The sequence below is a fragment of the Oryzicola mucosus genome (assembly GCF_014534685.1).
Lineage (GTDB): Bacteria > Pseudomonadota > Alphaproteobacteria > Rhizobiales > Rhizobiaceae > Oryzicola > Oryzicola mucosus.
The window spans coordinates 1-53,514 of record NZ_JACVVX010000011.1; the positions used below are offsets into that span (position 1 = coordinate 1).

Below are 53,514 nucleotides of genomic sequence, written 5' to 3' on the forward strand. Positions count from 1 at the left end.
GCAACACGTTCACGCAACGCCATCGGTAGCGGCTTGCCCATCGCGGTTCTCCTTCGAACCTCAATGAATCATCCCCCAACCAAAATGGGAATCCTGAATCACGTCAAACGCGACACGCTTTAGCTTGTTAGCGACATGGAGCCTGATAAAGACGTCCAGTCCGAGGATTACGATACTCGCAATAGCCGTTGCGCAGATTTCTGACCAGGAGACCGCCAGCAGCGCCTGCGGCCGCGCCAATCAGCGCACCTTTCGCGTCGCCACCAGCCAGAAGGCCTACGCCCGCCCCAAGTGCGGCGCCGGTTCCCACATCGCGCTCTGTGGTGGTGCAACCCGCCAATGCAGCCACGGCCGCCAGTGCAATAATCGTCTTACGCATAGTTTTTCCTCTCACTTGATCAAAAAACGTCCCGTCACGCCCCCAAAAAGGAAGCAGCCGACTTTACTGAGGTACAACCACGACATTTTCGCGGCGCGTGTTGCTGGCCACGGTCATCTCACCGACATCGACGGAAGCGCGAAGCACACCATCTTTGCCGATGTCCCACGTTAGAACCGCGTCTTCCTCCACCATCGCAGGGTCAACAGTCACGCAGGTGGAATAGAGCTGGCCTTGTCCCTCAAAGGCCTTCAAGGCCTGAGGTAAAATTTCGCGGCACTCCTCCATCGTTTCGAAGACTGTGACGGGTGAGGGAAGCTCCTGGCAATTGTCCACGCTTCCCGAGCATGAGACGATCAACATCAGCGCTGCGATGTGTTCCATGGCGTTTTCCTTTCGTTAAGAAAACGACGATGGGGGTCATCGGTTCCGGCTCAAAAAGCCGGAAAACAGCCTGGAAATGCTGGGATCGTGGCAAATTCATCAACGAAACGTTACCGATGTCTTAATCGGCCGGGGTCGTGGCGGTTTCGAAATTGCTCCCAGGCACGATCAACTGATAGCAGACTTCGCCGGGGCCAATCTCCAACCGGGCCGTTCCATTCAGCGCTGCGGGCACAGCGCGTTCCAGCGTGACGCTTCCAAAACGTCTGCGGATTTCACCTTCGGAGGGGCCAAGGGGAAGGTGTTCGCACCAGACTATTGTCAATTGGGGTTCGTGGGAGGAGGGGTCGGGCGCTATTTTTGCGGTCACGGTGACTTCGCCACCGGCTGTCTTCAGGGCACCGTGACTGACCGAGTTGACGGTCAGTTCATGGATCGCAAGCGCGACGTGAAGTGCGGCGTTGGGGTTGAGATAGGGGTCGGCACCGGAGATTTTGAGCGCTGACGGCGTACGTTGGGTGTAACGTGCCATCTGACTTGTCACCGTTTCCCGGAACCCTGCGCCTCGCCAGTTCGAGGAGGTGACGAGATCTTGAGAGGTTGCCAGAGCCTGGAGGCGGCCGCGGAAGCGGCCTAAAAACGCCTCGATCGTATCTGTATACCTACCGGTCTGCGTCGCGATGCTCTGGGCAATGGCAAGCAGGTTGCGTGAGCGGTGGCTTACCTCACGCAGCAATGCTTTCAACGTCTGGTCGCGGCGTTTGTGTTCTGTGGTTTCGACGAGGGTAGTCACAAGGCCTTCGATACGTCCTTCGGCCGCCACATCCGGGTCGATCCAGACATCGAACCAATGCAAACCCGCGTCGTCAGCGCTGCTAATCTCAAAGCCTTCGGCTTTCCCTGTAGACGCGACGCGACTCCGCATTTCCACCATGCGCGGCGAGGCGAGCGACGTGGTCATCTCGGAGGAGCCATCAGGTCGGGTGTAGCGTTCAAAATTATGCGCCCAGACCAACTCATTGGCGAGATCGTGATACGCAACCGCCACGCCCGCATTCCGGGATGCTTGTAGGAGGGCCGGTGCGAACCGCGCAGGCATTTCGTCTAGGAATTGCAACACGCCACCGCCTTGCATTAGCAGGCCTTAAAAAGTTCCGCCGGGCTGCGCTGCGTTGGAGAGCGCTGCCCGGCGGATTGGCTGGAAACCGATTGAGGGGGGCGGCTTCCAGCGTTCCTTCTCCGCTTGCTATGCCCGCCTAAACAGACCGGCAAGAAGAGAGATCACGAGGAAGGCGAGGAACACGAAGAATAATATCTGCGCGATCCCGGCCGATGTTCCTGCAATGCCGCCGAAGCCAAGTGCGCCGGCGATGATTGCTACAACCAGAAATACAAGAGCCCAGTAAAGCATGTTCATCTCCTTCAAATTATGAAGTAAAAACGTTTCCGGTGTCGGCTTGTTCCATCCGTGCGCAGGAAAACGTTTTTATTTCTTCAAGCAGCCGCTTTTGCCTGCCGGTCGAAGAACAAGGCTTGGCTGATGAGGGCCTTAACCATTTCCGGATTGAAGGGCTTCGTTACAAGAAATGCCGGTTCGGGCCGCTCACCGGTCAGAAGCCGCTCAGGGAAGGCGGTAATGAAGATGACCGGGACAGGGGTGGTAGAAAGAATCTCGTTCACCGCGTCGATGCCCGAGCTTCCATCTGCGAGCTGGATGTCGGCGAGTACCATTTTAGGCCGCGCTTTTGCAAACATTGCTGTCGCTTCCGAATGGGTACGCGCGGTGCCAACCACGCGATGACCGAGGCTTTCGACCATTTCCTCTATGTCCATGGCGATCAAAGGCTCGTCCTCGATGATGAGGATGTCGGTTGCCACCTGACGGGAAATCTCACTGCTTGCGGTCTGCAGGAGGTCGTTGAACTGGTCTTCGGAGACGTTCAAAATTTCGGATGCTTCACCAATGTCGAAGCCCTCGACCGCGACCAGGAGAAACGCCTGACGCGGGCGGGGTGCGAGTGCGGCAAGGTTTGAAGCAGCGCTCATCTCCCACGAATTCTGCGACGCTTCAGGCGGCACGCGAATCGAGACGGAGGTAAAGAGCTGGGAGTACAATTTGTAGAGCGCGATGCGGTCGGACGACGAGTCCGGGAAAATGCTTACATCTGCGATGATCGCTTCCAACAGCGCCGCCACCAAGGCGTCGCCACTTTCCTGCGAGCCGGATACGGCACGCGAGAAGCGGCGTAGAAAAGGCAGGTGGGGCGCAATTTTTGCGGATAAACTCATTTCAAGACGTCTCCCTCAGATGACGTTTTATCGTTTCATAGATAGTGCCGAACACAACAAACTCGCTGCGGCGGAAAAAGTTCCTTCACAAGGAACTAAAACGCGGACCTTGCGTTAAAGCCGAGATCGGGCAGCCGCAAGCCATTCCGTGCGTCGGTACGGGTTTTTCGTGGCATACGGAAAGAGGGCTTTTTTTGGAAATGACAACGATGAAAAATGACGGAAAACGTCCGCCGCATGTCAGCGACGGCGGGGATCCGCTCGGCACGAATTCACAGATTGGTCTGAAGCTGAAGCAATATTACGCAGATCTTGTTTCGGAAGAGGTGCCTGACCGTTTTGCCGATCTTCTGCGGCAGTTGGAGCAGACGCCCGCCGCAGCAAAGAAAGGTTGAGGCCATGGCCGTTTCGCAGGGCTTCAAGACCGATCTGCTGGCAGCCATTCCTAGCCTGCGTGCATTTGCGATGTCGCTGGCGCAGAACTCCGACAAGGCTGATGATCTTGTGCAGGAGACACTCGTCAAAGCATGGGACAAGCATGAGAGCTTTCAACCCGGCACAAATCTGAAAGCCTGGCTGTTCACCATCCTCCGCAACGAGTTCTACTCGCAGATGCGGAAGCGTGGCCGGGAGGTCCAGGACAGCGACGGAGCCATGACCGGCCGGCTGGCGGTGCACCCTGCCCAGCAGGGCCAACTCGACCTAGAGGACTTCCGCACCGCTCTCGAAAAGCTTCCAGAAGATCAGCGCGAAGCGATCATTCTGATCGGCGCCTCGGGATTTTCCTACGAGGAAGCGGCGGAAATCTGCCAATGTGCTGTCGGCACGATCAAAAGCCGCGTCAGCCGCGCGCGCAACCGACTTCAAGAAATCCTGCAGATTTCCGGCGAATCCGAATATGGACCGGATTCGATCGCCAGCCAGGTTATGGGATCAAACGCCGCTTAGGCGGCGCGTCGAGGCTTCGACGAGAGCTTCGATCAGGTCGGAGCCCGCATAGGGCTTCGACACCAGGACTACATCTGGAAAATCGGAGAGCATTTCTTTCGTGTCAGTGTAGCCGGACGCGAAGACAAACGGCATTCCCGCGTTTTGAAGCTGGCGTGCATAATCGATCGTCGATTGATTGTTCAGCATCAGGTCAACGACGGCCGCATCGAAAGATGTCGCCGCATGTTCGGCCGACATATGATCGACGGTCTGCATGATAACCACATCCTCAGCGCCATGGTCGCGACACAGTTGCTCCACGTCCATCGCGATCAAGAATTCGTCTTCTAGAACGAGAATTTTCATTCCGGTAAGCGGTTGCTGCAACTGAGGAAATCTCCACGAAACGAGTCGCGATAGGTGAACGTAAAGCGATATGTTGTCATTTAAAAAAGACATACCTACTCTGCAAAATGTAGGAACTCGATCACTTAAAAATCGTTTTGAAACAATGTGTTTGGAGCAACGGCGATGTCTGGCGCAACACCGCGCGTTTTTTCAACCCGCCAGTATCCCTGCGAGGCTTGCCCGCTGAGGCCACTCAAGGTTTTTCGAGACTTCGAGCCCGAGGAACTCACCTTCATCAGCAAGTTCAAGAAAGGTGAGCTTTCGGTAGAGAAAGGCTCGGCCGTGCTGGTCGAAGGAAGCCACAGCGCACATTTATACACTGTACTGTCTGGCTGGGGGTTTCGCTACAAGTTGCTGCCTGACGGACGCCGACAAATCCTGAACTATATTCTACCGGGCGATCTCGTTGGTCTTCAAGGCAGCCTGATGGGCGAAATGCAGCACTCGGTTGAAGCGCTGTCTTCTATGCTGCTCTGCGTTTTCGAACGCCAGAACCTCACTATTCTTTACCGGAATCATCCCGGTCTCGCTTATGATCTCACCTGGATTGCCGCCCGCGAGGAACAGATGCTCGATGAGAATCTGCTCAGCGTCGGGCGGCGCAACGCGTTGGAGCGCGCGGCCTATCTCATCGCGTTCCTCCACGGCCGCGCCAAATCCGTTGAGCTTAATGGGCATCGGCAGGTTGAGATCCCGGTGACCCAGCAGCATATCGCTGATACGCTCGGATTGTCGCTTGTTCATACAAACAAGACCATTCGCAAACTGATCGATCGGGGAATGATCCGTTGGCGGGAAGGAAGCTGCGAAATCCTGGACGCCGAGGGACTTGCAGCCATTTCCGGCTGGCACGGCCTCCCCGAAACCAAGCGCCCGCTTATGTGATCGCGTAACGCGAAGCTCTTTCACAGTCTGCGGCTGGAGGGATTGAAATATCGTCTGTGAGTCCGTTTAATCCTCATAAGGAACCTTGCCTTGGCTCAGGCGTTGGAAGGTTTCTGTCGACACAAAGGAGTAATTCATGGCTGCTGCAACCAGGGCAGGCACTGCCCAAAGAGACGTCGCTCAATTGGAGGCCGATATCGCTGCGCTGAAAGCGGATGTCGAACGGCTGACCGCCGATCTTGCAGCCACAAGCGAGCATGGCTTCGGCGCTGCGAAGCGCGCCGCCGCACAAGGTGCGGAACAGCTCAAGGTACAGGGCGAAGCAGCCTTGGACTCGCTGAAGACCAACGCTAAAGACATCGAAGCCCAGGTCATCGCAAATGTGCACGAGAAGCCAATTACGTCTCTGGCTATCGCAGCCGGCGTCGGCTTTTTCTTCGCCTTGCTGACCCGTCGCTGAAATCTGGCGCATTTTAAATTGGTGGACCGTCCATGCTCGCATCCCTGATCGCCGGTTTTGCAACAACTGAGGCGGCGCAGACGCTACGTCGTGTCCGTCAATTGGCGATCACCTATCTGCTTGCTGGCATCGCCGTTGCTTGCGGCGCCGGTTTTCTGATCGGTGCCGCTTTCATCACGGTCGCCCGATATTACGGCCACACCGCAGCCGCCATCGGCTTCGGTGTCGGTTTTCTCGTGCTTGCCGGCATCATCATCCTTATCGACAAGATTTCGGCAGGTGTCCGTGTCAGGCAAGCCAAAGTACGGCGTTCGTCCGAGGCACGATCAATCGGTATCGCGGCCGCGGTTGCCGCCGTGCCGCTTCTCCTGCGCAACCGGGCTGCTTTAGGCGCCCTGGCTGGTCCCTTGCTGGCAGTGCTTGCGTTCAAGGTGTTCCAGGAGAATACGCGCAAGCGCACTCCGGTTCCACGGCCTGATAAGCCGTAGGCGCTCAATCCCCATAGGAAGCTGCCCGCTTGGCGCACCTCGTCTCAGAGATGCGTTTCCTCGGCCGAGGCGAGCGGCATCGAGATGCCGGCATAGACGCCTTCCGGCCTGAATTCGTGGATGACTTCGCTGGACAGCACTTTGGCCAGGCCGCGCTTGATCAAAATCGAGCCAAAGCCGTGATGTGCTGGCTCCGTCACAGCCGGGCCGCCGCTCTCCGACCAGCTCATATCCAGCAGGCGCTTGTCTTCGCGGCCGCGCACCGACCATTCCAACAGAACCGAGCCCCGTGGCACTGACAGCGAGCCATATTTGACGGCGTTGCTGCCAAGCTCGTGCAGCACGAGCGCCAGGCCGACGGCCTGATCGGGCGACAGCAGAACATCCTGGCCGCGTAAAGCGATGCGAGGACGGGCGGCATCCTGAAAAGGCTGGAGTTCTGTTCGGATCAGTTCGCGGATGCTGATGCCGCGCCACTCGTGATCCGAAAGCAGCCCATGCGCCAGGCCCAGCGAACGCAGGCGGGCGCTGAACGCTTCGAGGAAATCGCCGGGGTTGCGGGCGTGTCGAACCGTCTGGGTCGCCAGCGCCTGGACGGTCGCAAGCGTGTTCTTGACCCGATGGTTCAGCTCGCGCAGCAACAATCTCTGCCGCTCATTCGCGGCCCGGGCTTCGGTGATGTCATAATTCACGCCGAAGACAAGGATTGCCCTGCCGTCGGAGTCACGCTCCACCACGCGGCCGCGCGTCGCCAGCCAGCGGGACGGCTCGGTGCCGCGCACCCGATATTCGCCGAAATATTCGTCGCTGTCGGCCAGAGTGTCGCGGAACATCGTCCCGGTCTTGCCAAGGTCCCGGCGGTCTATGGCGGTGAAAACATCTCGTGCGCGCATCCGCGTGGTCGTTGGCAGCCCCAGCAATTCGGGTAGAAGCTCGTCGCATTCCACCACGCCGCTGCGGGCATCCCAGACCCAGCTTGCAAGGGACGCGGCTTCGATGGCAATCGCCCGACGCCGTTCTTCGCGCACCAGCGCGACTTGCGCTTTTTCGCCGGCGCGCGTGCCTGCCTTGAGCGAGAACAGGCTCGCGGCCAGCTCCGCCAAGGCCCGTAACTGCTCCATACGGGCGGGCGGCGGTTCTGCCCGGGGTTGCCGGTCGATCACACACAGCGTGCCGATGGCGACATCCGCCACCCGCATGGGCACCCCGGCGTAGAACCGCAGATGATGTTCGCCGGTCACGAGGGGGTTTTGTGCAAAGCGCGGGTCTGCGCTGGCGTCGAGAACGACCATGGGCGTGCCATCCCCAGCAATCGCGTGGGCACAGAAGGACTGGTCTATCGGCGTTTCATGCTCGGTCAGCCCGACGGCCGAGCGGAACCATTGGCGGTCGATATCGACCAGGCTGACCAGCGCAACGGGTGCATCCATGATCGTCGAAGCAAGTTTGGCGATTCGATCGAAATCTGCGTCCCCGACAGTTTCCGACGCTTCCAATCCTTGAAGCACCGACAGGCGCCGAGGATCGTTGACTGCTTCCACGACGCGTTCGGGAAGCGCGCCTGTCTCTTTCTGGTCAACCATGGCCACCAAACCATTTCCCATGCGGCGCGGAGAACGCAGGTGCGAAAGGGCTGGAACTATGAGGGTGGCCTGCCGTTAGCCTCGTGAAGCCAACGAACCCGTCAGGAGCGTTCAGATGACCAAAATTGTTTCCGAGGAAAAGGCCAAACAGGGCAGGAAAGGTACGCATGTGCTTATGATTCTGATCGTAGGTCTCGTCCTTGCCGCAGCTGTCTGGTTCGGCGTTGAAATGTACGGCGACATGATCGACAACGCTGCGCAGGGCCAGAACTCTACGACCCAACCAGCGCCTTAACGATCCGAGTTCTATGGAGGCGGCGTCAATCATGCCGCCTTCTTCGCTTCAACGCGTTGCGGCACCAGGACGTTCAACGCACCAGGATGAATCTTGAAATCCGTCACCTTTTCGAGTTCCGACAGTTCCCCATCGATAACACGTTTGTAGCGCTTCGACGACCTGACTTCGAGCCGCACGCTTTGCGCTTCGTGAATTTCGATCTGGTCGTTGTCGCGCCATTTGCCGCGCGCCATCTTCGTCAACAGACGAACCAACTCGCCTTTTTGCTGCGCTATGGTGATGTAGACACCGAGTGTTCCGCCGTCAGGCTGGTCCGTATAGGGAAGGTGGCCTTCACCGAACAGATTGTTGGTGACGCCGATGCTCGTCGCCTTGGTTAGGATCTCAGCCTCGCCAATCGACAGTTTCACGTCGAGCGCGGTAGGATTGTGAATGGTTTCCCATGCCGCATGGAGCGAGGCGCGAATTTTGCCGAGGCGGGAGGCGAAGTTTTTCTGTTCCCTCAGATGAACCAGCTTGGCATGCATGCCCACTGAAAACTGGTGCACGAACGGAATGCCATTGGCCGTCGCAACATCGACAGCGCGGATCTCACCTGTGGCGAATGCCTTGACCGCGCCATCCAGCGTCTGGGGGATCTGCAGACTTCGAGCGAACAGGTTCATGGTGCCGGCCGGCAAAATGGCGAGTGCCTTCTTTTTTCCCTTAAGCTTTGCCGCCGCCGTCGATACGGTGCCGTCCCCGCCGCCGACCATCACTACATCGACACGCTTCGCCGCAGCCTTGTCGATCGCGTCGGCTATTTCGCTGCCAGACACAATTTCGATCGAAACTGAATGTCCGGCTTCTTCCAACGCAGCATGAATTCGCGCCGAGAAATCATCGAGATCGGTGGTGCGCAGGGTTCCGCCGTCGCGGTTGAGTACGGCTGCGAATTTCATTGTCCCTCAATTCCAACAGCGGCCCTCTCCGGGCTTCATGCTTCATCAAGTCCGAAACGGCGAAAAGAAGTGTTTGTTCCTCAGCTTAGGGAAAACTTGGAAGCTCTCGAGACCAAGCGGAAAAAGTGGCATTTGAGGGGATGTAGCGGAACCACATACGTATCGCGACGTTGTGCTACCGTGAAAAGCTGCGCCCGGCCTTCCTGCAAAAGAGCGACCGGAGCGCAGCACGCACGAGATTTTGAGATCACGCACAAGGAGACAATATCATGATCCGCAATCTTTTGGCTACTACGGCCGTCGCGACCCTGCTCGCCACCGCCGCTTATGCTCAGGATACGACCACGCCGGCACCGGCTGCGGCTCCAGCTGCTCCCGTGACGGAAGGCGCACCTGTTGCCGCCGAGGTTTCGACTGACGGTCATCTCGCCAGCAACATCGTGGGCGAAGACGTCTACAATGGCACCGCCGACGATGCCGAAAAGATTGGTACCGTGAGCGATATCGTCATGACGGCGGATGGTGCGGCGGAAGCCGTGGTCGTGAGCGTCGGCGGCTTCCTTGGCATCGGCGCCAAGAATGTGGCTCTGCCTTATGGCGAGTTTGACTGGGCCGAACGCAATGGCGACCGGTGGTTGGTGATTGCTGCAACCAAGGAGCAGCTGACCGAGCTGGCTGACTTCGACAAGACGCCGTTCGATCCGATGCCTGCTCAGAGCGCTGCAACCGACCCGGCCGCGCCGGCGGCGACAACCGACCAGACTGCACAGGCTCCCGCACCGGCACCTGCCGCCCCAATGACGCCCGCACCGGCTGATCAGTCTGCTGAGGCTCCTGCAGCAGGCGCTCCGGCTGCAACAACCGACGGCACCTCCACCGCAGCCATCGATCGTTCGACGCTGAAGGAAATGCCAGCTGGCGACATGGGCGCGGAAGAACTTGTTGGAACCACCGTCTATGGTGCGAATGACGCCAATGTCGGCGAAATCGGCGACGTGATTCTGACGGCGGATGGCAAGGTCGATGCCTATATCGTCAATGTCGGCGGTTTCCTCGGCATGGGTGAGAAGGAAGTGGCCATTGGCGGCGAAAAGCTCGCTTTCATGGTCGACAACGACAACAACAAGTATCTGTACACGACCTTCACGAAGGAACAGCTTGAAGCTGCACCGGAATATGATGAAGGCACGTTTGCTCAGAACCGCGACCAGCAGCTTCTGAACGTACAGTAATTATTTGACTGGTTTTTCTGAAAAGGCCCGCGCTCGTCGCGGGCCTTTTTCTGTCTAGGTATCACCTCAGATACCCGTGATGAGTTCGATGTTACATTGAACAATCATTCTACTATTGTTCACTATTTCAGCACGGACCATTCTGTGAACGCCGTCTTTGCCGCCCAGGTCTTTGTCGCCATATTCCGGCCATCACGAAGGGCCGCATGGCGGCAGAAAGGGCAAAACAATGCTCGACCAAATCAAGGGACTTCACCACGTAACGTCCATGGCCGCGAATGCTGCGGAAAACAACGCGTTTTTCACGCATAAGCTCGGCCTGCGCCGTGTAAAGAAGACTGTGAATTTCGACGCTCCGGATGTTTATCATCTCTATTACGCCGACGAGTTCGGCACGCCGGGGTCGGTGATGACCTATTTTCCATTCCCCAATATCGGCAAAGGTCGGCATGGGGTGGGCGAAGTTGGAACCACGGTGTTTTCGGTGCCCGAAGGCTCTCTAGGATACTGGCAGAAGCATCTAGCCGATCAGGGCGTGAAGAATATCGAGCGCCAGGAAAAATTCGGTGAGTCGCGGCTGGCTTTCACGGGTCCCGACGGCGAAGGGTTCGCCGTGTTGGAAGGCAAGGGCGACGAGCGCGCGCCTTGGGTCAAGGGCGGCGTCCCGGCCGATGAGGCGATCCGCGGTTTCCATTCCGCTTCGCTTCGGCTGAAGGATGGCGGCGCCACCGAAGAGCTTTTGAAGTTCATGGGCTATGAGGAGGTCGACACCTCCGGCAACACCAAACGGCTGGCTGTGAAAGGCGGCAACGGCGCCGATGTCATCGACATCGAGACCGTTCCCGGAGCGCCCTTCGCGGGGCTGGGGGCCGGTTCGGTCCATCACATCGCGTTTGCGGTCGAAAACCGCGCCGAGCAGCTCGAAGTGCGCAAGGCGCTGATGGATACGGGCTATCAGGTCACGCCGGTGATCGATCGCGACTATTTCTGGGCAATCTACTTCCGGACGCCGGGCGGCGTGTTGTTCGAAGTCGCCACCAACGAACCCGGCTTCGATCGTGACGAGGACACTGCCCATCTTGGCGAGGCGCTGAAGCTGCCGACGCAGCACGAGCACCTTCGCGGCCAGCTGGAAAGGCATCTCCAGCCCCTAGGCGATTGAGGAGACAGCTATGACGACCGAAGCTTACACATACAAGGTTCTGCCCGGTGCGCCGGGCGGACCTCTGGTCTTCGCTTTTCACGGCACGGGCGGCGATGAAAACCAGCTCCTGGCCTTTGCCCGCGAGCTGGTGCAGGAAGCAACTGTCATCGCACCGCGCGGCGACGTGTCCGAATTCGGGGCCGCCCGCTTCTTCCGCCGTACCGGCGAGGGGGTTTACGATATGGACGACCTAGCCCGCGCAACGGCGAAGATGGCAGGTTTCATCCGCGCTCATGTCGAGGCGACGAAGCCTTCCAAAATTCTCGGCATCGGCTACTCCAACGGCGCGAACATCCTGGCTTCGGTGGTGTTCGCCGCGCCTGATGTGTTCGATGCCGCAGGGCTGATGCACCCGCTGATCCCGTTCGAGCCGAAGGTGGCGGGCAATCTTGAAGGCAGGAGGGTTCTGATCACCGCAGGGCGTCGCGATCCAATCTGCCCACCCGACCTGACCTCGCGGCTCGAAGCGCATTTGCAGGCGCTTGGGGCGGATGTCACACTGGAATGGCATGAGGGCGGACACGAAGTCCGGCCGGCCGAGATCGAAGCGGCGAAGACTTTCTTTGCCCAGACCAATCAAGGAGCCTGATATGGACACGTCAACACCGATCGAACTTGAGGAAACCGAAACCAAGGGGCGCTATTTCCTCAAAGGCGCCGACGGGGCGGTTGCCGAGATGACGTTCAGCAAGCTCGGGACGGACCAGATCATCATCGACCACACCGGTGTGCCGGATGCGTTCCGCGGACAGGGGGCAGGCCTTAAGCTCGTCACCCGCGCGGTGGAGGATGCCCGCGCCGCTGGCAAGACGATCATCCCGCTCTGCCCCTTCGCTGCTGCCCAATTCCGGCGTCATCCGGAGTGGGCCGATCTGATCAAGCGCTGATTGGTTTTAACCGGCGCGGGTGCTCACGAGGATAGCGCCCGCGCCGGCGATTGCCTGTAGGCGAGCAGGGTCACGACCGTGGTGAGACCGCGAACGGGTCGCCAACCGTGTTACTTCTTATACGACGTACATGATCCGTCGTTTCGCGGGAAATGCCGTTTCGGGTATCCCAGCCTCATTGCACGCATATGCTGAGACGTTGACCTGCGTGCGGGGGAGAGGTATGAGAAAACCAATCCCGTGGTGATTTGGCCGGTCGGCTTGCAGCCACGTTAAACAATTCGCTAAAGGACCGTGGCAGGACATGTCACCGGCTTTGCGAATGCAGTGCCGGTTTTTTGTTGTCAGAAAGCCGGCCTCGAGGTGACGAGATGGCCGCAGCGCGCGCATTGAAAAGTCGTAACGAGGTCGAGAACCCGACCAGCAAGGTGCTCAAGTTCGGCGCCGACAAACCGTTGGCGCTGGCCGCCGGCGTCATGCTGTCGCCCTTCCAGATCGCCTATCAGACCTATGGCACTCTGAATGAAGCGCGCTCGAACGCCATTCTCGTCTGCCATGCGCTGACCGGCGACCAGCATGTCGCCAACGACAATCCCGTCACCGGCAAGCCCGGCTGGTGGGATGTGCTTATCGGCCCCGGCAAGATCATCGATACCGATCGCTTCTTCGTCATCTGCTCCAATGTCATCGGCGGCTGCCTTGGCTCTACAGGGCCAGCCTCGATCAACCCCGCCACCGATAAGCCCTACGGGCTCGATCTGCCGGTCATCACCATCAAGGACATGGTGCGAGCGCAGGCGATGCTGGTCGATCACTTCGGCATCGACCGGCTGTTCTGCGTGCTCGGCGGCTCGATGGGCGGCATGCAGGTCCTGGAATGGGCGGCGAGCTATCCCGAGCGTGTCTTTTCCGCGCTGCCGATTGCCGCCGGCGCGCGGCATTCCGCCCAGAACATCGCCTTCAATGAGGTCGGTCGCCAAGCGGTGATGGCCGATCCGGACTGGCATGGCGGCACATATTTCGAGACCGGCAAGCGGCCTGAAAAGGGCCTCGCCGTCGCGCGCATGGCCGCCCACATCACCTATCTGTCGGAGGCGGCCTTGCACCGCAAATTTGGCCGCAACCTGCAGGATCGGGACGCGCTGACCTTCGGTTTCGATGCCGATTTCCAGATTGAAAGCTATCTGCGTCACCAAGGCATGACCTTCGTCGACCGCTTCGACGCCAATTCCTATCTCTACTTGACGCGGGCGATGGACTATTTCGACCTCGCCGCCGACCATGGCGGGCTCCTGGCCAATGCCTTCGTCGGCACCAGCACGCGGTTCTGCCTGGTGTCTTTCACCTCCGACTGGCTGTTTCCAACCGAGGAGAGCCGTGCGGTGGTCCACGCGCTCAATGCCGCTGGCGCGTCTGTGTCTTTCGTCGAGATCGAGACGGATCGGGGGCATGACGCATTCCTGCTCGACGAGCCCGAACTGTTCGCCGCCATCAACGGCTTCCTGCGTTCGGCTGCGCGCGCCAGGGGATTGGAAGAGCTATGACCGTCAATGTCGCACAGCGTGTCGACCTCGAAGTCGTCAGTGAAATCATCCCGCCGCGGGTAAAAGTCCTCGATGTCGGCTGCGGCGAAGGGGAACTTCTGCAACTGTTGCAGGAAACCCGTCAGGTCGATGGACGCGGCGTGGAAATCTCCCAGCGCGGCGTCAACGAGTGCGTGGCGCGGGGGCTGTCGGTTATCCAGGGCGATGCCGATACCGACCTGGTCTTCTATCCCGACAAGGGGTTCGATTTCGTCGTCCTGTCGCAAACGCTGCAAGCGACGCGCAATCCGCGCCGCGTCCTGGAAGAACTCTTGCGCATCGGCGACCGCGCCATCGTCTCTTTCCCGAATTTCGGGCACTGGAAAGTGCGTTTTTCGCTGTTCTTCAACGGCCGCATGCCGGTGACCAAGGATCTGCCCTATTCCTGGTACGACACGCCCAACATCCATTTCTGTACCATCCGCGACTTCGTCAGCCTATGCGACGAGATCGGCGCCAAGGTCGAGCGGGCGACCGCGCTGGACGTCAATGGCAAGAAAATCCGCTTCTCCATGCCGTGGTGGTTCTGGAACTTCTTCGGCCAGCAGGCGGTGTTTCTGCTGAAGCGGTGAGACGAACTGTCCTTGTCACTTTACCCCACCCCTTACCCCTCCCCTACAAAAGGGGAGGGGTATTCTGCGGCGCTTAAGCTTGTTGCCCACCCTCGAAATCGACTACGGCGCGTAAACCACCACCGACTTCGGCCGGATGCGGAAATGCGCCGGCGTATAGGTCGCCAATTCGCCATCGGTGTTGATCGGACGCGGCCTGGTGGTGCGGATGGTCACTTCCGTGGTGCGGAAGGCGCGCACGTCGTCCCAACGCCCTTGCGTGCCATTGCGCAGACTGGGCAAGAGGCGCAGAAGCCGCCACCAGTGGTCGACTTCGAGGCTGTAGAAGTCGAGATAGCCGTCATCGGCAGTCGCGGTCTCCTCAACCGTCATGCCGCCGCCATAGTGGCGCCCATTGCCGACCGAGACCTGCAAGGCGCGGATTTTCTCGGTCACGCCGTCATGGTCGACGAAGGCGGAGAACAGCCGAGAGCGTATCAACAGGCGGGCGGCAACGATGCCGTAGCCCAGCGTACCCCAGCGTTTCTTGGCGTGCTCGGTCAGTTCGCCGGCGAGTTCGGCGGAAAAGCCGATGCTGGCGACATTGAAGAACAGATGGCCATTCACCTCGCCGAGATCGACATGCTTGGTCCTGCCTTTCACGATCAGTTTCGCGGCTTCCATCGGGTCGAGCGGAATACCCATGGTGCGGGCAAAATCGTTGGCGGTGCCGAGCGGCAGCACACCCAGCGGCAGGCCCGTATAGCAGAGCCCCGACGCGGCATTGTTGAGCGTGCCGTCTCCGCCTCCGGTGATGACGAGATCGCATTGATCAGCGTAACGCGAGATCAGGTCGGAGGCGCTGTCACTTGCGCTGCGTTCGGGCTCCAGCAAATCCAGGCCGGCCTGGCGCAGCATGTCGAGTACAGGCTCGATGGCCGCCTTGCCGTTACGCGCGCGGGGATTACGCAAAAGCAGCGCCGTTTTCGGTGGTGTCGTGGCCACGCGGTCAGTGTCTCCAGCGGTTCGGTGCCGTGCTTGGGAGGCGCGGGGTGCTGGGTATCTAGGAATAGAACTTTGGAAAATAAGGGGCAGGTGGACTTTTCAGCTGCGATCTTTTTCGAGGATGCGCCCCGCGGCACCTTGCGGCGACAGCACCGGAACAAAGACGCGCCGCGAGGCCCTGCGGGCGACCGGAATGCCCTGATACAGGCGTTTTTCGGCCGAGACCAGAATGACGCCGGAGAAGATCGGCCAGAATTGGCGACCGGCGCGCTCCAGCATGCCGTGCGAACGCTGCAACCATTGGCGGCGCGACGGCGGATAGAGCAGTGCTTCGCCCCATCCGGCCGGAGTGAAGTTGGCGTCGTGCAGCAACTCCGTCAGCTGCGTGCGCGAAAACGGCCGTCCGGTGCCGAAGGGCGTATGTTCGAAGCGCGCCCACACCCCGCGCCGGTTTGGCACGACGATGACGACGCGGCCCGCCGGCGACAGCACGCGCCAGATTTCCTTGAGCGATTCGCGCGGATTTTCAGCATGTTCGAGCGAATGGACAAGCAGCATGCGGTCGACGGACGAGTCGCCGAGCGGCAGTTCCTCGTCGAAGACGAGCGCGGTGGTCGACGGGCCGTTGGCGGGCCAGACGACCGCGCCCTGCGTCGCCGGCATGAAGGCGAAGACGCGCTCGGCATCGGTGCCGAACCGCTCAAGCCACGGCAGGGTGTAGCCCAGGCCGACCAACCTTTCATTCGGTACGTCGGCCCAAAGCGACGACAGCGCCATGGTAATGGACTGCGCGGCCAGCCGTCCGAGCGGGGAATCGTAAAACGAGCGAAGATCGACAATGTCGGAATTCATGGGCCGAAAATAGAGAGAGTGCGAGGCAAGTTCAACAAATGCCGTCGCGGCAGACAAGGGATGACAGGATGCCGTTGCCGCCCTATCTTCGCGTGCCTTGAAGAGGAAGACAGCCATGACCGTCCGTATCGAACAATTCCTGTGCCGGAGCGACAATTTCGGCGTGCTGATGCACGACGCCACAAGCGGAGAGACGGCAATCATCGACGCGCCGGAAGAGGCGCCGATCCTGGCCGCCATCGCCCGCACTGGCTGGACGCCGACGATGATCCTGACCACTCACCACCATGCCGATCACGTCGAGGCCAATCTGGCGCTGAAGAAGCGTTTCAAGCTGCGCATCGTCGGCCCAGAGGCGGAACGCGACCGTATCCCCGGTATCGACGACACGGTCGAGCAAGGTTCTATCATCCCCTTCGGCGACGAAGAAATCGACGTGATCTTCACGCCCGGCCATACTGCGGGCCATGTGTCCTATCATCTGCCGCAATCCAAAGTAGCGTTTACGGCAGACACGTTGTTTGCGCTCGGCTGCGGTCGCTTGCTCGAATGCGCGCCGCCGGTGATGTTTGAATCGCTGCAGAAGCTCGCCGCACTGCCTGCCGACACCACGGTCTATTGCGGCCACGAATACACACTCGCCAATGCGCGTTTCGCTCTGACCGTCGATCCGGACAACGTGCAGTTGAGGGAGCGAGCCGCGCGGATCGAGGCGCTGCGGGCCGAAAACAGGCTGACGCTTCCCACTACCATCGGCGAGGAGCTTGAGACCAATCCATTCCTGCGTTGGGCCGACCCGGCGATCCGCAAGCATCTTGGTATGGAAGGCGCAACGGACGTCGAGGTTTTCGCCGAAATCCGCAAGCGCAAGGACAATTTCTGATCAGATGCAGGCAGCGGACATCATCCAGGCTCTCATGATGCAGCGCCACCCCGAGGGCGGCTGGTATGTCGAGACGTTTCGCGATGTCGAATCTGGCGGGCGCGGCCACTCGACAGCCATTTACTTCCTGCTGGAGGCCGGCGACGTTTCGGCTTGGCATCGAGTGCGGGATGCCGCCGAGGTTTGGCACTATCATGCCGGCGCGCCGCTCGAACTGATGCTGTGCGCGGACGGCAGCCCTGTGGAAACCCGCATTCTCGGCACCGGCCTGCTCGCCGGCCAGCGCCCGCAAGCGGTCGTGCCGGCAAACTGGTGGCAGACGGCGCGAACTCTTGGAGAATGGACACTGGTTGGCTGCACAGTGGCGCCCGGCTTCCTATTCGACAGCTTCGAAATGGCGCCGGAAGGGTGGAGGCCGGGCCAGCCGGAAGCGCGGCAGCCGGGCCAGCCGGAAGCGCGGCAGCCGGGCTAGCCGAACTTGGCGGCCAGGCTAGCCGAAAGGCAGCCGGCTAGCCTGCGTAAACAGCGCCCAGAACGATGGCCGTCTGGGCGAGATAATACAAAATCCACACAGCAGGCTGCATGATCCGTGCCGCCGAAGACATCGGAGACAGCAGAAAGCGTTCGGTGGCCAATATTGCATCCGATGCCATGAACAGGACGGCACCCGCCGCTATCCAGATGCCGCCGACGGTGAGCGCCGAAACCGCCATCGCCAGGATGGCTGCGATATAAGCGGTGACCGGAAGCCGCATCGAGGCATCAAGTGCGGGCCGCAGTTTCAGCACCATAAAGCCGGCGAAGACCGCCGCTATCCCAGCCACAAGCAGCCGCCAGGGTTCGGACATCAGGAGATTTGGGCTCCCGGCTGTGAAAAACAGCCCGGCATACAAAAGGTGCCCGATGAGAAACGCGCCGAGCCCGCCGAGAAACGCACGCGGGCCATCGCGCGACAACAGCGCATCGCCCGCAGCACAGGCTATCAGCGCCAGTGTAAGCAGCCAAGGACCATGCTCCAGGAAGACCAGAACCGCGAGCAGGCCGACTGCCGCCGTCTTCACCGCCGTGCGCCGCCAGGAGGCGGGACGGTCGAGCAGATAGAGGTAATAGAGCGCGGCGACAACCGACAGCGCCAGCGTGCCGTTGGAGTGCGATTCGATGCCGCCGGGAAACGGCATCATGCGTTTGCTGTCTCGCGTTCGCGCTTGAAGATCATGCTCTTGGCAGCCAGCACCGCGCCGCCGGTGATCAGCAGGCATGCCGCCAGGACGCGCAGCGAGGGTTCCGCGAAACCGGCCACTATCAGCACCAGCGTCGACAGCAGCGGGGCGGCGTAGCTCGCAGCACCCAGAACCTGGATGTTGCCGCGCTTCACGCCGATGTCCCAGGCATAGAACGCCGCGCCTACCGGCATCAGACCCAACCCGACCACTGCCAACCATTGGCCGGCCGTCTGTGGCAGAGCGGTCTCTTCGAGCGCCAGATGACAGAGCAGCGACAGAACAGCGGTCGCGGCGCAGAACCATGTCACGATGCTGGTCGGCACGGACGGAAAGCGGCGGGACAGCAGCGAATAGCCCGACCACAGGAATGCGCAGGCAAACGCCATGGCATAGCCGAAGCCGTAGCGCGGATCGAACGACAGCCCGGCGCCCTTGGTGACGATGAGGGCGGTGCCGCCAAGCCCGAGCAGCGCGCCGACGATATGGTTCCAGCGCAGCTTCTCGCCGGGCATCAGCGCTGAACCGAGTACAATGAACAGCGGCCACAGATAGGCGATCAGGCTGGCGTCGACGGCTGGCGCGTTGCGCAACGCCGTGAAGTAGAAGAAGTGGTAGCCGAACAGGCCGCCTATGCCGATCAACCAGACCTGCGGCGGGATTTTCACCGGCGTCTCGGCAGCCGGCATGAAAAGCCGGGCGACAAGTCCGACGCCGGTGCCAATGGCGAATGTTATCGCCGACAGCAGGAAAGGCGGCACCGAGCCCGACGCATCGGTGAACAGCGCCAGCAGCGCCCACATCGCAACTGCGGTGAACCCGATCAGCGTGGCGCGCGCCATAACATCCCCTCAACGGGGCTTGGCGCCCCTTAGTTGGTAGCTTCGAACCGCCGGGCCTTGATGGTGATCGTGCCGATCTGGGTGCCGACGGTTGCGTAGATGGGGGCATATACGCCGGTTTCTCCCAGCGGTGCAAACGTCACGTTGATCTGTGCGCGGTTCTTCAGATACTCGAGCGCCTTGCGTCCCTTGCGATAGCCTGCGACCGGGTCGAAGCTCATCCGGCAGGTGACGGTTTCCCCGTCGAACCCGGTTACCGACATCCGCTCTTTGGACACTTGCGACAGCGTGAGGTTGGCCCGCAGTTCGCCGTCATACATCTTCACTGTGCGGCGGCAGACGTCGTCGAGGTTTTCGGCGCGAATGACGGTTGCGGCAATGGGGTCGACCACCATGCGCAGGTCGGCCTTGCCGAGCTTGACCCAGTCGCCGCCACGGCCCTTGGGCGCAGGCGTCACCTTGGTGCTGACCACATTGCCGTCGCGGAAGCGGACGTCGATGGAGGACGCCTTGCTGCCGTAGGTGTAGTTGGCGCGGAACGAGTCCGGCATCGGATGTTCTGGACCGAAGCGGCCGCGCGCCGCCAGCGTGCCGGTGGTGTCATCGAACAGGCGGGCCAGTCCGCTGCTCGAAACCGATCCGTTGATCGTATAGACCTCGCCCTCATAACTGCTCTTGAAGCTGGCGCTGGCGATCGGCAGGCCGAGAAACGAGACGGAATAGTCGCCGATGAAGCTCGGCGCGGCCAATGCGGGGGCTGAGCCCAGGATCAGCGCGGCCAAGGCGAGATGCGTACGGATCATGATGTCTTCCCGAAAGCCGGCATCGCACCGGCGCAGATGTCCTTCACCCTGCTTATTGGGACGGAATAGGGCTATAGTGTGAAGTCCGGCAACCGCATGGAGCGCCGATGCCGCGCTTGCATCTCGGTTTTTCTCGACAAGGGCTTATGTCGGCTGTATGCCGCTTGCGTCTCCAGAGTGGGAGGCGTGCCACGGGTTTTCAGCCATGACCGAGATCGTCGACAACAACCGCCCCAAGCCGCGCGCCGGCATCATGGATATCGCTGCCTATGTGCCCGGCAAAAGCTCGGCGCCGGCAGGCGTCGATAAGATCCATAAGCTGTCGTCCAACGAAAATCCGCTCGGCGCGTCACCAAAGGCTACGGCTGCGGTGAAGGCCGTTGCGGAAAAACTCGAATTCTATCCCGACGGCGCGGCCACCCGACTGCGCGAGGCGATTGCCCATATACACGGCCTGAACGCCGCAAACATCGTGTGCTCGAACGGGTCGGACGAGTTGCTCGGGCTGATCTCGCAGAGCTATCTCGGCCCCGGTGACGAGGCGATCTACACCGAGCACGGCTTCATGGTGTACAAGATCTACATCCAGGCGGCAGGTGCCACGCCGGTGGTTGCCAAGGAGACGGATGAGCGCGCCGATGTCGACGCCATCCTCGCTGCGGTGACGGACAAGACGAAGATCGTTTTCCTCGCCAACCCCAACAATCCCACGGGCACCTATTTGCCGTTCATCGAGGTGCGCCGCCTGCATGCCGCCTTGCCGGCGCATGTGCTTCTGGTGGTGGACGCGGCCTATGCGGAATATGTCCGGCGCAACGACTATGAGGCTGGCGTCGAACTGGTCGCCGCCAACCAGAACGTGGTGATGACGCGCACCTTCTCCAAAATCCATGGCCTGGGCGGCGCGCGCATCGGCTGGGTCTATGCGCCCACCCACATCGTCGAGGTTCTGGAGCGCATGCGCGGTCCGTTCAACGTCAACGCGGTTGCCATCGAAGCCGGTATCGCGGCGATGAACGATCGTGCCCATGTCGAGCGCACGGTCGAGCACAATGCGCATTGGCTGGACTGGCTGACGCAGCAGCTGACCGAGCTCGGTCTGCGCGTGACGCCCAGCGTCGGCAATTTTGTTCTCATTCACTTTCCAGAAGCGGAAAAGCACTCGGCGGCACGGGCGGACGATTATCTGTCGGCGCGCGGCTATATTCTGCGGCGCGTTGCCGGCTACGGTTTTCCCAACGCGCTGCGGATGACGGTCGGAACCGAAGAAGCCAATCGCGGCGTCGTCGACGCTCTCACCGAGTTCTTGAAAAGTTAGAGAAAAATGCCTTCTCCCCTGTTTGAAAAGATCGCCCTTGTCGGCATAGGGCTGATCGGGTCTTCCCTCGCTCGCGTCATTCGGCGCGAAAACCTCGCCGGCCACATCGCTATCTCCACCCGCAGCGCCGCCACGCTCGCCCGCGCCGAAGAGCTCGGACTGGGCGACAGCTACTCCACCGACGCCAGGGATGCGGTGCGCGACGCCGATCTCGTCATCGTGTCGGTTCCGGTCGGCTCGTCCGGCGCGGTCGCCGAGGACATCGCGCCTTCGCTGAGGAAAGGTTGTATCCTCACCGACGTCGGCTCCACCAAGGCTTCCGTCATCGCGCAGATGCAGCCCTTCGTGCCGGAAGGCGTTCATTTCATCCCCGGCCACCCGCTGGCGGGTACGGAAAAATCGGGCCCCGATGCCGGCTTCGCCGATTTGTTCACCAATCGCTGGTGCATCTTCACGCCGCTGCCGGACACCGATGCCGAGGCGCTGGAAAAGCTCTCCGAGTTCTGGCGCCGCTGCGGCTCCAACATCGACACGATGGACGCTACTCATCACGACATGACGCTGGCGATCGTCTCGCACCTCCCGCATATCATCGCCTACAACATCGTCGGCACCGCCGATGATCTGGAGACGGTGACCAAGTCGGAGGTCATCAAATACTCCGCTTCCGGTTTCCGCGACTTCACCCGTCTGGCTGCCTCCGATCCGACCATGTGGCGCGACGTCTGCCTGCACAACAAGGACGCGATCCTGGAAATGCTATCGCGGTTCTCCGAGGATTTGGCGTCGCTGCAGCGGGCAATCCGCTGGGGCGATGGCGACAAGCTGTTCGACATCTTCACCCGCACCCGTGCCATCCGCCGCTCCATCGTCGAGGCCGGCCAGGATACGGATGCGCCCGACTTTGGTCGTCAGGCCGCCGAGCGGAAGTAGGGCGGGCTGCCACAGCTGAACGATGAATGCCCACAATCAATACAGGGTAATCTCCCCCTTGGTGGGGGAGATTACCCGCGCCTCTTTCTGCTGTCGCCCTTGTATCTCAAAAGTTACGGAATGGATTCCCGGGTCGCGCTCGGCGATGCCTCGCTTGCCCGTGAATGACGAAGGTAGAGATGTCTCCGCCAATATCCGACGTCGTCGATTGACACCCGCCATCCAAGCCTTCGTCATTCCCGGGTGGAGCCGAGCGCAGCGAAGGCGGAAACCCGGAAATCCATTCCGTGACGACGCGAAAGGTCCCGGCGGCCCGGAACAAAGCCCGCGGGGTAACATTCCTCACGACCGCCCTCATCCTGAGGTGCGAGCCCGCAAGACGCTGTAAATCAGAGCAAAAATCTTCAATGGGCGAGCCTCGAAGGACGCACCTGTTGCTCAAGCGCCGGGCAGGCCTTGCTCTCTGGCCATTTCCATGTCCCGGCCGAAGGATGCCTTATAGGCCGGGCGCTCCGAAAGCCGTTGCACATAGTCGAGGAAGACAGGCTTCTGCGGCACGACCTTCAGCGCGAACATGCCGTATTGGAGGCCGCCGCCGATCTGGATGTCGGCAGCCGTGAAGCGATCGCCGGCGATATAGGGGCGAGACGACAGCGTCTTCTCGACATTGTTGATCATTTCGGTGAAGGAGCCGTAGGAATAGCTCTTGCCCATATACTCATGGCCGTTGGCTTTAGCCGCCAAGACCGGGTCCATGACGCCATCGGCATAGGTGAGCCAGGTCAGGAACGCGGCACGGTCGGGATCGCCGGGCGCAGGCATCAGACCGGCTTGCGGAAACTGCTCGCAAAGATAGATCGAAATCGCCGCGCGCTCGGTGACCGTGGTGCCGTCATGGACGATCGCGGGCACCTTCTTGTTGGGCTGGATGGCGCGGTACTCCTCCGGCACGGTGCCGCGAATATCCACCATCTTCATTTCATAGGGCTCGCCCAGTTCCTCGAGCAGCCAGAAAATGCCCGAAGCGCGCGACCAGGGTGCGTGGTAGAAAGTGATCATGCCGTCCTCCTTATCGTGAATGAGAGGAGACTATCACCATGCTCCTGACAGCAGATTGTCAGGAGGTCGCATCGTCATCGAAAAAAGCCTGGGCCGGAGTGGCGATCCGCGATCTTAAGCCTCGCCTGCTAAACGGCTTCAGGCCGCCAGGCTGGTCAGGCTTCGGGCTACGCCGGCACGCAACTCGGACAAAGTGAACGGCTTCTGCATCACGTCCTTGATGACCAGGCTCAACTCTTCGGCCCGCTCGCGCTGGTCGGCATAGCCGGTCATCAGCAGGATCGGCAGCTTCGGAAAATGCGTCGCCGCCTTCATCGCCATTTCGATGCCGTCCATCTCCGGCATGCGGATGTCGGACAGGATCAGGTCATAGCCGCCGGCGGAGGCCTGGATGCGATCCAAGCCCTGGGCACCATCGGCTGCGGTGTCGACGGCATGTCCGTCGCGTTCGAGCGCGCGGGCTGCGAGGGAGCGGACAGAGTCGTCGTCTTCAACAATGAGTATCTTTGCCATGGCGCGATATTTGCCGGGACAGGTTGACGATTCCTGAAGCGCGCTGACTTAGTCGAGCTGATGCTTAACGAATGGTAGGCCCCGTCCTTTTAAGCATCTCCCTTGACGATGCCGACAAAAGGCAGTTCCCGGAAGGCATGCGCCACATCCATGCCGTAGCCGACGACGAAATAATCGGGACAGTCGAAACCGACATAATCCGCCTCCAGATCGACCTTGCGGCGGACGCTCTTGTCGAGAAGCACGGCGAGCGAGCAACTTTTGGCGCCGCGCGACAGCATCAATTCGCGCGCGAATTTGAGCGTCTTGCCGGATTCCAGGATGTCGTCGATCAACAGCACATCGCGACCGGCAACGTCGTTGTCGATGTCGCGCAGCACCTTCACCTCGCCGCTGGTGGTGCCGGCGCCATAGCTCGATATGAAGATGAACTCGACCTCGGGCGACAGGCCGACATCGTGCATGGCGCGAATCAGGTCGGCAGCGAAGATGAACGAACCCTTCAGCACCGAGATGACCAACAGGTCTTCATAGTCGCGTGAGGCGATGTCCTTGGCGAGTTCGAGATTGCGGCGCGCTATGGCGGACGCCGAATACAGGACTTCGATTTCCTTGCCGCGCACGACTGGCATAACTGCTCACCTTGTTCCGCTTGCCTGCTCGGCGAAAACCGAGATGGTCTTCATCCCGTTCTAGGCAGGTCGAGGCTGCTGGAAAAGACAAATATGCCGTCCAAAGCCATCCGACAGCCCGCTTTCCCCAACCTGTGCGGCTGAACCGGGGCTTTTTAGAGCACTGCACGGAGTTTTTATGTCGCCGGGCGGCTACCCTGCGCAGGGACTGCTTGGTGCCGGGTCGATAATGGTCTTGATATAAGCCGCATTAACCGGTGATTAACCATGCGGGCCGAAGGTCGATTCGGCGAACAGCTGTTGATTTGAGGTCGCCGGATGCGGCTGGCGAGCGCCTGAAAACCACCACAATGCGGCTGGAAACCCGCTAAACCCCACGGGGTCGAACAAACCAAGGTCTGCGGCACAGTGATCCGTTTCGAGAATGTCGGCCTCCGCTACGGTATGGGTCCTGAAATCCTCCGGGATGTGACGCTGCATATTCCCGAGCGGTCGTTCCAGTTCCTCAGCGGCCCGTCCGGCGCCGGCAAGACGACGCTTTTGCGGCTGCTGTTCTTGTCGCTCAAGCCGACACGCGGGCTGATCACCGTCTTCGGCAAGGACCGCGCCCGCATCACCCGGCACGAATTGCCTTTGCTGCGCAGGCGCATCGGCGTCGTGTTCCAGGACTTCCGCCTGCTCGACCACATGACCACTTACGAGAATGTCGCCCTGCCGCTGCGCGTGCGCGGCCGCGAGGAGGCGAGCTACCGCACCGACGTGACCGAACTGCTCAAATGGGTCGGGCTCGGCGACCGCATGCATGTGCTGCCGCCGATCTTGTCGGGCGGGGAGAAGCAGCGCGCGGCCATTGCGCGTGCCCTGATCGAGCAGCCGGAAGTCCTGTTGGCCGACGAGCCGACCGGCAATGTCGATCCGCCTCTGGCTCGCCGCCTGCTCCGGCTCTTCATTGAGCTCAACAGGCTCGGCACCGCCGTCGTCATCGCCACCCACGATCTCGGCCTGATGGACCAGGTCGACGCGCGACGCCTTATCCTCAGCGGCGGCAGGCTAGACGTCTATGAGTGAGACCGTGGCCGAAGACCGCGAAGACGGCCTGCAGGAGGGCACAAGCCGCCCGCAGACGCGCGCGAAGCGCCGTGCCACACCCATCGTGCCCTCGCAAAACATTGCCGGCCGGGCGCTGATCCTGGTCATCGCGATCATGACGTTTTTGTCCTGCCTGACCTTTGGGGCGGTGTCGCTCGTCCGCGATACCGCTTCGATCTGGGAAAACCAGATTTCGCGAGAGGCGACGATCCAGATCAAACCTGTCGACGGGCTCGACATGGAAAAGGCGCTGCAGGACGTGTCCCGCATGGCGACGGATTTTCCAGGCGTGCGCGGCACCAGCATCGTCGACCGTGCCGCCACCACGCGCCTGCTCGAACCCTGGCTGGGTGCCGGCATCAACATTGACGACCTGCCCGTACCGCGCCTCGTCATCGTCACCCTGGACGAGGACAATCCGCCCGATTTCCAGGCGATGCGCGCTGCGATCTCGCCGCTCTACCCATCGGCGACGCTGGACGACCACCGCACCTGGGTCGACAGGCTGGTGGCGATGGCGCGCACCACCGTCACCATCGGCTTTTCGGTGCTGGGGCTGATTCTGGCCGCCACCGTGCTCTGCGTCGTCTTCGCCACGCGCGGCGCCATGGCCGGCAACGGCCATATCATCGAGGTTCTGCATTTCGTCGGCGCGGAAGCGCGCTTCATCGCCCGCGAGTTTCACCGGCATTTCCTGCTGACGGGGATGAAGGGAGCGGCCGCTGGCGGTGTCGCCGCCGTCATCGTCTTCATTGTCTTCTCCTGGTGGTCGTCGCGCAACCTCGCAACGCCGCAGGCCGACCAGGCAACGGCTCTGTTCGGCAACTTCTCCATCGGGCTCAATGGGTATCTGGGCGTGGCCGCCATTGTCGCCCTGATTGGATTTTTAACGGCGGCGACATCCCATTTGACTGTCGTGCGTTATCTCAGCGAGATCGATGTAAACCACCATGACGGGATGTGATCACGGATGACAACACGACGTAATTCAATGTGTCGATCCGGTCGTATCAAACGCCTCGTTTGCAGGCTAACGGTTAGGCCATGAGCCACGAAACGGCCGACGCGGACTATCTGCGGGGTCCTGAAAACGCTACCGGCACGAACCGGTCGCGGAAGCCTTTTCATGTGCGTTTTGTGTCTATCCTCATTGTCGTCGTCCTGTCGCTCGCCCTGGTGTTCTTCGGCGGCTTTGCTGCTTTTGCCACCTATGTCAGCCGCATGACCACCCCAGACAACCCGCCCAAGGCCGATGCGATCATCGTTCTGACCGGTGGTCAGTCGCGCATCGACGCCGCCGTCGATCTGCTCAAGTCGGGCAAGGGTGCGAGGCTGTTGATCAGCGGCGTGCATCCGGCAGCCGGGCGCAAATCGCTGCAGGCTGCGACCGGTGGCGACAAGAGCCTGTTTTCCTGTTGCGTCGACATCGATCATGCCGCGCTCGACACCATCGGAAACGCCGAGGAAAGCGCAAAATGGGTGCGCGACCATGATTATGACCAGGTGATCCTCGTCACCAACAACTACCATATGCCCCGCACGATGCTGGAAATGAGCCGTCTGCTGGAGGGCGCGGAACTGAGCCCCTATCCGGTGGTCAACTCGAAGCTCGACAATGGCGAATGGCTGACCAAGCCCGAGGCGCTGCGGGTTCTGTTCACCGAGTACAACAAATATTTGTTCTCGCTGGGCCGCGCCGTTCTGCCGTTGCGGCAGACGCCGGACGGTTTGAAGATCCTCGCCGCATCGCCGGATTGAATCAGCCGGTTTCCATTTCGAGGGGCATCGTGTAACGAGCGGGAAACCGCGCGGGCTTCTCGTTCATGCTGCAAATACGTTCTCTGGCTTTCAACGCCGCCTTCTACGCCAACCTGGTGCTCCAGATGATCTTCTGGACGCCCTATTACTTCATGTCGCCGCGCCACCGTGCCTGGTTCGTGCCGAAATTCTGGTCGCGCACCAGCCTGTGGCTGCAGGAAAAGATCGCCGGGACCAGGAGCGAGATCACCGGCATGGAAAACCTGCCGGCAGGCTCCTTCATCCTGGCGCCGAAGCATCAGTCCTTCTGGGATACGATTGCCTTCTTTCCCTATCTGCGCGACCCGCTCTACATCCTCAAGCGCGAGCTGACCTGGATTCCGTTCTTCGGCTGGTACATCCAGAAGATGCGGATGATCCCCGTGGACCGGGGCAAACGCGCCGCCGCATTGAAGAAGGTGCTGGTGCTGACGAAGAAGGAGATGGAGCACGATCGCCAGCTCATCATCTATCCCGAAGGCACCCGCCGGCCGCCCGGGGCAGAGCCGGCCTACAAATGGGGCATCGCCGAAATCTACGCCGCGCTCGGCATGCCGGTCGTTCCGGTCGCCCATGTCGCGGGGCTTTATTGGCCGCGCCGCAAGTTCCTGCGTCATCCCGGCATCATCAAGGCGCGGTTCCTGGCTCCGATCCCTCCGGGATTGGACAAGGAGGTGTTCATGCAGCGCCTGATCGCGGAGACAGAGGCCGGATGCGATGCGCTGCTGATCGAGGCAGCGCGCTCGGAAAATCCGCCGCCGATGCCGCCGACCGCAGTCAAGCGGCTGCAGGAACTCGGCGTGACGATCGGCTAGAGCCTTTCATGATTAGTTGGAATCGTTCTGCCGGAGGAAATTCGGGACAAGGTCGAGGGATGAGGCGAGGTCGTAGTGGTGCTACGGCCGAGTCGAAGCCCGAAGGATTTGGCCCGAATTAACCCGGCCCGAAGGGTTTCCCGCTGGCGGACACCCGGTACGTCGAGCCGCTTGGACGATGGAACCCCATCGACCTGCGGGCCTCTCCTGCCGGATTGTCTCGCCATCGGAGAAACAGAACTGTTTCCAACTAACCATGAAAGGCTCTAATCAGCCGTCCGACCTCTTCCAGCCAGTGATCGCGGATACCGAGCGCGCGGAGATGCTCCAGCGTGTTGAGTACATACTCCTCGTTCGGTCCGGACTGGCCGACCGCGCCGGATACGATGGCGGCTGCATCCGCCGGATCGAGATGCCCGGCATATTGCTCGTGATGGATGTCGGCGACATAGCAGATAGCCGGCGCGATTGTGCCGCTTGCAAGCTTCAACGGCAGGGTGCGCTCGAGATAGACGCTGGTGACCAGTTCGCGTTCGCGCAGATAGCCGACGACCTCGTCGCGCAGGTCTCCCGGCACACGAAAGGCGAGACCGACGCAGGAGCCTCCGCGATCCAGCCCCATGACGAGCCCTGGCCGTTCCGGCGTGCCGCGATAGATATGCGAATGGATGCAGAGTGCGCGCCTGAAGCCGAACAGACGCGCACGTTGCGTTTCGATATGTGCGAATCCCGGCCGCCACATCAGCGAGCCATAGCCAAACACCCAAAAATCGCCCATATCGCAGCACCAAACAACAGATAAGCGGAAAAGCCGCATCCACAGCCCTAGCGAGAGCCGCAGCATGCCGTCAAGGACCGCCCGGAAACCCAATTACGGCCGTCGTATCCTTTGGCTGACCGTGCTCGTCGTGGTGCTGTTCGGCGGCTATACCGCCGGCTGGCTCTGGTTGGCAGGCCGTATCGAGCGCGAGGTCGATGCGGGCTTGACACGTGTCAACAATGGCGACGTTGTCGCGGAATGTCTGAATCGCCGCGTCGAGGGATTCCCCATGCGCATCGGCTTGACGTGCGATGGCCTCGACTATCAGGACAACGGCCGCCGCATCGCGGCGTCCGCCGGTCGTTTCAGAACGGCGGCACAGCTGTTCCAACCGTTCCTGACCGTGGCGCAACTCGACGGCCCGCTGCGCACCGAGGCTCCCGGCATGGCGCCGCTGTGGATCGATTGGGATGACCTCAAGGCCAGCGTTCGTCTGGCCCGGCCGTTGCCGCAGCGCATTTCGCTGCAGGCCGAAGGCCTTTCCGTTCAGACCGATCCGGAAGAGGGCGACCCGGTCTTCCTGTTCAATGCCGGCACAATGGAGGGGCATCTCGTACCTACCGGCGACGATCTCAATTGGGCTGGTACGGTCAACGGCCTCGAGATCGACCAGAACATCTTGGGCGAGCGTACCTTGCCGCCTCTCGACGGCGCCAGTGATGTCACGCTCAACGGCGGCGTGCCGTTGCTGCTGGAGCGCCCCGGGCCTGAAGGGCTGCGCGGAAAATCGGGCATAATCCACCAGCTGCAGCTTTCGGCGGACGGCGCCAGCATTTCGCTCAGCGGTCCGTTTTCCATCGACCAGGACGGGCTGATCGACGCGCAACTGACGGTCTCATGGCAAAACACCGGAAAGCTTGGCGATGTCCTGGCGGGAGCCATCCCCGAACAGGGCAGCAATATCCGCAACATCCTGCTGGCGATCCAGGCGGGCGGCCAGACCCGCGCGCCCGTATCCATCAATAAGGGGCGCGTCGGTTTTTCATTCTTTACGCTGGCGAAAATCCCGCCGATTTGACCCGAACGCCTTAAGTGGGTGGAGGCGTTAACCTACTGCAATTGCAGCAGGCGTTCGAGATAGCTGCGTTCCAGGTCGGGGCTCAGCGCATTGCCGAGACGCTTGCGGATGGCTTCGAGGATCTGACGGGCGCGTTGGACGTCGATCTCGTCAGGCACAATGACGGAATCGCCGAAGTCCGGTCCGGTCGTGGCACGGGGGCGGCCGAGCGGGTCGCGGTCGGAGCTCTGCTGACGTCCGCCTTCCTGGCCCCCGCCTTCGTCGCCTTGCATGGCCTGCAACTGCTGCATCATGTCTTGCGCGCCTTGGCGCAACGCCTCCAGCGCGCGACCCTGTTCGCCAACGGCGTTCTCGCCTTCGCCGCGTCCAAGAGAGCCTTCCGCTTCGCCCATGGCCTCGCCGGCCTGGCCAAAGCCTTCGCCCGGCTGGATGCCCAGACCTTCAAGGCCTTTCTGCAAGCCCTGGAGATCCTGCTGCAACTGGCCCTGGCCTTCCTGCAACTGCCGCATCGCGTCGGCGAACTCTTCCGGCGTCATCGGCCGGCCCTGACCTTGCTGTCCCTGTTGGCCCGGCTGCTGCTCGCCCTGGTCACCCTGCTGGCCGCGCTGCATCTGATCCATGCGGTGGGTCTCGTTCATCATCTCCTGCTGGCGGCGCATGATCTCGCCCAGCTTGTCCATCTGCTGGCGCATCTCGCTGTTCTGCTGGCCTTGCTGACCCTGCTGCGGGCGCGCCATCTGCAGGTTGTTCATCATGTCCTGCAATTGCGACAGCAGTTCCTGAGCCTTGTCGCGGTTTCCCGACTTGGCGAGGTTTTCGATCTGGTCCATCATCTTATCCAGATCGCTCTGGCGCAGCGTCTGCATATTCTCCGGCATCTGCGCCTGGTTCTGATTCTGCTGCGACCGCTGGGCGAATTCGCGCAGAAACTCGTCCATTGCCTGGCGCAGTTCTGCCATGCGCTGTTCGATCTCCTCGTCGCTGGCGCCGTTTTCCAGGGCTTCCTGCAACGCCTTCTGGGCGGCCTGCAAGCGGCGTTCGGCATCCGAGAGCGAGCCCTGCTCAATGCCAAGGGCGATCTCCCAGAAATAGTCGACCACGCCGCGCAACTCGTCTTCGGACTTTGCCATATTGAGGCGGCTTCGCGCGCTCATGATGGCGAGATAGTTCGCAGTGTTGTCGAACGTGTCCTCCGGCCGCAGCGTGATCGCATCGATCAGGCCCATCACCTCCGGCTTGGCGTTGGCGTCGAGCCCAAGCATGCGGCGCTGCTCGATGACGGCGCGGGCCAGCGGGTTGAGGAATTGTTTTTCCGGCAGGATGAAGGTTTTTGTCTCGCTCCTGGCCTCCTGGCCGGCATCGTCGGTGGCGAGCAGCGTCAGGTCGACGGGAACGCCGGCCCAGACATGTTCGGTCAGGTCGCGCGTGGAGCGCGCCGGCTTGTCGCGATTGTTGCCGCGCGGCAGCGCCAAGGGCATTTCAGGGGCGGTATAGAGCGGACGGGCCCCGGGTTTCTGAGCGTCGGTCAGCTTGAAATCCGACTTGGCTGTGGCCGCGCCGTAATCGTCCTCAATGACATAGCTGAGTTCCAGCGTGCCGTTGGCGGCCTGTCGCGGTTCGCCGGCAAAACGGATCGCCGGGGCCTTGTCCGGGGTGACCGCGAAGTGCCAGCTTGCCAGGGTTTCGCCATCGGTGGCGAGCGCCAGCGTACCGTCGGTATCGAGTTTTCCGGTGAACTGGCGCGGTGCCGCTGACGGGCTTCCAGCAGGTGCCGGCGTGTCGGCCGCAGCGGCCATGGGGGGGATTTCTGCCGATTTTTCAGCCATATCCGTGAAGGTCAGCGTCTCGTTGCCCGGTCCGCCGGTTATCCGCAGCGCAAGGTCGCTACCTTCGGGCACGACGATTGGGGCAGGGTTCGGCTCGATATTGGCGGCAAGGAAAATCGGCGCCTTGCCGGTATAGGCAGGCGGCGTGATCCAGGCGTCGATGCGGGGGGGGACTGCCTCTGCGCCGCTGTGGGCGCGAAAGCCGTCTCGCAGATCGCCGCCCATTGGGCCGAAGGAAAAGGCAAAGGCTGCGACCAGAAGCAGGGCGACAGCCGACCGCAGGCCCCAGGGATCGCGCTCAGGCATGCCGGCGCGGGGCAGGTCGCCGCCGAGACCCTTGAGTTTGTCGGCCATGCGGCGGCGGTGTTCCTGCCACAAAGCTTGGGAAAAGCTGTCTTCATTGCCGGTCAGACGGTCGTGCTGGACCAGGACCGGCGTGTGTTCCAGTGCATTGGCGCTTTCGATGCGGCGGTCGATTTCGGTGCGGGCGGGCAGGCGGAGATAGCGCAGGGGATAGAGCGAACCGAGCAGAGCAAGTGCCGCGAAGCCCAGGAGCACCAGACGCGCCCACTCAGGCACGATGCGGAACACGCCGAGCCAGGACAGGCTGGCAAAGAGGCTAATTGTGATCAGAAGCGGCAGCACCAAGGGCCAGGCCCGCTCGACCAACAGCGTGGCACCTGTCAGGAAGCGCCGGGCGCCGAGGCGCGATGCGAGCGTATCGTGATTGCCTGTGCTCTGAGGTTCCGTCATCGGCCTTTCCGGGTGATGCGGCGTCAGGGACGCAGCTACTTTGTTAGAGAATAGCATCAATAGAGGCAAAGGCGAGGCGCGTCGCGAAATCGTGAAGAAGCAGCCGTGTGTTCACCCCGACACGTCAGGCGGCTTCCGACTTTTTCGCCGCGAGGCTGAGGCCTAGCGCCCGCATGACGCCGAGCTGGGTTGGCATCGCCGAAGTGGCCGACTTCGAGACGGTCAATGCGAACCTGTATCCGAACTCTCGCTCGGATATCTCTGAGGTTCTTCACCAATCGGAAAAAACAGCGGTCTTACGACCTTTTTTGTAAACTATAGTTTACAAAAAAGGTCGTCAATCACGGCGGTTTATCACCCGGCGCCACTGAGGGGCCTGGGCGGCACCGCAAGCGGCTCTCAGTCGAGCCAGGCGGGGATGGAATCGCGTCCGATCAGCTCTTCATAGGTTTCGCGCGGGCGGATGACGTGGAAGGCGTCGCCATTGACCAGCACCTCGGGAATCAGCAGGCGTGTGTTATAGGTCGAGGCCTGGACCGCGCCATAGGCGCCGGCCGTGCCGACGGCGATGAGGTCGCCCGTCTTCAGCTTCGGCAGGTTGCGGTCGTGCCCGAGATAGTCGCCGGTCTCGCAGACGGGTCCGACGATGTCGACATTCATGTAGGCGGCATCGGTCGCCGGCTGGATGACGGGCCGGATATCGTGGAACGCATCGTAGAGCGTAGGCCGGATCAGGTCGTTCATCGCCGCATTGACGATGAGGAAGTTCTTGGCATCGCCTTCCTTCACGAAGATCACTTCCGACACCAGGATGCCGGCATTGCCGACCAGAAGGCGGCCGGGTTCGAACATGATTTTCAGGCCGAGCCCGCTCATATGCTTGCGCACAATGGCCGAATAGGCGTCGGGCAGGGGCGGGGGATTGTTGTCGGTGCGGTAGGGCACGCCGAGGCCGCCGCCGACATCGACATGTTCGAGCGCATGGCCATCGGCGCGCAGCGTGCCGACCATCTCCGCGAGCAGTGCGAAGGCATCGTCGAAAGGCTGCAGATCGGTGATCTGACTGCCGATATGCATATCGATCCCGGTGGCCTGCAGGCCGGGCAGTCCGGCGATGCGGGCATAAACCTCGCGGGTGCGCTGCCATGGAACACCGAACTTGTTCTCGGCCTTGCCGGTCGAGATCTTCTTGTGCGTCTTGGCGTCGACATCGGGGTTGATGCGCAGCGAAACATGGGCTGTCTTGCCCAGCGCGGTGGCGCGGGCGGAGAGTTGCTCAAGCTCCGGCTCGGATTCGACGTTGAAGCAGAGAATGCCGGCTTCCAGGGCGAAATCCATCTCGCGAATGGTCTTGCCGACGCCCGAAAACAACACCTTGTTTGCAGGAATGCCGGCAGCGAGCGCCCGGCGCAACTCACCCTCGGAGACCACGTCGGCACCAGCGCCAAGCCGGGCGAGGGTCTTCAGTACGGCCTGGTTCGAATTCGCCTTCATCGCGTAGCAGACGAGCGAATCGAGACCGGAAAAGGCTTCCGAGAAGACGCGGAAATGGCGCGTCAGCGTGGCCGTGGAGTAGCAGTAGAACGGCGTGCCGACGGCAGCCGCGATAGCCGGTATGGACACGTCCTCGGCGTGGAGCACGCCGTCGCGGTAATCGAAATGGTTCACGGAAGAAGGCTCGCGGTCAGATCAGCGGATCGAGGATGAACGGCTTGTCTACGACCGGCGGTTTGGGCTCGGGCGGCAGCGGCTGGCCTGCGCTCCGCGCGTCTTTGCGGGCCTGGATACCGGCCTCATAGGGTGTATCGAGCGGACCTTTGCGGCCACAGGCGGAAACCAGCGCCAGTGCCGCCACCATTGCCGCCGTGCCCAGAAGCTTGCCTGCCGTCATCGTCCGATCCATCCGTCTTTGTTCATAAAAGGCTCTAGCCGAAATCCGCGTGCAATGCACCCCGCTATCAGGCTTTTGCCAGCCGCTTCTTCCAATAGCGAATCTGCTTGCGGACTTCCGCGGGCGCAGTGCCGCCGAATGAGGTGCGGCTCTTCACCGAATTCTGTACCGAAAGCACGGAAAAAATGTCGTCGGTGATGCCGTCATGGATCGACTTGAGATCGTCCAGCGTAAGCCTTTCCAGTCCGACCTTCTTCTCTTCGGCAAGCGCTACGGCGCGGCCGGTGACGTGATGCGCCTCGCGGAACGGGATGCCGAGCACCCGCACCAGCCAATCGGCGAGGTCGGTGGCGGTGGAATAGCCGGAGCCCGCGGCCCTCTTCATCGCATGGTCGTTGATCTGCATATCGCCGACCATGCCGGTCATGGCAGCCAGCATCAGGTCGAGCGTTTCAGCGGCGTCGAAAACGGCTTCCTTGTCCTCCTGCATATCCTTGGAATAGGTCAGCGGCAGGCCCTTCATGACGGTGAGCAGGCCGACCAGATGGCCGGTGACGCGTCCGGTCTTGGCGCGCACCAGCTCGGCGGCGTCGGGGTTCTTTTTCTGCGGCATGATCGAGGAGCCGGTGGAGAAGCTGTCGGACAGGCGGACGAAGCCGAATTGCGGCGTCGACCAGATGACGATCTCTTCGGCGAGGCGCGACAGATGCGTGGCGGATATGGCGGCGACTGACAGGAACTCCAGCGCGTAGTCGCGGTCGGACACGCTGTCGAGCGAGTTGCGGGTGGGTTCGCGGAAGCCGAGCTTTTCGGCCGTCATGTGGCGGTCGATGGGGAAGCCGGTGCCGGCAAGCGCGGCCGCTCCCAGCGGGCTCTCGTTCATGCGCTCGATGGCATCGGTGACGCGAGACAGATCGCGGGAAAACATCTCGACATAGGCCATGCAGTGGTGGCCGAAGGTCACGGGCTGCGCGGTCTGCAGATGGGTGAAGCCGGGCATCACTGTGCCGGCGTGCTCCTCGGCGCGCTCCAGGAAGGCTGCGATGAGGCCCTTGAGCGCTGCGGCGACACGGTGGAACTCGTCCTTGACCCATAGGCGGAAGTCGACGGCAACCTGGTCGTTGCGCGAGCGCGCGGTGTGCAGGCGGCCGGCGGCGGGGCCGATCAGTTCGGCCAGCCGTGCCTCGATGTTCATGTGGATGTCTTCGAGGCGGGTGGAGAACTCGAACGAGCCGTCCTCGATTTCTCGCAGGATCGTGTTCAGGCCGCCTTCGATTTTGAGTTGATCCTCAGCCGAAATAATGCCCGTGTGCGCCAGCATCTGGGAGTGGGCGACGGAGCCTCTTATGTCCTGGGCGTAGAGCTTGCGGTCGAAGCCGATCGAGGCATTGATCGCCTCCATGATCGCGGCCGGGCCCGAGGCAAAACGTCCGCCCCACATCTGGTTGCTGGCCTTCTTGTCGCTCATCGTGGTAACCGGGCTCCGGAGAATTTTTGACTATGTCCGATCGCAGAAAACTGTTTCCCGCGTCGCGCCTGATCGTCCTGTCAGCCCTGGCGGGCATATTGGCCGGCGCGCTGGCGGTATATGTCACCGGAAGCCCTTCTGGCAACAATGCAGGGCCGCAAGTCGCAACCGATTCGTCGGATGCGGGCGACAAGCAGTGCGCGGCCAAGGTCGAGACAGCGAAGACCGTTGCCGCGGCGGCCACCGGCGAGGTCGCCGCGATGCTGCCGGCCGATCCGCCGGTGTCGCTGGCGTCGCTTGCCTTCAACGGTCCGGACGGTAAGCCGATGACCGTCGCCGACCACGGCGGCCGCACGCTTCTGGTCAATCTGTGGGCAACATGGTGCGCGCCGTGCCGCGCCGAAATGCCCGCGCTCGACAAGCTCGAGAGCGAGATGGGCGGCGAAAGCTTCGAGGTCGTGGCGATCAATGTCGACACCGGCGACGATGCCAAGCCGAAGAAGTTTTTGCAGGAGACCAACGTCGCCGCGCTGGGCTTTTACCGCGACAGCACGATGAAGGTGTTCAATGACCTGAAGGGCAGGGGACTGGCGCTCGGCCTCCCTGTGACGCTCCTGATCGACAAGGACGGCTGCCTCATCTCCCATATGAACGGCCCGGCGGAATGGGCCAGCGCCGATGCAAGGACGCTGGTCGAGACCGCGCTGGCGCGGTGAGGCTTGATCGGCGGCAATTGTCCCGCAGCCGATCAGCGAGTGTCGACGGGTTCCAGCAGCCTGACGTGCTGGGATCTGCGACTGACCATCATGCAGCCTCGGAAATCTCCCAAAGCCGTTTCGCGTGTTCCGCATCGACGGCGTAAGAGGCCACACCTTTGCGATCCTCTCCTCCGGTATATACTGACGCAACGTTGCAATCCTCAAGGTAAACGCCGCCGAGGTCGCTCAATAAGGGGCTGGCGGCAGCCCAGACACTGGTCGCGGCGCCCTGTTCCGGCGTTTTCATTCCTCGTTCCGGGTCGACACGCCTGTTGCCATTTTCATCGGTGGCGTTGAAGCTGGCAATATCTTCCTGGGACAAGTGCCGAGCCAGTTCGGTAAGAATTTGGCCCGGGTGCAACGAGAATGCACGAATCCCTGCGTCTTTGCCTCGTTCATCAAGCTCGACGGCGAAAAGAGCGTTTGCCGTCTTCGACTGTCCATAAGCCGTCCAACGATCGTAAGGGCGCTTCAAAAAATCCAGATCATCGAAATCGACACCTGCAATTTGGTGTCCGCGCGATGAAACGCTTACCACCCTGGCGCCCTGAGCCTCGATCAAAGCCGGCCAGAGCGCTTTCACCAGACGGAAGTGGCCCAGATGGTTCGTTGAAAACTGTCCCTCATGTCCGGCATCGTCACGAAAAAGCGGCGTCGCCATCACGCCCGCGCTGTTGATCAATATTGAGAGCCTATGACCTTGCTCGATGATCCTGCGTGCGAAATGCTCGATGGAGGCGCGGTCCGTCAAATCCATTGTCTCGACGACGACGCGATCGAAGCCGGCCAGTGCAGCTTTTGCCCTCTGCGGATCGCGAGCCGGGACGATCACATCGGCGCCGATAGATGAAAGAGCTCGCACGGTCTCAATTCCCAGACCGGAATAACCACCGGTGACAATCGCTGTCTTTCCAGACAGGTCATGCCCCTTCACCACCTCGGCCGCTGTCGTGAATGCATCGAATGGCGAATTTATAGCTTTCTGGTGGGTCGACATGTCAAATCTCCATGAGAAGTATTCATATCGCTGCAGATAGAGGTTAGACGGTGAGATGAACCAGCTTCAAAAATCCAGATTTTCATCGTGATCGTCCAAGAACAATCCCACGACGCCCTTTCGGATATTTTGACGGCCATTCAGGCGCGTGCGGTATGCTCCATTTCGCTTGTCGCGGGCGGAGACTGGGCAATACAGTTTCCCATGCCGGCCCAGATCAAGTTCAATGCCGTTCGCCGCGGTGCCTGCTGGCTGTTGGTCGGAGGCCAGGAACCGGCCCTTTTGTCGTCAGGGGACTGCGTGGTCATCGCGCAGTCGGCCTTCACTCTCGCCAGTGGACCGTCGATAACCCCGATACCGGCACGCGAAATCTTCGGCGAAAACAGCATGGCTGCCCAGATCGGCGAAGGCGATGGTTTTTCCATCCTCGGTGGAAGCGTAGCGGTCGATAAAATCGACGGTCTTTTCCTGGCCCAAGCCTTGCCGCCGACAATGGTCATTCGTGGCGGCAGTGCCGCATCGATCTCTTGGCTGCTGTCAGAACTCGATCGGGAATGGGACAGCGGGGCGCCGGGCGCGCGCCTGTTATGCAACGATTTGTTGCGCATCATCTTCATTCAGGTTCTGCGCAGCCGCATTGAATCGGGGCTCTTGCCGGCTTCGGGCTGGTTCGCGGGGCTCGGAGATCCACGGATAGCAAGAGCGCTGCATGCGATCCATGCCGATCCTGCGCGCTCGTGGACGGTTGAAGCGCTTGCCCGCCTGGCTGGACAGTCGCGATCTGCTTTTGCCGCGGAATTTCGTCGTCGGCTCGACCAAGCCCCGATGGACTATCTCACCAGTTGGCGCATGCGTCTCGCTGCCACGCACCTTCGCAGCACGACTTTATCTATTCCCCAGATTGCATCCAAGCTCGGCTACGACTCCGATAGCGCCTTCAGCGCGCGTTTCCGACGCGTACAAGGAACATCACCCGCACAATATCGCCGAAGCCACCGGCTGTGATCGCCGATATCTTGCAACACCGCGAACCACCATCAACCCATCACTCCTTCACCGCGGCCTAATCGTCCCACCAAGGCCGCCGGTTTACCCGAAATTTCGTTTTTCTTTCGAATATGAAAGCCGGTTTCCCCTGCGGAATGAAAACCCTTTAAATCCAGCAGCGGCCAAGAGTGTTGGAATCGTTGTGAAAAAACCGAAAGCAATACGAATTTGGTGTGAATAGTCATCCGAACGTAACAAAACGGTTGTGGCGCTGTCATAATCCGACAATACTGGTGCCTGCGAAACTTAACCCTTTCGCCAACCAGACCGGGAGCGAGACAATGAAAGCCTATGGCGTAGCGGCAGGCCTTGCCGCGACAGCATCCCTCTTTTACAGCACCTCCGCCTTCGCCGTGACCGAGATTTCATGGTGGCACGCCATGACCGGCGCCAACAACGAAGTGGTGGAGACGCTTTCCAAGGAATTCAACGAAAGCCAGAGCGAATACAAGGTCGTTCCGGTTTTCAAGGGCACCTATCCCGAAGCGCTGAACGCCGGCATCGCCGCATTCCGCGCCAAGCAGGCGCCGGACATCATCCAGGTCTTCGACGCCGGTACCGGCGTGATGATGGGCGCTGAAGAGGCTATGAAGCCGGTCGCCGACATTCTCTCGATGGGCGGCAAACCGTTCGACAAGAGCCAGTATCTCGGCGGCATTGTGTCTTACTATTCGAAGCCCGACGGCACGATGCTGTCGTTCCCGTATAATTCGTCGTCGCCGATCCTCTACTACAACAAGGACGTGTTCCAGAAAGCCGGCCTCGATGCCGAAAACCCGCCCAAGACCTGGGCCGAGGTTTGGGACGCCGCCAAGAAGATCAAGACCAGCGGCGCGGCCAATTGCGGCTTCACCTCGACATGGCTGACCTGGATCCAGACCGAGAACTTCGCTGCCTGGAACAACCAGCAATACGGCACCAATGAGAACGGAATCGCCGGAACCGACGTCGAGCTGAAGATCAACGCGCCGGTCTTCGTCAAGCACTTCCAGGATCTGGCCGATCTGGCCAAGGACGGCACGTTCAAATATGGCGGCCGCACGTCGGAAGCCAAGCAGCTCTTCCTCTCCGGCGAATGCGGCATCATGACCGAATCCTCCGGCGGCCTGGGCGACGTGGTCAAGTCGGGCATGAACTACGGCACCGGCTCACTGCCTTACGAACAGGGCGTCGAGGGCGCTCCGCAGAACACCATCCCCGGTGGCGCTTCGCTCTGGGTCTTCGCGGGCAAGTCGGACGAGCAGTACAAGGGTATCGCTGCGTTCTTCGAGTTCCTGTCGCAGACCAAGATCCAGTCGCGCCTGCATCAGGTTTCCGGCTACCTGCCGGTGACGCTGGCTGCTTACGAGGATACCAAGGCTTCGGGCTTCTACGAGAAGAACCCGGCGCGCGAAATCCCGATCAAGCAGATGATGGGCAAGGCTCCGACGGAGAATTCCAAAGGCGTCCGCCTCGTCAACCTGCCGCAGGTCCGCGATATCATGAACGAGGAATTCGAGAAGATGCTCGCCGGTCAGCAGACTGCCCAGCAGGCGCTCGACAGCGCGGTCGAACGCGGCAACAAGGCAATCCAGGAAGCGCTGGGGAATTGATGCAGGCTGTCACCCTCCCCCTTGTGGGAGGGTCGGCATAGAGCGTTGGGGTGGGGTTGAGACAGTGTCTGTCGAGCCCCCACCCTGCTTCATAGTCTTCACTTCGTTCAGACTGTTCGTCGACCCTCCCCGCAAGGGGGAGGGTAAAAGGAGCCGAGCCCTTTGTCCCCACGCGTGGTCTTTCCCAACAAGGTCCTGCCCTATCTACTGGTCGCGCCGCAGCTGGCGATCACGCTGATCTTTTTCTACTGGCCCGCCTCTCAGGCGGTCTACCAGTCGACGCTCAGGGAAGACCCGTTCGGGCTGAATTCCAAATTCGTCTGGTTCGACAATTTCAAGCGCGTCTTGAGCGATCCCGGCTATCTCAACTCGCTGCAGGTAACGGCGGTCTTTTCGGTCTCCACCGCCTTCGTCTCCATGGCGGTGGCATTGCTGCTTGCCGTCATGGCCGACAAGGTCATCAAGGGACGTGGGCTCTATCGCACGCTGATGATCTGGCCGTATGCGGTGGCGCCCGCCATCGCCGGCATGCTGTGGCTGTTCCTGTTCAGTCCGTCCATCGGCTCGCTCGCCATCGGCCTGCGGTCGCTGGGCATCCGCTGGGACCCGCTGCTCAATGGCACGGATGCGATGATCCTGGTGGTCTCGGCGGCTGCCTGGAAGCAGATCAGCTACAACTTCCTGTTCTTCGTCGCCGGCTTGCAGGCGATCCCCAAGGCGCTGATCGAAGCGGCTGCCATCGACGGTGCGCGCGAGACCAAGCGCTTCTGGACGATTATCTTCCCGCTTCTGGCGCCGACGACCTTCTTCCTGCTCGTGGTCAACACCGTCTATGCGCTGTTCGACACGTTCGGCATCATCCATGCCGTGACCGGCGGCGGCCCGGGCCGCTCTACGGAAACGCTGGTCTACAAGGTCTATAGCGACGGCGCGCTGAACCAGTTGATGGGCGTGTCGGCGGCGCAGTCGGTGATCCTGATGGTAATCGTCATCGCGCTGACCGCTGTCCAGTTCCGCTATGTCGAACGGAAGGTGCATTATGGTTGATACACCCGTCGCCGTGGCACCGGGGAAAGCCACATCGACCGCCGCCGTGCTCGGGCGCAAGGAAGACGGCGCCATGCTCGGCGTCAGTCGTTCGTCGCGTTATATCGCGCATGCCGTCCTGATCCTTGGCATCGTCATCGTCGCCTTCCCGATCTACTATACCTTCGTGGCGTCGACCCATACGCTGCAGACGATCCTGCGGCCGCCGCTGCCGCTGCTGCCAGGCGACCAGTTCTTCGAAAACTATTCGGAAGCGTTGTTCGGCGGGGTCGGGCGTATCGGCGGCGTCGCCGTCAGCACGCTTCTGTTCAACACCATGGTGGTGGCGCTGGCGATCGCTATCGGCAAGATCATCATTTCGATCCTGTCGGCCTATGCCATCGTGTTCTTCCGCTTCCCGTTCCGCATGGTGTTCTTCTGGATCATCTTCATCACCCTGATGCTGCCGGTGGAAGTGCGCATCATGCCGACCTACAAGGTGATGTCGGATCTCGGGCTGATCGACACCTATACGGGGCTGACGCTGCCGCTGATGGCGTCGGCCACCGCGACACTGCTGTTCCGCCAATTCTTCCTGACCATTCCGGGGGAACTGGTCGAGGCCGCGCGCGTCGACGGTGCCGGGCCGTACCGGTTCTTCAAGGACATCCTGCTGCCCCTGTCGCGTACCAATATCGCTGCCCTCTTCGTCATCCTGTTCATCTATGGCTGGACGCAATATTTGTGGCCGCTGCTGATGACCAACAGGAACGACATGAACACCATCGTCATCGCGCTGAAGAAGATGATCTCCTTCGCCGATGCCGATACGCAATGGCATCTCGTGATGGTCACATCGATGCTCGCCATCATCCCGCCGATCCTCGTGGTGCTGCTGATGCAGCGCTGGTTCGTGCGCGGTCTCGTCGATACGGAGAAATAACCAGCATGGCCACTGTCGACCTCAAGGATGTCCGGAAAGTCTATGCCGGCGGGGTGGAGGCCGTGAAAGGCGTATCCATCGCCATTCCCGACAAGGCGCTGTGCGTGCTCGTCGGGCCGTCGGGCTGCGGCAAGTCCACGCTCCTGCGCATGATCGCGGGGCTGGAAACCATTTCTTCGGGCGAAGTTTCCATCGACGGCAAGGTGGTCAACACTGTCGGGCCGACCGAGCGCGACATAGCCATGGTGTTTCAGAACTATGCGCTCTATCCGCATATGAAGGTCTACGACAATATGGCTTACGGCCTGCGCAACCGCGGTACGCCGAAGGACGAGATCGACCGCCGTGTGCGCGATACCGCAAAGACGCTGGAACTGGCGCATCTGCTGGATCGGCGGCCGCGCGAACTCTCAGGCGGCCAGCGGCAGCGCGTTGCGATGGGCCGCGCCATTGTGCGCAACCCGAAAGTCTTCCTGTTCGACGAGCCATTGTCCAACCTGGACGCCAAGCTGCGTGGGCAGATGCGCGTCGAGATCAAGAATCTGCAGCGCTCGCTGGGCGTGACGTCGGTTTATGTCACCCACGACCAGCTCGAGGCGATGACGCTGGCAGACGTGCTGGTGGTGATGAATGGCGGGCTGGTCGAGCAGGCGGGTGCGCCGCTCGACATCTACGAAAAGCCGGCTTCGACCTTCGTGGCAAGCTTCATCGGCGCGCCGCCGATGAACCTGATCGCGCTTGCCGGCAACGCGCTGCCGGAGGGGACCAAGCTGGTTTCTCCCGTGCCGCCGAGTGCCGCGACCCTGGGCTTCCGGCCCGAGGATGTCGAACTCGCCGATGCCGCGCATGACGCGGCGGACGGCATGGACCTGGAAGCGCAGGTGGAAGCGGTTGAGCCCGTGGGCGCGGAAAGCTTTCTCTACAGCGCAACCGGTGGCGGTCGCATCGTGGTGCGGGTGCCGGGGCGGGCCATAGCGCAACCGGGCGATCGCCTGCGCGTGCTGGTTCCGGCCGACAAGCTGCACTGGTTCGATCAGGCCGGCAAACGGGTCGGCTAAGCGCAATCAATTTTCGGCGGTGTGAAAAAATGGCAGTGGAACAGCTGCCGTTTCGCCGTCACGGCGTGCATCTGTTGCGATGAGTTTGCGGCTTATAATTGCAGATTATGTCTTGTTGAAATCTGGTCTGATTGAAACATGTGGGCGCGCTCCGCTGCAATGTGCGGCGCTTGAAGGCTAAGATTTCTTCCTACCTGTGTTCTTTGTCGGTTATAAAGGTTTACGTAGCGTCATTTGAAAGGTCGAGGGGTCTTGCGGCGGGGAATGAAGTCATTGTCGCGCACGGCATGGCTGAGGCTGGCTCGATGGACGATTTTCGGCACCCTCGGTTGCGTCCTTTTTTCCGTCGGCTTCACCTACATCGCATTCAAGGACGCTGCCGGCGAGCTGTTGCATCTCATATTGCTCGTCGCGGTCATACTTCCGATCCTGCTGGCAGGCCCGCTGTTCTTTTATCTCTCGCTCAAGCTGCGCGAACTGGCCATCGTCAACCATAAGCTGGCGATTGCTGCGTCCACCGACAGCATGACGGGGTGCCTGAACCGAGGCGCCTTCGCCGAGAAGGTGGAGCGATACTTTCACACCAGCCCGCCGAAAGGCTCAAAGCTGTCTCGGGGCGCCCTGCTGGTTGTGGATGCCGACCACTTCAAATCCATCAACGACCGTTTCGGCCACAGTGAAGGCGACGAGGCGCTGCAACTGATCGCGGCGGTCATCTCAGCCTGCGTGCGCGAGGGCGACGTGGTTGGACGGCTGGGCGGCGAGGAGTTCGGCATTTTCCTGCCGGGAGCCACCCCGGTCAACGCGGTCGATGTAGCGGAACGCATGCGTCGCGCGGTTGCCGACACACGCTTTACGCCAGGCGGTCACATGCATGCCCTGTCGATCTCAGTGGGCGGAGCCGTCTTCGATGCGCCATCCACCTTCGCCGAGCTGTATCGCATCGCCGATCGCTTCCTCTATGTGGCGAAGGAAGGCGGTCGCAACCGCGTCGAGCTGTCGCCATTGCCGCATGGAGGCGGGCTGGAACAGAGGCAAGGATATTTGCAGTAGCGCGGCCGCTTAGCGCGTCGGCACCGGGTGTTCGCCACGATAGTCGTAGAAGCCGCGCCCGGTCTTGCGGCCCAGCCAGCCGGCCTCGACATATTTCACCAGGAGCGGGCAGGGGCGGTATTTCGAATCCGACAGCCCGTCATGCAGCACCTGCATGATCGACAGGCAGGTGTCGAGGCCGATGAAGTCGGCGAGCTGCAGCGGCCCCATCGGATGGTTGGCGCCGAGCTTCATCGCCGTATCGATGGCTTCGACGGAGCCTACGCCTTCATACAGCGTGTAGATCGCCTCGTTGATCATCGGCAGAAGGATGCGGTTGACGATGAAGGCAGGGAAATCCTCCGAGACCGTGATGGTCTTGTCGAGCGCGCGGACATATTCCTTCGAGGCTTCGAAGGTCACGTCCTCGGTGGCGATGCCGCGTACCAGCTCCACCAGCTTCATCACCGGCACCGGGTTCATGAAGTGAATGCCGATGAAACGCTCGGGACGGTCGGTCTGCGATGCCAGACGGGTAATGGAGATCGACGAGGTGTTGGTCGCCAGAATGGCTTCAGGGTTCAATTGCGGGCAGAGCTGGGCGTAGATCTTGCGCTTGACGGTCTCGTCTTCGGTGGCGGCCTCTATGACGAGATCCGCACCCGCGAGGTCGGCCATGGCGTTGGCCGGAGCGATCAGGCTTATCGCCTTCTGGCGCACCGCATCGTCCAGCTTGCCGCCGGAAACCTGGCGCGCCATGTTGCCGCTGATCGTGGCTATGCCCTTTTCGATACGGTCCTGGGAAATATCATAGAGAAGGACGTTGAAGCCGGCGAGCGCTGAGACATGGGCAATGCCGCCGCCCATCTGACCGGCGCCAATGATGCCGACCGTTTTGATCTTTGCAGCCATTTTTCCACCCCGTCAGTGAATTTTGGTATTCTTATTGTGCAACGCACACTAAATGGCCGGGGTAGGTTTCGTCTACCCCGGCCATCAGCAAATCTAAGTTTTTGTTTCAGCGCCGTCAAAGCGCCTTTTCAAGCTCGGGCAGGATGGAGAAAAGGTCGCCGACGAGGCCGTAATCCGCGACCTGGAAGATCGGGGCTTCCTCGTCCTTGTTGATGGCGACGATGACCTTCGAGTCCTTCATGCCGGCGAGATGCTGGATAGCGCCCGAAATGCCGACCGCGATGTAGAGCTCGGGCGCGACCACCTTGCCGGTCTGGCCGACCTGCCAGTCGTTGGGCGCGTAGCCCGCATCGACCGCCGCGCGGGATGCGCCCACGGCGGCGCCAAGCTTGTCGGCGACGGGCAGGATGACCTCTTCGAACTTCTCGGCGGAACCCAAGGCACGGCCGCCCGAGATGATGATCTTCGCCGAGGTCAGTTCGGGGCGGTCGCTCTCAGACAGACGGTTCTCGACAAAGGTCGACAGGCCCGGGTTCTCGGCCGCGCCAATGCTCTCGACTGAAGCCGAGCCGCCTTCGCCCGCCGCCTGGAACGAGGCGGTGCGGACCGTGATCACCTTCTTGGCATCCGTCGACTGGACCGTCTGGATGGCGTTGCCGGCATAGATCGGACGCTTGAACGTGTCGGCGGAGACGACCTCGATGATCTCGGATATCTGCGCGACGTCGAGCAGCGCTGCAATGCGCGGTGCAACGTTCTTGCCCGCCGCGGTGGCCGGGGCAAGGATGGTGTCGTAGTCGGCTGCGAGCGAGACGACGAGCGCTGCCAGCGGCTCGGCGAGGCGCTGTTCGAGGTCGTCGCTTTCGGCCAGCAGCACCTTGCGGACACCGGAGAGTTTCGCAGCCGCATCGGCCGCGGCCTTTGCGCCCTTGCCGGCAACCAGCATGTCGACATCGCCGCCGATCTTGCTCGCAGCGGTGAGCGTCTTTGCGGTCTGGTCCGACAGGGTTGCGTTGTCGTGTTCGGCGATCAGAAGAATTGCCATTTTGTTTTGTTCCTTCTTTCCGTTCCGAACTCAGATCACGCCGGCGGATTTGAGGTTTGAGACCAGTTCGGCGACGTCCTTGACCTTGACGCCGGCCTTGCGGCCACCCGGCTCTTCGGTCTTCAAGACCTTCAGGCGCGGCGCGACATCGGCGCCGAAATCGGCCGGCGACTTCTCGTCCAGCGGCTTCTTCTTGGCCTTCATGATGTTGGGCAGCGAGGCATAGCGCGGCTGGTTCAGACGCAGGTCGGTGGTGACAATGGCCGGCAGCTTCAAGGATACCGTCTGCAGGCCGCCATCGACTTCGCGCGTGACCTTGGCGGTCTCGCCGTCGATCTCGACCTTGGAGGCGAAGGTGCCCTGTGCCCAGCCGAGCAGAGCAGCCAGCATCTGGCCGGTCTGGTTGCTGTCGTCGTCGATCGCCTGCTTGCCCAGGATCACAAGGCCTGGCTGTTCGGCGTCGACCACGCCCTTCAGCACCTTGGCGACGCCCAGCGGCTCGACCGGACCGTCGACCTTGACCAGGATTGCGCGGTCGGCACCCATGGCAAGCGCTGTGCGCAGCGTTTCCTGCGCTTGCTGCACGCCGATGGAGACCACGATGACTTCCTCGGCCTTGCCGGCTTCCTTCAGCCGCAAGGCTTCCTCGACGGCGATCTCGTCGAACGGGTTCATCGACATCTTCACATTCGCGAGCTCGACGCCCGAACCGTCCGACTTCACCCGGATCTTCACGTTGTAATCGACAACCCGCTTAACCGGGACCAAAATTTTCATGGAATGCAATCCTCTCCGACACATCAGGAAACCGCTCCTTAACATCGGGCAGGCCGGGAGATTTGCCAGGCCGCGACATCAGGACGGGAAAAACATCTATCCGCCTCGCCTCCGGTGGCGAGCACGGCTTCCGGAAGCGGGGCGGACCGTAGTTGCGCCCGACCGCACCGTCAATATATGCTGGCGCTTCAAATCGGTTGAAGCGGCACGCTTCCATAAAGTCGCCAGCCTAACACGCGTCGTCATCAGGCTTGCATCAACGCGTAGCCGCCGCGGGCACCACCGTCACCAGTCCCTTGTCGAAAAGCGGCACACCGCGTTTGCGCAAAAACACCACCAGTGTGGCGCCAGCTATGATCCCGCCGACATGAGCTGCCCAGGATATTTCCTCGTCGCCGGCAAAACCGAGCATGGCAAACTGCATAGCGATCCACAATGCGAGCACGAGCCATGCTGGCAGGCGCAGCGGTATGCGTGCAAAGGCCAGAACCCAAATTTTAACCCGCGGATGCAGGATGAGATAAGCGGCGACGATGCCGGCGATGGCGCCGGAGGCGCCGATCAGCGGCACCTGCGATTGAGGCGCGACAAGACCATGTACGAAGGCCCCGGCGGCTGCGCAGAGCAGATAGAAGATCAGAAAACGCACATGGCCCAACGCGTCCTCGACATTGTCGCCGAACACCCAGAGAAACAGCATGTTGCCGCCGAGATGAAGCAGGCTGCCATGCAGGAAGGCGTAGCTGATGTAGCTTAGATCTTCCGGGATCAACTGATATTGCGGAGGCAAATCGGCGAGATCATGCACCAATGCCGGAATGTAGCCGAGGCCAAGCACGGCCGCGGTCTGGACTTCCTCGGACGAGACATAGGTGAAAGCGTAGACAAGCACGTTGACGACGATCAGGCCGATCGTAACATATTGCTTGCGAATGTAGCGCAGGGCGTTGGCGTCGTGAAGCGGAATGAACATTGCGGGCTTCCGCTCCCCTCAAAGTGTCATTGTCAGCGGTTTTTGCCGGGAACCCATAGCACGTCGGCATTTCCGTTGTCATTGGCGATCCGGGCGGCGACGAACAGAAGGTCCGAAACGCGATTGATGTAGCGGATGCCCTCGCGGTTGACGTGTTCAGCCGGGTCTTGGGCCAGCGCGACCATCAGGCGCTCGGCGCGGCGTGCGACGGTGCGGGCGAGATGCAATGCTGCGGCGGCGGGCGAGCCGCCGTTGAGCACGAAGGATTTGAGCGGCTGAAGCCGCGCGTTGAGCGTGTCGATGTCGGTTTCCACCCGCTCGGTCTGGGAAGCGATGATGCGCAACGGCTCGTAGCCCAAATCCTTGCCAGTGTCGGGCGTGGACAGATCGGCGCCAAGGTCGAACATGTCGTTCTGGATGCGGTTCAGCATGGCGTCGAGTTCGGGGTGGGAGGTGCCGGTGTGGACGCGCGCCATGCCGATGCAGGCATTGGCCTCGTCGACCGTGCCGTAGGCCTCGACCCTGATGTCGGATTTCAGCCTGCGTTCGCCGGAGCCGAGACCGGTCGTTCCGTCGTCGCCGGTGCGGGTGTAAATCTTATTGAGCTTGACCATAGGCGCGTTCTCCCGTCAGCCGCCTTTGAAATAAAGCGCGGCCATGATCAGGCAGAGCGCAACGAATTGCAGCACCACGCGCGCCTGCATGAGCTTGTTGGAAGTGCTGCCCGAGCCGCCCTTCAAAAGGTTGATCAGGCCACGGATGAGCACGATTACCACGGCGACCATGAACAGAATGGCTAAGACGTTGAAGACTGTGGACATGGTCTTTTTTCCTAGTTGCCGCCACGGCGGGCGAGCAGACCGTAAAGCGTCGCAGCCGGCAGCAGGCGTTTCAGCGCCATCGCCACTTTCGCGGGTGTCGTCACCACATAGTGCGGCTTGGGGCGCTTGGACAATAAGGCGTGTCCGAGTGCCGCATAGACCGCCTCCGGGCCGAGCTTGAGACGGGACTGGGTGCCGCCGCTCGACAGGCGGGCGAGCTGGGTCTGGTAGGCGTCGCGGTGGACGGAGTTCTCGATGTCGATGTAGCGCCGGAACCAGGGCAGGCCGTTGCTGGCGATCTTGCTGCGGATCGGGCCGGGCTCGATCAGCGAAACGTGGATGCCGGTCCCAATCAACTCCTGGCGCAGACACAGCATCAGCGCTTCCAGTGCTGCCTTGGAGCCGGCATAGGCGCCGCGAAAGCGCGTCGGCGTCAGAGCCAGGATCGATGAGCAGCAGACGATGCGGCCGTGGCCTTGCGCCCGCATCACCGGAACGATGCGGCGGGTCAGTTCATGCCAGCCGAACACATTGGTCTCGAACTGGTCGCGCAGGGCCTGAACGGGCATGTCCTCGACCGCACCTACCTGGTTGTAGCCGCCATTGTTGTAGAGCGCGTCGAGCGTCCCGCCTGTGCGTTCGAGCACATCTGCGACAAGGGCGGCAATCGAATCATGGTCGGTATAGTCGAGATAGAGGGCCTCGATGCCATCGGCCTCCAGGCCTGCGATGTCCTCGGGCTTGCGCGCGGTGGCGAAAACGCGCCAGCCTTCCGCCTTCAGCGCCCTTGCAGCGTAGGCGCCGATGCCGGACGATGCGCCGGTGACGATGATTGTGCGCAACTCGGGCATCGGATAGGCCGTAGCTTCATTCTTGCTTGTCATATGTCGTTCTCCCTTCCCATATTCGCGGCGGGGAGACAATCGGACGGATTCGGAGACACGCGCATTATGCGGACCATTGTCGCCATCAAGCGTGTTCTCTACGACGCTCTCGGACATTTCAACGACGATGACGGATGGGCGATGGCCAGTCACCTGGCGATCACCGCACTTATGGCACTGTTCCCGTTCCTGATCTTCGCCACGACGCTCGCCAGTTTTCTCGGCGCCGACGCCTTTGCCGATACGGCCGTGCACATTATCTTCGACACCTGGCCGCAGCGCGTGGCCCAGCCCATCGCCGACGAAGTCGTCAGAGTCCTGACCGTGCGGCGCACCGACCTTCTCACCTATGGCGTGGTTCTCGCCGGTTTTTTCGCCTCCAACGGCATCGAAGCCGTGCGCGCCTCGCTCAACCGCGCCTACCGCGTCAGCGAAACAAGGTCGTTCTTCTACCGGCGCTTCCAGAGCATTTTCTTCGTGCTCATCGCCACCGCAGGCTTTTTGGTGATCTCGGTGTTTCTGGTCTTCGCGCCACTGCTCGCACGGGTGGCCGAGGCGAATTTCGAATGGATCACACCCTATATGGGCACCATCACCGTCTGGCGTTACACCATCGCCACGATGGTGATCATCTTGGGGCTGTTTTCAGTGCATATCTGGCTGCCTTCGGGCCGGCGTCCTCTGATCAGCCTGGTGCCGGGCATCGTCTTTACCCTGGCGGCATGGCTGATCGGGTCCAACATCTTTGCGCGCTACATTGACGGTTTCGCCAATTACGTGACGACCTATGCGGGCCTCGCCTCGATCATGATCGCCATCGTGTTCCTCTATATTTTGTCGGCGATCTTCATCCTGGGCGGGGAGCTCAACGCTGCGATCCTGCGCTATCGCGAAGCGCGCGCCCGCGTGCCGAACTGAACCGTGGCAAGACCGACGCCGAAGGTGGCGAGCGCCATGCCGGCGACCTGAAGGGCAGTCAAGGTTTCATCGAACAACGCCCAGGCGATGACCGCCGTCACCGCCGGCACGAGATAGAACAGCGACGCGACCTTCGACGCCGACCCGCGCCGGATCAGCCGCATGAGCAGGAAGGTGGCGCCGATAGACAGCACCAGCACCAGCCAGGCGAGCGCGAAGATCAGTTCGCCATTGACGGTGACCTCGCGCGTCTCGAACGCAAAGGCGCCCGCCGTCGTCAGCACCAGCGCGCCGAAATATTGCCAGAAGGCGCCAGTCACCATGTCGCCGCCGGTGGCGAAGCGCTTCTGCCAGATCGTGCCCGCGCAGATCGATGCCAGCGACACCGAGCAGGCAAGCAGCGTCTGCGGCGTGACGCCGGCGTTGGAGATGCCGAGCTTAGGCCAAAGCACCAGGACAACGCCTGCAAGGCCCGCTGCCAGCCCGACCCAGTGGCGCGGCAGGATGGTCTCGCGCAAAAGCACTCCGGCGAGGATCGCGGTCAGCAGCGGCTGCAGGCCCGCCACCAATGCCGCGATGCCCGCTGGCATGCCGTGACGGATCGCCCAGAAAACGGTGCCGAGATAAAGCCCGTGCATCAGCATGCCGACGACCACGGCATGTCCGGTGGCCCTGGGCGACAGGCGGCGCGCACCGAGCACCAGCATCAGGGCGCCAAGGATGAGGAGCGCGATGCCGAAACGCAGCGCCAGGAAGGTCAAGGGTTCCGCCCACGGCATGGCATAACGTGCCCCGATGAAGCCAGTGGCCCAAAGAAGCACGAAGGAAGGGGCGACGAGCCGCTCTGCGAAGGTCATGACGATTATCCGGGCTTGCCGCACGCAACCGCCGGCCCATTCGCTCTAATGCGGAACGGTGCGGCACGCAAAACGAAACGGTTGATCCATGAAATGCATTAGGCTGAACGCGCTGCGCCTTAGGCGGGCGGTTGGTAGCGGCATCTGGAGGGTTGCCAACACCTTCCAACGCGTAGAAGCCGCTTAGCTAAAACCCAGCATGCCGCGGATATCGGCCGGCGTTTTGCCAAGGCCGCGCAGCGCTGCAAGGCCGGTATCGCGAAGGCTCTTCGACAGCTTTCGGCCTTCCGCGTCGAGGATCAGGCGATGGTGGAAATAGGTCGGCTGCGGCAAGCCGAGCAACTCCTGCAAAAGCCGGTGGATCGACGTCGCGTAAAACAGATCGCGCCCGCGTACCACATGGGTGATGCCTTGCAGGGCATCATCGACCACGACCGAGAGATGATAGCTCGTCGGCACGTCCTTGCGCGCGATGATGACGTCGCCCCAGGCCTGCGGCGCTGCGGTTTCGTGCTGGGATGCCGCCATTCTCTCGTCCGTCCATTCGGTCCAGTCGAGCGATCTCCCCACCGTATCGCATGCCTTGTCGACATCCAGACGCCAGGCGAAGGGTTCCCCGGCCGCGATACGCCGGCTGCGTTCGGCGTGGCTCAGGACACGCTCCATGGGCGGATGCAACGGCGCGCCGTCGGGATCGCGCGGCCATGGTTTGCCGGCGGCTTCCTGCTCAGCGATGGCAGCGCGAACCGCGCCCCGGCTGAGAAACGAAGGGTATACGAGATCGTCTGCGATCAGCCTGTCGAGCATCGCGCGATAGTCGTCGAAATGCTTCGACTGACGCCGCGCCGGCCGTTCGAACGTTACGCCGAGCCAGGCGAGGTCGCGATGGATGCCTGCCTCGAAGTCCGGCGTGCAGCGTGTCGCGTCGATGTCTTCGATGCGCAGCAAAAGCCGTCCGCCAGTCCGTTCGGCCATGCCGGCATTGACCAGCGCCGAAAAGGCATGGCCGAGATGCAGTTCGCCATTGGGGCTGGGCGCGAAGCGGAAGACGGGCCTGGTCATGGCCAAGAACGCACTGCCGGCAGGTTTCGGACGGTTAAGGACATGGGCGATTGCTACTGTGCCAGGCCGTATGCTTCAAGAGAGCCCATGCAACGCATTCGCAATCTCGACGACATCGCCCTCGGTCTCGATGCCCTGTGTGTGGCCGATCCAAGGCTCGCGCATATCCGCGCCCATGCCGGCGAGGTGCCGCTCAGACTGTCCGAACCCGGCTTTGCCAACCTCGCCTCGATCATCGTCTCGCAGCAGGTTTCGACCGCAAGCGCCCGCGCCATTTTCGGGCGGCTGACGAGCTTGCTCGACCCGCTGACGCCGGAAGCGCTGCTTGCCGCCGACGAAGACATCTTCCGCCAGGCCGGCCTGTCGCGACCCAAGCAGAAGGCGCTTTTGGCCGCCGCGCGCGCCGGCGCCGAAGGTCTCGACTTTCACGGCCTGTGCGTGCTCGACGCCGACGAGGCGATCGGCCGTCTGGTGGCGGTGCCTGGCATCGGGCGGTGGACGGCGGAGGTCTACCTGCTGTTTGCCGCCGGCCATCCCGACATTTTTCCGGCGCGCGACGTGGCGCTGCAAAGTGCCGTCGGCCATGCGCTCGGCGTCGATCCGCGACCGGGAGAGAAGGAACTGATTCGGCTTGCCGAATCATGGTCGCCATGGCGGGGCGTCGCCGCGCGGCTCTTTTGGGCTTATTACCGCACCATGAAGGGGCGAGACGGCGCCCCGCCGGTGCCTGTCGCCGAAAAAAGCTGAGAAACCAGCGAAATTTGGCCTTACCT

At 61.4% G+C, this 53,514-nt stretch carries 61 protein-coding genes and 1 riboswitch; of the genes, 30 read left to right on the forward strand and 31 right to left on the reverse strand.

Going from position 1 to position 53,514, the window contains the following annotated elements:
* Positions 1–127: 127 nt before the first annotated feature.
* The 5 genes from ICI42_RS21630 to ICI42_RS21650 all read right to left on the reverse strand — a co-directional run bounded on the left by ICI42_RS21630 (position 128) and on the right by ICI42_RS21650 (position 3,052).
* Positions 128–379: a lipoprotein gene (locus ICI42_RS21630; RefSeq protein ID WP_188166687.1), complete on the reverse strand. Its 252-nt coding sequence runs from the start codon at positions 377–379 to the stop codon at positions 128–130.
* Positions 380–442: 63 nt separating this feature from the next.
* Positions 443–763, reverse strand: a complete 321-nt coding sequence (locus ICI42_RS21635) for a hypothetical protein (RefSeq protein ID WP_188166688.1) — start codon at positions 761–763, stop codon at positions 443–445.
* Positions 764–884: 121 nt separating this feature from the next.
* Complete coding sequence (locus tag ICI42_RS21640) at positions 885–1,811, reverse strand: sensor histidine kinase (RefSeq protein WP_330999221.1); 927 nt, start codon at positions 1,809–1,811, stop codon at positions 885–887.
* A gap of 198 nt (positions 1,812–2,009) precedes the next feature.
* A complete protein-coding gene (locus tag ICI42_RS21645) occupies positions 2,010–2,174 on the reverse strand; it encodes a DUF1328 domain-containing protein (protein WP_121583648.1) in 165 nt (54 codons plus the stop codon).
* Between the two features lie 83 nt (positions 2,175–2,257).
* A complete protein-coding gene (locus ICI42_RS21650) occupies positions 2,258–3,052 on the reverse strand; it encodes a response regulator (protein ID WP_188166689.1) in 795 nt (264 codons plus the stop codon).
* A 200-nt stretch (positions 3,053–3,252) separates the two neighbouring features.
* Between ICI42_RS21650 and ICI42_RS21655 the strand changes: the two genes are divergently transcribed.
* On the forward strand, positions 3,253–3,447 hold the full coding sequence (locus ICI42_RS21655; RefSeq protein ID WP_188166759.1) for a NepR family anti-sigma factor: 195 nt from the start codon (positions 3,253–3,255) through the stop codon (positions 3,445–3,447).
* Positions 3,448–3,451: 4 nt separating this feature from the next.
* Positions 3,452–4,000, forward strand: coding sequence for a sigma-70 family RNA polymerase sigma factor (locus ICI42_RS21660; RefSeq protein WP_188166690.1), 549 nt, complete (start codon positions 3,452–3,454; stop codon positions 3,998–4,000).
* Here the strand turns inward: ICI42_RS21660 and ICI42_RS21665 are convergent.
* Positions 3,986–4,348 (reverse strand): response regulator, encoded by a 363-nt coding sequence (locus ICI42_RS21665; protein ID WP_188166691.1) that lies wholly within the window; start codon positions 4,346–4,348, stop codon positions 3,986–3,988. The genes ICI42_RS21660 and ICI42_RS21665 overlap by 15 nt on opposite strands.
* A 165-nt stretch (positions 4,349–4,513) precedes the next feature.
* Between ICI42_RS21665 and ICI42_RS21670 the strand changes: the two genes are divergently transcribed.
* From ICI42_RS21670 to ICI42_RS21680, 3 genes are all read left to right on the forward strand, one after another.
* On the forward strand, positions 4,514–5,275 hold the full coding sequence (locus ICI42_RS21670) for a Crp/Fnr family transcriptional regulator (RefSeq protein WP_188166692.1): 762 nt from the start codon (positions 4,514–4,516) through the stop codon (positions 5,273–5,275).
* A gap of 136 nt (positions 5,276–5,411) precedes the next feature.
* Positions 5,412–5,735, forward strand: coding sequence for a DUF883 family protein (locus ICI42_RS21675; protein WP_188166693.1), 324 nt, complete (start codon positions 5,412–5,414; stop codon positions 5,733–5,735).
* Between the two features lie 32 nt (positions 5,736–5,767).
* Complete coding sequence (locus tag ICI42_RS21680) at positions 5,768–6,223, forward strand: hypothetical protein (protein WP_188166694.1); 456 nt, start codon at positions 5,768–5,770, stop codon at positions 6,221–6,223.
* Positions 6,224–6,267: 44 nt separating this feature from the next.
* On the opposite strand, the gene ICI42_RS21685 is transcribed toward ICI42_RS21680, so the two are convergent.
* Positions 6,268–7,806: a sensor histidine kinase gene (locus ICI42_RS21685; protein ID WP_188166695.1), complete on the reverse strand. Its 1,539-nt coding sequence runs from the start codon at positions 7,804–7,806 to the stop codon at positions 6,268–6,270.
* 115 nt (positions 7,807–7,921) lie between these two features.
* Between ICI42_RS21685 and ICI42_RS21690 the strand changes: the two genes are divergently transcribed.
* Entirely contained in the window at positions 7,922–8,101 is a 180-nt protein-coding gene (locus ICI42_RS21690) for a hypothetical protein (protein WP_188166696.1), read from the forward strand.
* A gap of 29 nt (positions 8,102–8,130) precedes the next feature.
* On the opposite strand, the gene ICI42_RS21695 is transcribed toward ICI42_RS21690, so the two are convergent.
* Entirely contained in the window at positions 8,131–9,045 is a 915-nt protein-coding gene (locus tag ICI42_RS21695) for a diacylglycerol/lipid kinase family protein (RefSeq protein ID WP_188166697.1), read from the reverse strand.
* A gap of 269 nt (positions 9,046–9,314) precedes the next feature.
* Here ICI42_RS21695 and ICI42_RS21700 point away from each other — a divergent pair, with 269 nt between their 5' ends.
* The 6 genes from ICI42_RS21700 (at position 9,315) to metW (ending at position 14,523) form a co-directional block, all read left to right on the forward strand.
* Entirely contained in the window at positions 9,315–10,277 is a 963-nt protein-coding gene (locus tag ICI42_RS21700; RefSeq protein ID WP_188166698.1) for a PRC-barrel domain-containing protein, read from the forward strand.
* Positions 10,278–10,506: 229 nt separating this feature from the next.
* Positions 10,507–11,439 (forward strand): VOC family protein, encoded by a 933-nt coding sequence (locus ICI42_RS21705; RefSeq protein WP_188166699.1) that lies wholly within the window; start codon positions 10,507–10,509, stop codon positions 11,437–11,439.
* A 10-nt stretch (positions 11,440–11,449) separates the two neighbouring features.
* Complete coding sequence (locus ICI42_RS21710) at positions 11,450–12,070, forward strand: alpha/beta hydrolase (protein WP_188166700.1); 621 nt, start codon at positions 11,450–11,452, stop codon at positions 12,068–12,070.
* 1 nt (position 12,071) lies between these two features.
* On the forward strand, positions 12,072–12,368 hold the full coding sequence (locus tag ICI42_RS21715) for a GNAT family N-acetyltransferase (RefSeq protein WP_188166701.1): 297 nt from the start codon (positions 12,072–12,074) through the stop codon (positions 12,366–12,368).
* Between the two features lie 230 nt (positions 12,369–12,598).
* Positions 12,599–12,676, forward strand: a riboswitch (SAM riboswitch).
* A gap of 63 nt (positions 12,677–12,739) precedes the next feature.
* Complete coding sequence (gene metX, locus ICI42_RS21720) at positions 12,740–13,912, forward strand: homoserine O-acetyltransferase MetX (protein WP_188166702.1); 1,173 nt, start codon at positions 12,740–12,742, stop codon at positions 13,910–13,912.
* Positions 13,909–14,523 carry a methionine biosynthesis protein MetW gene (gene metW / locus ICI42_RS21725; protein WP_188166703.1) on the forward strand — a complete coding sequence of 205 codons (615 nt, stop codon included), beginning with the start codon at positions 13,909–13,911 and terminating at the stop codon, positions 14,521–14,523. The genes metX and metW overlap by 4 nt, the downstream gene beginning before the upstream one ends.
* A 102-nt stretch (positions 14,524–14,625) precedes the next feature.
* Here metW and ICI42_RS21730 read toward each other — a convergent pair whose 3' ends face one another.
* The gene (locus tag ICI42_RS21730; RefSeq protein ID WP_188166704.1) at positions 14,626–15,507 is read right to left on the reverse strand and encodes a lipid kinase; all 882 of its coding nucleotides are present in this window, start codon (positions 15,505–15,507) and stop codon (positions 14,626–14,628) included.
* Between the two features lie 99 nt (positions 15,508–15,606).
* The gene (locus ICI42_RS21735) at positions 15,607–16,359 is read right to left on the reverse strand and encodes a class I SAM-dependent methyltransferase (protein WP_188166760.1); all 753 of its coding nucleotides are present in this window, start codon (positions 16,357–16,359) and stop codon (positions 15,607–15,609) included.
* Positions 16,360–16,474: 115 nt separating this feature from the next.
* Here ICI42_RS21735 and gloB point away from each other — a divergent pair, with 115 nt between their 5' ends.
* Both gloB and ICI42_RS21745 read left to right on the forward strand, forming a co-directional pair.
* Positions 16,475–17,242: a hydroxyacylglutathione hydrolase gene (gene gloB / locus ICI42_RS21740; protein WP_188166705.1), complete on the forward strand. Its 768-nt coding sequence runs from the start codon at positions 16,475–16,477 to the stop codon at positions 17,240–17,242.
* 4 nt (positions 17,243–17,246) lie between these two features.
* Positions 17,247–17,714 (forward strand): cupin domain-containing protein, encoded by a 468-nt coding sequence (locus ICI42_RS21745; RefSeq protein ID WP_188166706.1) that lies wholly within the window; start codon positions 17,247–17,249, stop codon positions 17,712–17,714.
* Between the two features lie 37 nt (positions 17,715–17,751).
* Here the strand turns inward: ICI42_RS21745 and ICI42_RS21750 are convergent, their stop codons facing one another.
* Genes ICI42_RS21750 through ICI42_RS21760 form a run of 3 tightly spaced genes read right to left on the reverse strand, consistent with a single transcriptional unit; the run spans position 17,752 to position 20,107 of the window.
* A complete protein-coding gene (locus ICI42_RS21750) occupies positions 17,752–18,423 on the reverse strand; it encodes a lysoplasmalogenase (protein ID WP_188166707.1) in 672 nt (223 codons plus the stop codon).
* Entirely contained in the window at positions 18,420–19,304 is an 885-nt protein-coding gene (gene yddG, locus ICI42_RS21755) for an aromatic amino acid exporter YddG (protein ID WP_188166708.1), read from the reverse strand. The genes ICI42_RS21750 and yddG overlap by 4 nt, the downstream gene beginning before the upstream one ends.
* Before the next feature lie 29 nt (positions 19,305–19,333).
* Complete coding sequence (locus tag ICI42_RS21760) at positions 19,334–20,107, reverse strand: DUF3108 domain-containing protein (protein ID WP_188166709.1); 774 nt, start codon at positions 20,105–20,107, stop codon at positions 19,334–19,336.
* Between the two features lie 205 nt (positions 20,108–20,312).
* Here ICI42_RS21760 and hisC point away from each other — a divergent pair, with 205 nt between their 5' ends.
* Positions 20,313–21,425 carry a histidinol-phosphate transaminase gene (hisC, locus tag ICI42_RS21765; protein WP_188166710.1) on the forward strand — a complete coding sequence of 371 codons (1,113 nt, stop codon included), beginning with the start codon at positions 20,313–20,315 and terminating at the stop codon, positions 21,423–21,425.
* Positions 21,426–21,431: 6 nt separating this feature from the next.
* Positions 21,432–22,358: a prephenate/arogenate dehydrogenase family protein gene (locus tag ICI42_RS21770; protein WP_188166711.1), complete on the forward strand. Its 927-nt coding sequence runs from the start codon at positions 21,432–21,434 to the stop codon at positions 22,356–22,358.
* Positions 22,359–22,796: 438 nt separating this feature from the next.
* Here the strand turns inward: ICI42_RS21770 and ICI42_RS21775 are convergent, their stop codons facing one another.
* The 3 genes from ICI42_RS21775 to hpt all read right to left on the reverse strand — a co-directional run bounded on the left by ICI42_RS21775 (position 22,797) and on the right by hpt (position 24,562).
* Complete coding sequence (locus ICI42_RS21775; RefSeq protein WP_188166712.1) at positions 22,797–23,417, reverse strand: glutathione S-transferase family protein; 621 nt, start codon at positions 23,415–23,417, stop codon at positions 22,797–22,799.
* Positions 23,418–23,555: 138 nt separating this feature from the next.
* The gene (locus tag ICI42_RS21780) at positions 23,556–23,930 is read right to left on the reverse strand and encodes a response regulator (RefSeq protein ID WP_188166713.1); all 375 of its coding nucleotides are present in this window, start codon (positions 23,928–23,930) and stop codon (positions 23,556–23,558) included.
* Between the two features lie 89 nt (positions 23,931–24,019).
* Entirely contained in the window at positions 24,020–24,562 is a 543-nt protein-coding gene (gene hpt, locus ICI42_RS21785; protein WP_188166714.1) for a hypoxanthine phosphoribosyltransferase, read from the reverse strand.
* A 408-nt stretch (positions 24,563–24,970) separates the two neighbouring features.
* Here hpt and ftsE point away from each other — a divergent pair, with 408 nt between their 5' ends.
* The 4 genes from ftsE to ICI42_RS21805 all read left to right on the forward strand — a co-directional run bounded on the left by ftsE (position 24,971) and on the right by ICI42_RS21805 (position 28,263).
* Complete coding sequence (ftsE, locus tag ICI42_RS21790; RefSeq protein ID WP_188166715.1) at positions 24,971–25,630, forward strand: cell division ATP-binding protein FtsE; 660 nt, start codon at positions 24,971–24,973, stop codon at positions 25,628–25,630.
* Positions 25,623–26,615 (forward strand): cell division protein FtsX, encoded by a 993-nt coding sequence (locus ICI42_RS21795; protein WP_188166716.1) that lies wholly within the window; start codon positions 25,623–25,625, stop codon positions 26,613–26,615. Before ftsE ends, ICI42_RS21795 begins: the two co-directional genes overlap by 8 nt.
* An 80-nt stretch (positions 26,616–26,695) precedes the next feature.
* Complete coding sequence (locus ICI42_RS21800) at positions 26,696–27,409, forward strand: YdcF family protein (protein ID WP_188166717.1); 714 nt, start codon at positions 26,696–26,698, stop codon at positions 27,407–27,409.
* A 65-nt stretch (positions 27,410–27,474) separates the two neighbouring features.
* A complete protein-coding gene (locus ICI42_RS21805) occupies positions 27,475–28,263 on the forward strand; it encodes a lysophospholipid acyltransferase family protein (protein ID WP_188166718.1) in 789 nt (262 codons plus the stop codon).
* 250 nt (positions 28,264–28,513) lie between these two features.
* Here ICI42_RS21805 and ICI42_RS21810 read toward each other — a convergent pair whose 3' ends face one another.
* Complete coding sequence (locus tag ICI42_RS21810; RefSeq protein WP_188166719.1) at positions 28,514–29,041, reverse strand: gamma-glutamylcyclotransferase; 528 nt, start codon at positions 29,039–29,041, stop codon at positions 28,514–28,516.
* A 64-nt stretch (positions 29,042–29,105) separates the two neighbouring features.
* Between ICI42_RS21810 and ICI42_RS21815 the strand changes: the two genes are divergently transcribed.
* A complete protein-coding gene (locus ICI42_RS21815; protein ID WP_188166720.1) occupies positions 29,106–30,101 on the forward strand; it encodes a DUF2125 domain-containing protein in 996 nt (331 codons plus the stop codon).
* Positions 30,102–30,133: 32 nt separating this feature from the next.
* On the opposite strand, the gene ICI42_RS21820 is transcribed toward ICI42_RS21815, so the two are convergent.
* The 4 genes from ICI42_RS21820 to argH form a co-directional block, all read right to left on the reverse strand.
* Positions 30,134–32,680 (reverse strand): TIGR02302 family protein, encoded by a 2,547-nt coding sequence (locus ICI42_RS21820; RefSeq protein WP_188166721.1) that lies wholly within the window; start codon positions 32,678–32,680, stop codon positions 30,134–30,136.
* A gap of 399 nt (positions 32,681–33,079) precedes the next feature.
* Positions 33,080–34,348: a diaminopimelate decarboxylase gene (gene lysA, locus ICI42_RS21825; protein ID WP_188166722.1), complete on the reverse strand. Its 1,269-nt coding sequence runs from the start codon at positions 34,346–34,348 to the stop codon at positions 33,080–33,082.
* Between the two features lie 16 nt (positions 34,349–34,364).
* Positions 34,365–34,571 carry an LPS translocon maturation chaperone LptM gene (gene lptM / locus ICI42_RS21830; protein ID WP_188166723.1) on the reverse strand — a complete coding sequence of 69 codons (207 nt, stop codon included), beginning with the start codon at positions 34,569–34,571 and terminating at the stop codon, positions 34,365–34,367.
* Between the two features lie 67 nt (positions 34,572–34,638).
* Entirely contained in the window at positions 34,639–36,039 is a 1,401-nt protein-coding gene (gene argH, locus ICI42_RS21835) for an argininosuccinate lyase (protein ID WP_188166724.1), read from the reverse strand.
* 32 nt (positions 36,040–36,071) lie between these two features.
* Here argH and tlpA point away from each other — a divergent pair, with 32 nt between their 5' ends.
* Positions 36,072–36,755: a thiol:disulfide interchange protein TlpA gene (gene tlpA / locus ICI42_RS21840; protein ID WP_188166725.1), complete on the forward strand. Its 684-nt coding sequence runs from the start codon at positions 36,072–36,074 to the stop codon at positions 36,753–36,755.
* Positions 36,756–36,843: 88 nt separating this feature from the next.
* Here tlpA and ICI42_RS21845 read toward each other — a convergent pair whose 3' ends face one another.
* Complete coding sequence (locus ICI42_RS21845) at positions 36,844–37,794, reverse strand: oxidoreductase (protein WP_188166726.1); 951 nt, start codon at positions 37,792–37,794, stop codon at positions 36,844–36,846.
* Positions 37,795–37,881: 87 nt separating this feature from the next.
* Between ICI42_RS21845 and ICI42_RS24215 the strand changes: the two genes are divergently transcribed.
* From ICI42_RS24215 to ICI42_RS21875, 6 genes are all read left to right on the forward strand, one after another.
* Positions 37,882–38,799, forward strand: coding sequence for an AraC family transcriptional regulator (locus ICI42_RS24215; RefSeq protein WP_330999222.1), 918 nt, complete (start codon positions 37,882–37,884; stop codon positions 38,797–38,799).
* Positions 38,800–39,122: 323 nt separating this feature from the next.
* Positions 39,123–40,433, forward strand: a complete 1,311-nt coding sequence (gene ugpB / locus ICI42_RS21855) for a sn-glycerol-3-phosphate ABC transporter substrate-binding protein UgpB (protein ID WP_188166727.1) — start codon at positions 39,123–39,125, stop codon at positions 40,431–40,433.
* 162 nt (positions 40,434–40,595) lie between these two features.
* The gene (gene ugpA / locus ICI42_RS21860; protein ID WP_188166728.1) at positions 40,596–41,480 is read left to right on the forward strand and encodes a sn-glycerol-3-phosphate ABC transporter permease UgpA; all 885 of its coding nucleotides are present in this window, start codon (positions 40,596–40,598) and stop codon (positions 41,478–41,480) included.
* A gap of 73 nt (positions 41,481–41,553) precedes the next feature.
* Positions 41,554–42,402: a sn-glycerol-3-phosphate ABC transporter permease UgpE gene (ugpE, locus tag ICI42_RS21865; protein ID WP_188166762.1), complete on the forward strand. Its 849-nt coding sequence runs from the start codon at positions 41,554–41,556 to the stop codon at positions 42,400–42,402.
* Between the two features lie 5 nt (positions 42,403–42,407).
* Positions 42,408–43,460, forward strand: coding sequence for a sn-glycerol-3-phosphate ABC transporter ATP-binding protein UgpC (gene ugpC / locus ICI42_RS21870; RefSeq protein ID WP_188166729.1), 1,053 nt, complete (start codon positions 42,408–42,410; stop codon positions 43,458–43,460).
* A 264-nt stretch (positions 43,461–43,724) separates the two neighbouring features.
* Positions 43,725–44,513 carry a GGDEF domain-containing protein gene (locus ICI42_RS21875; RefSeq protein WP_188166730.1) on the forward strand — a complete coding sequence of 263 codons (789 nt, stop codon included), beginning with the start codon at positions 43,725–43,727 and terminating at the stop codon, positions 44,511–44,513.
* Between the two features lie 9 nt (positions 44,514–44,522).
* Here ICI42_RS21875 and ICI42_RS21880 read toward each other — a convergent pair whose 3' ends face one another.
* The 7 genes from ICI42_RS21880 to ICI42_RS21910 form a co-directional block, all read right to left on the reverse strand.
* Positions 44,523–45,404 carry a 3-hydroxybutyryl-CoA dehydrogenase gene (locus ICI42_RS21880; RefSeq protein WP_188166731.1) on the reverse strand — a complete coding sequence of 294 codons (882 nt, stop codon included), beginning with the start codon at positions 45,402–45,404 and terminating at the stop codon, positions 44,523–44,525.
* A 115-nt stretch (positions 45,405–45,519) separates the two neighbouring features.
* The gene (locus ICI42_RS21885; RefSeq protein WP_188166732.1) at positions 45,520–46,449 is read right to left on the reverse strand and encodes an electron transfer flavoprotein subunit alpha/FixB family protein; all 930 of its coding nucleotides are present in this window, start codon (positions 46,447–46,449) and stop codon (positions 45,520–45,522) included.
* Between the two features lie 30 nt (positions 46,450–46,479).
* The gene (locus tag ICI42_RS21890; protein ID WP_188166733.1) at positions 46,480–47,226 is read right to left on the reverse strand and encodes an electron transfer flavoprotein subunit beta/FixA family protein; all 747 of its coding nucleotides are present in this window, start codon (positions 47,224–47,226) and stop codon (positions 46,480–46,482) included.
* A gap of 256 nt (positions 47,227–47,482) precedes the next feature.
* A complete protein-coding gene (locus tag ICI42_RS21895; RefSeq protein ID WP_188166734.1) occupies positions 47,483–48,199 on the reverse strand; it encodes a rhomboid family intramembrane serine protease in 717 nt (238 codons plus the stop codon).
* 32 nt (positions 48,200–48,231) lie between these two features.
* The gene (locus tag ICI42_RS21900; RefSeq protein ID WP_188166735.1) at positions 48,232–48,813 is read right to left on the reverse strand and encodes a cob(I)yrinic acid a,c-diamide adenosyltransferase; all 582 of its coding nucleotides are present in this window, start codon (positions 48,811–48,813) and stop codon (positions 48,232–48,234) included.
* A gap of 15 nt (positions 48,814–48,828) precedes the next feature.
* Positions 48,829–49,020 carry a twin transmembrane helix small protein gene (locus tag ICI42_RS21905; protein WP_188166736.1) on the reverse strand — a complete coding sequence of 64 codons (192 nt, stop codon included), beginning with the start codon at positions 49,018–49,020 and terminating at the stop codon, positions 48,829–48,831.
* 11 nt (positions 49,021–49,031) lie between these two features.
* Positions 49,032–49,904, reverse strand: coding sequence for an SDR family oxidoreductase (locus tag ICI42_RS21910; RefSeq protein WP_407945194.1), 873 nt, complete (start codon positions 49,902–49,904; stop codon positions 49,032–49,034).
* Positions 49,905–49,970: 66 nt separating this feature from the next.
* Here ICI42_RS21910 and ICI42_RS21915 point away from each other — a divergent pair, with 66 nt between their 5' ends.
* Positions 49,971–50,822: a YihY/virulence factor BrkB family protein gene (locus tag ICI42_RS21915; RefSeq protein WP_188166737.1), complete on the forward strand. Its 852-nt coding sequence runs from the start codon at positions 49,971–49,973 to the stop codon at positions 50,820–50,822.
* Here ICI42_RS21915 and ICI42_RS21920 read toward each other — a convergent pair.
* Together ICI42_RS21920 and gluQRS are read right to left on the reverse strand one after the other, a co-directional pair.
* The gene (locus ICI42_RS21920; RefSeq protein ID WP_188166738.1) at positions 50,789–51,679 is read right to left on the reverse strand and encodes a DMT family transporter; all 891 of its coding nucleotides are present in this window, start codon (positions 51,677–51,679) and stop codon (positions 50,789–50,791) included. The genes ICI42_RS21915 and ICI42_RS21920 overlap by 34 nt on opposite strands.
* 183 nt (positions 51,680–51,862) lie before the next feature.
* Positions 51,863–52,741, reverse strand: a complete 879-nt coding sequence (gluQRS, locus tag ICI42_RS21925) for a tRNA glutamyl-Q(34) synthetase GluQRS (RefSeq protein ID WP_188166764.1) — start codon at positions 52,739–52,741, stop codon at positions 51,863–51,865.
* A gap of 87 nt (positions 52,742–52,828) precedes the next feature.
* On the opposite strand from gluQRS, the gene ICI42_RS21930 reads away from it, so the two are divergent.
* Complete coding sequence (locus tag ICI42_RS21930; RefSeq protein ID WP_188166739.1) at positions 52,829–53,488, forward strand: DNA-3-methyladenine glycosylase family protein; 660 nt, start codon at positions 52,829–52,831, stop codon at positions 53,486–53,488.
* Positions 53,489–53,514 lie beyond the last annotated feature (26 nt).

What these genes read in the sequence shown, in the direction of transcription:
- ICI42_RS21630 (WP_188166687.1), bottom strand. Translation starts at nt 379, where the DNA reads ATGCGTAAGACGATTATTGCACTGGCGGCCGTGGCTGCATTGGCGGGT.
- ICI42_RS21635 (WP_188166688.1), bottom strand. Translation starts at nt 763, where the DNA reads ATGGAACACATCGCAGCGCTGATGTTGATCGTCTCATGCTCGGGAAGC.
- ICI42_RS21645 (WP_121583648.1), bottom strand. Translation starts at nt 2,174, where the DNA reads ATGCTTTACTGGGCTCTTGTATTTCTGGTTGTAGCAATCATCGCCGGC.
- ICI42_RS21650 (WP_188166689.1), bottom strand. Translation starts at nt 3,052, where the DNA reads ATGAGTTTATCCGCAAAAATTGCGCCCCACCTGCCTTTTCTACGCCGC.
- ICI42_RS21655 (WP_188166759.1), top strand. Translation starts at nt 3,253, where the DNA reads ATGACAACGATGAAAAATGACGGAAAACGTCCGCCGCATGTCAGCGAC.
- ICI42_RS21660 (WP_188166690.1), top strand. Translation starts at nt 3,452, where the DNA reads ATGGCCGTTTCGCAGGGCTTCAAGACCGATCTGCTGGCAGCCATTCCT.
- ICI42_RS21665 (WP_188166691.1), bottom strand. Translation starts at nt 4,348, where the DNA reads ATGAAAATTCTCGTTCTAGAAGACGAATTCTTGATCGCGATGGACGTG.
- ICI42_RS21670 (WP_188166692.1), top strand. Translation starts at nt 4,514, where the DNA reads ATGTCTGGCGCAACACCGCGCGTTTTTTCAACCCGCCAGTATCCCTGC.
- ICI42_RS21675 (WP_188166693.1), top strand. Translation starts at nt 5,412, where the DNA reads ATGGCTGCTGCAACCAGGGCAGGCACTGCCCAAAGAGACGTCGCTCAA.
- ICI42_RS21680 (WP_188166694.1), top strand. Translation starts at nt 5,768, where the DNA reads ATGCTCGCATCCCTGATCGCCGGTTTTGCAACAACTGAGGCGGCGCAG.
- ICI42_RS21685 (WP_188166695.1), bottom strand. Translation starts at nt 7,806, where the DNA reads ATGGTTGACCAGAAAGAGACAGGCGCGCTTCCCGAACGCGTCGTGGAA.
- ICI42_RS21690 (WP_188166696.1), top strand. Translation starts at nt 7,922, where the DNA reads ATGACCAAAATTGTTTCCGAGGAAAAGGCCAAACAGGGCAGGAAAGGT.
- ICI42_RS21695 (WP_188166697.1), bottom strand. Translation starts at nt 9,045, where the DNA reads ATGAAATTCGCAGCCGTACTCAACCGCGACGGCGGAACCCTGCGCACC.
- ICI42_RS21700 (WP_188166698.1), top strand. Translation starts at nt 9,315, where the DNA reads ATGATCCGCAATCTTTTGGCTACTACGGCCGTCGCGACCCTGCTCGCC.
- ICI42_RS21705 (WP_188166699.1), top strand. Translation starts at nt 10,507, where the DNA reads ATGCTCGACCAAATCAAGGGACTTCACCACGTAACGTCCATGGCCGCG.
- ICI42_RS21710 (WP_188166700.1), top strand. Translation starts at nt 11,450, where the DNA reads ATGACGACCGAAGCTTACACATACAAGGTTCTGCCCGGTGCGCCGGGC.
- ICI42_RS21715 (WP_188166701.1), top strand. Translation starts at nt 12,072, where the DNA reads ATGGACACGTCAACACCGATCGAACTTGAGGAAACCGAAACCAAGGGG.
- metX (WP_188166702.1), top strand. Translation starts at nt 12,740, where the DNA reads ATGGCCGCAGCGCGCGCATTGAAAAGTCGTAACGAGGTCGAGAACCCG.
- metW (WP_188166703.1), top strand. Translation starts at nt 13,909, where the DNA reads ATGACCGTCAATGTCGCACAGCGTGTCGACCTCGAAGTCGTCAGTGAA.
- ICI42_RS21735 (WP_188166760.1), bottom strand. Translation starts at nt 16,359, where the DNA reads ATGAATTCCGACATTGTCGATCTTCGCTCGTTTTACGATTCCCCGCTC.
- gloB (WP_188166705.1), top strand. Translation starts at nt 16,475, where the DNA reads ATGACCGTCCGTATCGAACAATTCCTGTGCCGGAGCGACAATTTCGGC.
- ICI42_RS21745 (WP_188166706.1), top strand. Translation starts at nt 17,247, where the DNA reads ATGCAGGCAGCGGACATCATCCAGGCTCTCATGATGCAGCGCCACCCC.
- ICI42_RS21750 (WP_188166707.1), bottom strand. Translation starts at nt 18,423, where the DNA reads ATGATGCCGTTTCCCGGCGGCATCGAATCGCACTCCAACGGCACGCTG.
- yddG (WP_188166708.1), bottom strand. Translation starts at nt 19,304, where the DNA reads ATGGCGCGCGCCACGCTGATCGGGTTCACCGCAGTTGCGATGTGGGCG.
- ICI42_RS21760 (WP_188166709.1), bottom strand. Translation starts at nt 20,107, where the DNA reads ATGATCCGTACGCATCTCGCCTTGGCCGCGCTGATCCTGGGCTCAGCC.
- hisC (WP_188166710.1), top strand. Translation starts at nt 20,313, where the DNA reads ATGACCGAGATCGTCGACAACAACCGCCCCAAGCCGCGCGCCGGCATC.
- ICI42_RS21770 (WP_188166711.1), top strand. Translation starts at nt 21,432, where the DNA reads ATGCCTTCTCCCCTGTTTGAAAAGATCGCCCTTGTCGGCATAGGGCTG.
- ICI42_RS21775 (WP_188166712.1), bottom strand. Translation starts at nt 23,417, where the DNA reads ATGATCACTTTCTACCACGCACCCTGGTCGCGCGCTTCGGGCATTTTC.
- ICI42_RS21780 (WP_188166713.1), bottom strand. Translation starts at nt 23,930, where the DNA reads ATGGCAAAGATACTCATTGTTGAAGACGACGACTCTGTCCGCTCCCTC.
- hpt (WP_188166714.1), bottom strand. Translation starts at nt 24,562, where the DNA reads ATGCCAGTCGTGCGCGGCAAGGAAATCGAAGTCCTGTATTCGGCGTCC.
- ICI42_RS21795 (WP_188166716.1), top strand. Translation starts at nt 25,623, where the DNA reads ATGAGTGAGACCGTGGCCGAAGACCGCGAAGACGGCCTGCAGGAGGGC.
- ICI42_RS21800 (WP_188166717.1), top strand. Translation starts at nt 26,696, where the DNA reads ATGAGCCACGAAACGGCCGACGCGGACTATCTGCGGGGTCCTGAAAAC.
- ICI42_RS21805 (WP_188166718.1), top strand. Translation starts at nt 27,475, where the DNA reads ATGCTGCAAATACGTTCTCTGGCTTTCAACGCCGCCTTCTACGCCAAC.
- ICI42_RS21810 (WP_188166719.1), bottom strand. Translation starts at nt 29,041, where the DNA reads ATGGGCGATTTTTGGGTGTTTGGCTATGGCTCGCTGATGTGGCGGCCG.
- ICI42_RS21815 (WP_188166720.1), top strand. Translation starts at nt 29,106, where the DNA reads ATGCCGTCAAGGACCGCCCGGAAACCCAATTACGGCCGTCGTATCCTT.
- ICI42_RS21820 (WP_188166721.1), bottom strand. Translation starts at nt 32,680, where the DNA reads ATGACGGAACCTCAGAGCACAGGCAATCACGATACGCTCGCATCGCGC.
- lptM (WP_188166723.1), bottom strand. Translation starts at nt 34,571, where the DNA reads ATGACGGCAGGCAAGCTTCTGGGCACGGCGGCAATGGTGGCGGCACTG.
- argH (WP_188166724.1), bottom strand. Translation starts at nt 36,039, where the DNA reads ATGAGCGACAAGAAGGCCAGCAACCAGATGTGGGGCGGACGTTTTGCC.
- tlpA (WP_188166725.1), top strand. Translation starts at nt 36,072, where the DNA reads ATGTCCGATCGCAGAAAACTGTTTCCCGCGTCGCGCCTGATCGTCCTG.
- ICI42_RS21845 (WP_188166726.1), bottom strand. Translation starts at nt 37,794, where the DNA reads ATGTCGACCCACCAGAAAGCTATAAATTCGCCATTCGATGCATTCACG.
- ugpB (WP_188166727.1), top strand. Translation starts at nt 39,123, where the DNA reads ATGAAAGCCTATGGCGTAGCGGCAGGCCTTGCCGCGACAGCATCCCTC.
- ugpE (WP_188166762.1), top strand. Translation starts at nt 41,554, where the DNA reads ATGCTCGGCGTCAGTCGTTCGTCGCGTTATATCGCGCATGCCGTCCTG.
- ugpC (WP_188166729.1), top strand. Translation starts at nt 42,408, where the DNA reads ATGGCCACTGTCGACCTCAAGGATGTCCGGAAAGTCTATGCCGGCGGG.
- ICI42_RS21875 (WP_188166730.1), top strand. Translation starts at nt 43,725, where the DNA reads ATGAAGTCATTGTCGCGCACGGCATGGCTGAGGCTGGCTCGATGGACG.
- ICI42_RS21880 (WP_188166731.1), bottom strand. Translation starts at nt 45,404, where the DNA reads ATGGCTGCAAAGATCAAAACGGTCGGCATCATTGGCGCCGGTCAGATG.
- ICI42_RS21885 (WP_188166732.1), bottom strand. Translation starts at nt 46,449, where the DNA reads ATGGCAATTCTTCTGATCGCCGAACACGACAACGCAACCCTGTCGGAC.
- ICI42_RS21890 (WP_188166733.1), bottom strand. Translation starts at nt 47,226, where the DNA reads ATGAAAATTTTGGTCCCGGTTAAGCGGGTTGTCGATTACAACGTGAAG.
- ICI42_RS21895 (WP_188166734.1), bottom strand. Translation starts at nt 48,199, where the DNA reads ATGTTCATTCCGCTTCACGACGCCAACGCCCTGCGCTACATTCGCAAG.
- ICI42_RS21900 (WP_188166735.1), bottom strand. Translation starts at nt 48,813, where the DNA reads ATGGTCAAGCTCAATAAGATTTACACCCGCACCGGCGACGACGGAACG.
- ICI42_RS21905 (WP_188166736.1), bottom strand. Translation starts at nt 49,020, where the DNA reads ATGTCCACAGTCTTCAACGTCTTAGCCATTCTGTTCATGGTCGCCGTG.
- ICI42_RS21910 (WP_407945194.1), bottom strand. Translation starts at nt 49,904, where the DNA reads ATGACAAGCAAGAATGAAGCTACGGCCTATCCGATGCCCGAGTTGCGC.
- ICI42_RS21915 (WP_188166737.1), top strand. Translation starts at nt 49,971, where the DNA reads ATGCGGACCATTGTCGCCATCAAGCGTGTTCTCTACGACGCTCTCGGA.
- ICI42_RS21920 (WP_188166738.1), bottom strand. Translation starts at nt 51,679, where the DNA reads ATGACCTTCGCAGAGCGGCTCGTCGCCCCTTCCTTCGTGCTTCTTTGG.
- gluQRS (WP_188166764.1), bottom strand. Translation starts at nt 52,741, where the DNA reads ATGACCAGGCCCGTCTTCCGCTTCGCGCCCAGCCCCAATGGCGAACTG.
- ICI42_RS21930 (WP_188166739.1), top strand. Translation starts at nt 52,829, where the DNA reads ATGCAACGCATTCGCAATCTCGACGACATCGCCCTCGGTCTCGATGCC.